This window comes from Acidimicrobiia bacterium, from assembly GCA_036396535.1.
Lineage (GTDB): Bacteria > Actinomycetota > Acidimicrobiia > Spongiisociales > UBA5794 > DASWKR01.
In genome coordinates, this window is the sequence record DASWKR010000044.1 from 1 (window position 1) to 41487 (window position 41487).

The following is a 41487-nucleotide window of genomic DNA, read 5'->3' on the forward strand; positions in this document are numbered from 1 at the left end:
GGGCCTCGACGTGACGGATCCGGAACCGATCCCGAGCGATCATCCCCTCGTCGCTCTCCCCAATTGCGTGGTCATCCCGCACCTCGGCAGCTCCTCGGCGGCGACGAGGATGGCGATGGCGGAGCTTGCGGCCCGCAACCTCGTGGCAGGGCTCGAGGGCCGCCGACTCGAGGCATGCGCCAATCCCGAGGTCTACTGCCGGTAACCGCTCTCAGGGCGCCACGGGCGAGGTCCACCGTCGAAGGTCGCGGTGGGGGCGGGGGCTGGTCGGCGGGGTGATGCCGTGGCGAGCCACGATCTCGACGACCGGTGTTCGTTAACGTCCCGGGCGTGACGAGGCGGTACGGAGCGATCGAAGCCGGCGGGACGAAGTTCGTGTGCGCCATCGGCAGCGGCCCGGACGACGTGGCCGCCGGCGAGCGCTTCCCGACGCTCCAGCCCACCGAGACGATCGAGGCCGTCATCGACTTCTTCGCAGCCGAGGTTCGTGACGGCGGCGAGCTCGACGGCATCGGGATCTCTTCGTTCGGTCCCGTCGAGCTGCGGCCATCCCACCCGCAGTACGGGCACATCACCACCACCACGAAAGCGGGATGGGAGGACACCGATCTGGCAGGACCGGTGGAACGGGCGCTCGGCGTCCCGGTCGGCTTCGACACCGACGTCAACGGCGCCGCCCTCGGCGAGGGCAGGTGGGGCGCCGCCCAGGGCCTCGACACATTCGTGTACATGACGATCGGTACCGGGATCGGGGTCGGCGCCGTTGTCGGCGGCAACGTCGCCCACGGGCTCGTGCACCCCGAGATGGGGCACGTGATCGTGTGCCGCAGACCGGGCGACGAGTACCAGGGGGCGTGCCCCTTCCATCGGGACTGCCTGGAGGGCATGGCGAGCGGGCCGACGCTGGAAGCCCGTTTCGGCCAACCGGGAGAGGACCTTGCAGGGTCGGACGGGGACGAGGCGGTAGCCCTGATCGCCTGGTACGTGGCCGACGGCCTGCGCACCATCGTCTACACGCTGGCGCCGCAGCGGATCGTCATAGGTGGCGGCGTCGCCGAGATGCCCGGCCTGCTGCCGGCGATCCGATCCCGCCTCGTCGAGATCCTTGGTGGTTATCCCGGTTTGCCGGAGCACGCCCGGGACGACTTCGTCGTCGCCACGGCGCTGGATGGTCTCGCAGGAACGTACGGAGCCTTCGTGCTCGCCGAGCGCGCCGCAGGCTTCCCGGCTACATGAGCGAGCCGCAGCCGCCTTCGGTGACCAAGATCGCCTGGCGGCTCGCACATCTCGCGCTGGGGTGTTCGGTGCCCGCGAGGTGATGCTCTTGCTCGACTTGCATCTGAGAAACGACGAACCGACCAGCAAGGAGGGACCGTGATCTCGAGTGTTCAGGTGGCAGTCGACTGCCACGACCCGCACGCTCTCGCCGACTTCTGGGCGGCGGTCATGGGGTACGAGGTCGAGTTCGACGACGACTTCATCCGGGGGCTCATCGCCGCAGGCCAAGCCACCGAGGACGACGTCATCGAGCACAACGGCCATGTGCAATGGAAGACCGCGGCTGCCTGCAGGGACCCGGAAGGCAAGCACCCGAGGCTCCTCTTCCAGCAGGTGCCCGAGCCGAAGTCCGTGAAGAACCGCTGGCATCTCGACATTCACATAGGTGAAGGCCGGGAGAGCGAGATCGAGCGGTTCATGGCGCTCGGTGCGACCCACCTCTGGGATGGTCGGCAGGGGCCGCACACCTGGGTCACCCTCGCCGATCCGGAGGGAAACGAGTTCTGCGTCTCCTGATCGGAGCGACGGTCGAATGCCGTCGACGCCTCCAGCCCGCTCTGCCAAGATCACGTTTCCCTGACAGGCGGCGAGAGCGAGGACGGATGATCCAGAATGCGACGAAAGCCAAGCTGAGAGCGGGCGAGGCGGTGCTGGGGGTGTTCGATCGGTTCCGCGATCCGAGCCTCGCCGAGTTCGTCGCCTTTCAGGGATGGGACTTCGTCGTGATGGACGGTGAGCACGGCACCCTCGACTCGGAGGACTTCGGGAACCTCGCCAGGGCGATCGAGCTGAGGGGGGCCACGCCGATCGCCAGGGTCAACACGAACGAGTCGTCCGCCATCCTGCGGGCGCTCGACTCCGGTGCGCACGGGGTCCACATCCCATGGGTCAACTCCGCTGAGGAAGCCGAGAGGGCCGTCCGCTGGGCGAAGTACGGCCCTCGAGGCACCCGCGGGCTCGCCGGCAACCGCTCGATCGACTGGAAGGCGAACGCTACGAGCACGGCGGCGGCCAACGAGGAGACGCTCGTCGTCGTGCACATCGAGACCCAGACGGCCGTCGACGCCGTCGACGAGTTCGTCGAGGTGGATGGGATCGACGTGCTCTTCGTCGGACCGACGGACCTGTCGCACTCGCTCGGGATCCCCGGGGAGAAGGATCACCCTGCGATGACGGAGGCGATCGAACGCGTCGCCGAGGCCGTCGGCCCTTCGGACAAGGCCTTCGGGATCTACGCCGCCACACCCGACTGGGTGCACAGGTGGCACGCCCGCGGCGCCCGCTACTTCACGACCGGCGTCGACGGCTTGGTTGCTGCGGGAACATCCGACTACCTGGCAGCGGCGCGGCGCTGACCCCCGCCGATCAACCGTTCTTGCGTCCCTGCGTCGCCTTGGTGCGATGAGGGGACGCCGGAACGGATGGTGCGGTGAGGCTCTCTCGTTCTTGCGTCCCTGCGTCGCCTTGGTGCGATGGAGGGACGCCGGAACGGCAGGACGTCAGTACATCACGATCCCGGCGCTGACATTGAGGTCGATTCCGGTGACTGCCGCGGCTGCGTCGCTCGTGAGGAAGAGCGCCGCGGCGGCGACGTCGGAGGCGGCCGTCAGCCTGCCGAGCGGCGAGTCTCGTTCGAACTCGGCGTGCGCCTCGGCCTCGGAGATGCCGCGTTCCTCGGCCTGCATCTTGATCACCCAGTCGATCCTCGGTCCGGCGACGGGGCCCGGCGAGATCAGGTTCGCCCTGACCCCATGGGGGCCGGCCTCGAGCGCGATGGAGCGAGTGAGGCCGATGAGAGCGCTCTTCGACGCCACGTACGGCGATCGGCCGTACAGGGGCCGCTTGCCCGTCATCGAGCCGAGGATGACGATCGAACCTCTGTCGCCCGCCGCCACCATCCGCCCGAGGAGCGCCCGGCAGCACAGGAACACCCCGGTGACGTTCACTGCGAACGTCTCCTCCCATCCGGCGGGCTCCTGCTCCCAGAGCGGACCCGATGGGCCGCCGACGCCGCTGTTGCAGACGAGGTGGTCGACGCCGCCGAGGTCGTCGTACGCCCGGTCGACGAGAGCCACGACGCCGGCGGGATCGGTGACGTCCGTCGGATGAACAGACGCCGCTCCGCCCGCCGACACGATCCCCTTGGCGGTCGCCTCCAGGTTGCCCACGTTGCGGGCTGCCAGCACGACGTGGTCTCCGCGGGCCGCGAAGGCGAGGGCCAGCTCCCTGCCGATGCCCTGGCCGGCGCCGGTGACGATGGTGACCGTCACTCCGACCACTCCGTGGCGTCGGCGAAGTACTCGGGGTTGCGCCTCAGCCGGGCGCTGATGGCGTGGCCGTACATCAGCTCTGCATCGGCGACGACGGCGGCGTGCTCTGCGACGTGGAACGAGCCTTCCGGCGTGCACCGCTGGGTGGTGACCGTCTTGAGGAACTTCCCGACCCACAGCCCACCGGTGTACCTGGCGGCCCCGACGGTCGGCAACGTGTGGTTGGTCCCGATCGCCTTGTCGGAGTACGCAACGGTCGCCTCGGTTCCGACGAACAGGCTCCCGTAGTTGTGGAGCAGCCGTGCGATCTCCTCGGGGCGCGCCGTTTGCACCTCGAGGTGCTCGGGAGCGATCTCGTTGGCGACCCTCACCAGCTCGGATTCGTCCTCGCAGACGATCACCGTGCCGTAGTCCCGCCACGCCTGTCCTGCCACATCGGCGGTCGGCCACGTCTCCAGCCAGCGATCGACCTCGCGGATCGTGGCCTTGGCCACCTCATCGGACGTGCATGCGAGGATGGCGGGCGAAGTCGGGCCGTGCTCAGCCTGTCCGAGCAGGTCGCAGGCCAGGACCCCCGGGTCCGCCGTGTCGTCTGCGATGATCATGATCTCGGTGGGACCGGCGAGCAGGTCGATCCCGACGCTGCCGAAGAGCTGACGTTTCGCTTCTGCGACGTAGGCGTTGCCCGGTCCGACCAGCATGTCCACCGGGTCGGATCCCTCGAGACCGAACGCCAACCCGGCCAGAGCCTGGACACCGCCGACGCAGAAGATCTCGTCGGCGCCCGACTCGACCATCGCCCACAGCTGCGGTCCGTGCATCCCGCCCTCGTCCTTGGGAGGTGCAGCCGCCAGCACTTCTCGGACACCCGCCACCTTGGCGGTAGCGACCGTCATCACCGCCGAGGCGATCAGCGGGTAGCCCCCGCCGGGGGAGTATGCGCCCACCCTCGACACCGGGATCCACTTCTGGCCGAGGAACACGCCGGGGAGGGTCTCCGTCTCGAAGTCGACGAGCGTCTCCCGCTGCAGCCGGGCGAAGTTCGTGACCTGATCGATGAGGAAGCGCGCGCTGTGCGCCACGTCGTCTTGCATCTCATCTCGGGCCCGGGCGATCGTCGCATCGTCCACCCTGAAGCTCGGCGGGCTCCACTTGTCGAACATCTCGGAGTACCTGCGCACCGCGGCGAGGCCCTCGGAGGCGACGTCGGCGATGATGCGGCTGACCGTCTGGCGTACCTCGTCCGTGATCTGTGAACCGGGCGGTGACCCTTGCTTCAGGTACGTCGCCACCATGACCTCCAATCCGTCCGACCTCGCCGACCCGGGTTCGCCACCGAGCATGGTCGGTCGACGCGTCGGGTGGGCGATTGTATTGAGCCCTGGGGAGCCTGCGGGATGAGTCGCCGGCCGCGTGTGCTCCGGGGTTTGGAGCCATCGGGAGACTGGATCGGCCGGCTCGGCTGACGTCGAGCTCGCGGGGCGTGCCGAGCGTTCGGCCGCCGGCCTTCCCGGCTCCTCTCAGAGCGGCTCTGACATCGGGCGCATCCCGATGAGGAACGTCCGCGCATTGTCCGGCTGGGTGAAGGCGAAGACCACGGCCTGCGCCACGTCTCGCGGATCGAGCATTCCTTCGAGCATCGGGTCGCCTTCTTCGCGACCCGTACCGATGGCGAACTCGGTATGCACGCCCCCGGGCGCCACAACACTCACCTTGACTCCTCTGTCCCTCGTCTCGTAGTCGAGTGCCTGGGCGAAGCCGACCTGAGCGAACTTCGAGGCGCAGTAGACGGACTCGTTCGGGAGGCCCTTCAAGCCGGCGACCGAAGCGATGAAGCACACCTGTCCGTGGCGACGCCCGATCATGTCGGGAAGGAACGCCCTCGTGCAGAGGAAGCTGGATCGCATGTTGGTGTTCATCATCCAGTCGTAGTCCTCGACGCTTATCGACTCGAGCGGTCCGTACTTCCCGACCCCGACGTTGTTGAGGAGGATGTCGACCCTGCCGAAGGCGCCAACGGCCTCCTCCCGGAGCCGGGTGACGTCGCCCGGCGAGGTGACGTCGGCAGCCACGGCGAGCGCTCGGCCGCCTGCGCCTTCGATCTCGCCGACGAGCCCGGCCAGCCGGTCTTGTCGCCTTGCGGCCGCGACGACCGTCGCCCCCTCAGCCGCCAGTGCCAGGGCACTGGCCCGCCCGATCCCGGACGAAGCGCCGGTGACGACCGCGATCTCTCGTGCGAGCCTCATGTTCCTCCTGGACCGTCATGCGTGCCACCCAAAGCCGTTCCCGGCCGCGACCTCGCCGAGGGTACACCCGACCGGTGCGGCTCGACGGGGCACGACGGTTGGCCCCCGGATGTAGTTTGGCGGCGACACAGCGTCAGGAGGGCCGCATGCTGGACACCTTGCGATCGGTGGTGCGCCTGCGCCCGATAGAGCTCGATCCGGTGACGCGTCGTCTCGCCAAGGCCGCCAGCGTCGCCGACATGCGCAGGATCGCCAAGCGGCGACTCCCGGGAGGCGTGTTCGACTACATAGATGGGGGCGCCGAGGACGAGTCGGCGTTGCGACGCAACTCGAGCGCCTACGCCGAGATCGAGTTCAGGCCGCGCGTGCTGCGCGACGTCGGAAATGTCGACGCTTCGACCACGCTCCTCGGCAAGGAGCTCGCCTTTCCGCTCGTCCTGGCCCCGACCGGCTTCACCCGGATCGCCGACCCGGCCGGTGAGCTCGCCGTTGCTCGCGCCGCCGAACGGGCAGGGGTCCCGTACTCGCTGTCGACCCTGGCGACGCGCTCCATCGAGGACGTGGCGGCGGTCAACGGCGGTCGCAAGTGGTTCCAGGTGTATGCATGGCGTGACCGAGGGCTCGTGAAGGAGATGGTCGACCGCGCCAAGACCGCCGGTTACGAGGCCCTCATCCTCACGGTGGACACGGCGGTCCTCGGGCGCCGGGAGCGCGATGTCAGGAGGGGATTCACGCTGCCTCCGAAGATCGGGCTCGGCACCCTCGTCGACGGAGCACGGCATCCCGGATGGACACTGGCCTTCATCCGGGCCGAGCCGATCGCCTTCGCCAACGTGGTTGGACGCGGCGTCGGCGACGGCTCCGATCCGATCTCGCTCGCCGACTACATCAACGATCAGTTCGACCCGTCGTTGTCGTGGGACGATGTCTCGTGGCTCCGCTCGGCCTGGGAAGGGCCCATCGTGCTCAAGGGCATCCAGACCGTCGACGACGCCAGGATCGCTGCCGACAGCGGCGTGGCCGCCATCGCCATCTCCAACCACGGCGGCCGCCAGCTCGACTCGGCCCCGGCGGCCGTCGAGCTCGTCTCGGAGGTCGCCGACGCCGTGGGCGGGCGAATCGAGATCATCTGTGACGGCGGGGTGAGGCGGGGCTCGGACATCGTCAAGGCGGTCGCGCTCGGCGCAAACGCGTGCATGGCGGGGCGCGCCTACCTCTACGGGTTGGGCGCCGCAGGGGAGCGGGGGGTCGATCACGTCCTGCGCATGCTCGAGGAAGGGGTCCGGAGGACGATGGCCCTCGTGGGTGCGCCGACGGTCTCGGCGCTGACACCCGAAGTCGTGCGGCGGCACGCCAAGTGACCGGCTACCGGACTGGAGCGCCTCAGCTTGCGCGATGATTGGAGTCGCGAGTGCCCAGGAAGGAGCGACCATGAACCTGATTCGCCACTGGATCAACGGCAAGGAGCATCAGGCCGACCCGGAGAGGACGGGCGACGTCTACGACCCCGCCACGGGGGAGATCGCCTCACAGGTCGCATTCGCCTCGGTGGCCGAGGTCGATATCGCCGTCCAAGCGGCCTCCGACGCCTTTCCCGGGTGGCGGGACACCCCGGTCACGGCGCGCCAGAAGGTGATGTTTCGCTTTCGCGACTTGGTCGAGTCGCACCTCGACGACATCGCCAAGCTGATCACCACCGAGCACGGCAAGACGTTCGACGATGCCAGGGGCGAGGTCAACAGAGGGCTCGAGGTGATCGAGTTCGCGACGGCGATCCCACACCTCCTCAAGGGTGACTACTCGGAGCAGGTCTCCCGCAGCGTCGACACCTACACCATTCGTCAGCCGCTCGGGGTGGTAGCGGGGATCACGCCGTTCAACTTCCCGGCGATGGTTCCCATGTGGATGTACCCGATGGCGATCGCCTGCGGCAACACCTTCGTGCTCAAGCCGTCGGAGAAGGACCCGTCCCCTTCGATGCTGAGCGCCGAGCTCTTCGCAGAGGCGGGGCTTCCCGACGGTGTGCTCAACGTCGTTCATGGTGACAAGGTTGCGGTCGATCGCATCCTCGAGCACCGCGACATCAAAGCGGTGTCGTTCGTCGGCTCGACGCCGATCGCTCGCTACGTCTACACGACCGGGTCGGGGAACGGGAAGAGGGTCCAGGCGCTCGCCGGGGCCAAGAACCACATGATCGTGCTCCCGGATGCGGACATGGAGCTGGCCGCCGACTCTGCGGTCTCGGCGGGGTACGGGTCGGCTGGGGAGCGGTGCATGGCCATCTCGGTGATCGTCGCCGTCGGCGGCGCCGCCGACAGGCTCATCCCGCTCATCGAGGACAGGATCGCCAAGCTCAAGGTCGGCCCCGGTCTCGAGGCCGGCGCCGAGATGGGCCCGCTCATCACGAGGGAGCACCGGGACAAGGTCGCCGGGTACATCGACTCCGGGGTCGACGCAGGCGCCACGTTGGTGACCGACGGGCGCGACTTCTCGGTGAAGGGTTACGAGGACGGGTTCTTCCTCGGTCCCACACTGTTCGACAACGTGACGAGGGACATGACGATCTACCAAGACGAGATCTTCGGGCCCGTCCTCTCGGTGGTGCGCACCGACCGCTACCAAGACGCCATCGAGCTCATCAACGACAACCCATGGGGCAACGGAACTGCGGTGTTCACGAACGATGGCGGGGCGGCTCGCAAGTTCCAGAACGAGATCCAGGTCGGCATGGTCGGCATCAACCTCCCGATCCCCGTGCCGCTGGCGTTCTACAGCTTCGGTGGGTGGAAGGAGTCCATCTTCGGCGACCACTCCATCTACGGTCCGGAGGGGATCGCCTTCTATACGAAGCCGAAGGTCGTCATCAGCCGCTGGCCCGATCCGATGCACCGGGGCGTCGACCTCGGATTCCCGCAGCACGGCTGATGACCACCGAGGCGTCCTCGCTGGAGAGCACACTGCGGGCTGCGGCGGCGGCAGGCGGATCGGCGCGCCAGACCGCCCACGAGTACTCGCGAGATGCCGTTCGTCGAGCGATCCTCAACGGGGAGCTCGAGAGCGGCACTCGCCTCGTCCAGGCCGAGCTCGCTGCGACCCTCGATGTCAGCACGACCCCAGTGCGTGAGGCGCTACGCGACCTGGCAGCCGAGGGTCTGGTGCGCTTCGACCCGCACCGCGGGGCGGTGGTGAGCGAGATGAGCGGAGACGACCTCGAGGAGATCTACGACCTCCGCCAGCTCCTCGAGCCCCACGCCCTCCGCCAGGCCGTCCCGAACCTGACGGACGAGATCATCGATGCGCTCGAGGTGCTGCACGAGCAGATGGCGAACGAGCCGAGGTCCGCCCAATGGGTCGACCAGAACCGAGCGTTCCACATGCTCATCTACGAGTCGGCGGCCACACCTCGCCTCGCCGCCATCATCCGCGGCCTCGAGGACTCTGCGGTCATGTACATCGGAGCTTCGTTGCGGTCGGCTCCCGAGCTGAGGGACGACGCCATCCGGGACCACGCCGAGCTCGTCGAGGCGCTCCGCAGGCGGGACGCCGATGAGGCGGTGGCGGTCATCAAGCGCCACCTCGGCATCCCGCTGCGCGCCCTGGGCTCCAGGCTCGGGTGAGCCTTTCTCGTTCTTGCGTCCCTGTGTCGCGTTGATGCGATGCGGGGACGCCGGAACGGATGGTGCGGTGAGCCTTCTCGTTCTTGCGTCCCTGTGTCGCGGTGATGCGATTGGGGGACGCCGGAACGGGTTTGGCGGGCGCATCCCCTCGAGCGTGCGGATAATATACGATGCATATTGAGCCTCGATGGGGCCGACCTCGAGAGGAGAGCGCACATGTCCGAGGAGCCCTGGAAGACCGACCGCTGGTTCTCGAGTCCGTGGAACTACCTCCCAGAGGTGACGGCCGGTTTCCAGATCCCGGACGAGGTGACGATCCACGACGTCACGCTGCGCGACGGTGAGCAGCAGGCGGGCGTCGAGTTCTCGGCAGACGAGAAAGTCCGCATCGCCGAGGCGCTCGCCGCCGCCGGGATCCACCGCATCGAAGCGGGCCTCCCCGCCGTATCACCGGCCGACAAGGAGGCGATCGAGCGGATGGTTGCGCTCGACCTGCCGACGGAGATCTACGCCTTCTCCCGCTGCATGGTCGCCGACGTCGAGCTGGCGCTCGACTGTGGGGTGACGGGCGTCGTCATGGAGGTGCCGGCCAGCCACCACCTCATCGAGAAGGCGTACAACTGGCCGATCGAGAAGGCGATCGAGGCGTCCGTCGAGTCGACGAAGTACGCCCACGAGAACGGCCTCAAGGTGACCTTCTTCCCGATCGACGCCACGAGGGCGTCGATGGTCGAGCTGCTCGACGACCTCGAGGCGGTCGCCACGAACGGCCATGTCGACAACGTCGCATTGGTCGACACGTTCGGGGTCACCTCCCCGCACGCGATCGGGTACTACACGCGGCGCGTCAGGGAGCGCCTCGCGGTGCCGCTCGAGACGCACTTCCACATGGACTTCGGGATGGGAGTCGCCAACTCGATCCTGGCCGTCGCCGAAGGAGCCTCCGTCATCCACACGACGGTGAGCGGCCTCGGGGAGCGGGCAGGCAACGCTCCGACCGAGGAGACGGTGCTGGCGTTGCTCACGATGTACGGCATCGACACCGGCATCGACACCACGAAGTTCACCGAGATCGCCCGCCTCGTCGCCGAGCTCTCCGGCGTGCGCCAACCGTCCAACCGGCCGATCACCGGCGACCGCCTGTACAACGTCGAGTCGGGGATCATCGCCACGTGGGTCAAGAACGTCGGCGACGAGCTGCTCGAGCCGTTCCCGTTCCGGCCGGAGCTCGTCGGCCAGCCACCACCCGAGATCGTCCTCGGCAAGGGCTCGGGCCTCGACTCGGTCGCCATCTGGCTGGGGCGCCACGGGGTGCACGACGCCGACACGAAGGAGATAGAGGCCATCCTGGCGGAGGTCAAGGGGCGGTCGCTCGCCAAGAAGGGGCTGCTCGACGACGAAGAGTTCGTGGCGATCGTCAACGACGTGCTCCCCGGGCGCCTCTAGATTCGATCGAGGAGCCGCGCGGGCGACGGTCGTCCGACGACCATCAGAAAGGCAAGGGATGAGGGAAGCGTTCTTCGGGCTCAGCACCGACTGGAAGGAAGGCATCAATTGGGCGAACGTCCGCGATTGGCGCCTGAAGCGGGCCCACGCCGCCATGGAGCGGGCAGGCCTCGGCGCCCTCCTGCTCTTCTACGACGAGAACATGCGGTATGTCTCGTCGACGCTCACCCCCGGGTGGAACCGACTCAAGCCGGGGCTCCGTTACGTCGTGCTCCCCAAGGGCAAGCCGCCGATCGTGTACGAGCAGGGTGACATCGGTTTCCACCTCGAGGTGCACAACCCGTGGATCCCGAAGGAGAACATCCGCCACTCGTACGTCTGGATCAAGGGTGCGGTCGGCCCCGCCGCCGAGCAGCAGGTCAACAAGTTCGTCGACGCCCTCGCCAACGACCTCGAGGACGCAGGAGTCTCCGACTTGCCGCTCGGCGTCGACTTCATCGACATCAACCTCTTGCGCGAGTTCGAGAAGCGCGGCATCAAGTGGACGGACGGCATGAGCCCGATGATGGAGGCCCGTGCGATCAAGAGCCCCGACGAGATCAAGGCGTTCTCGATCGTCGGAGCGATCTGTGACTACGTCCACTACGAGATCACGAACTTCATCAAGCCGGGCCTCACCGAGAACGAGGTGGCGGCGTTCGGATTCGAGAAGTTGTACTCGATAGCGGGCATGGAGGACGTGGAGGACGTGATCGTGTCGTCCGGGCCGAACGCCTGGCCGAACTGGCGCAACTTCTCCGATCGCATGATCCGTCCAGGCGAGCTGGTGATCATCGACTTGGCGGCGCTCACCTGGAACGGCTTCAAGTCGTGCGTCTACCGGACCTACTGCGTCGGTGGCAAGCCGACCGACGCTCACCAGAAGACGTACGACGAGGCTCACAAGTGGCTGTGGGACTCGATCGCGATGGTCAAGCCGGGCGTCACGACGCGCGACGTCGCCCTCAAGTGGCCGTCCGCCCAGGAGGCGTGGGGTTACGAGGAGGAAGACCAGGCGGCTGCCAACAACTGGGGCCACGGACTCGGGCTCGCCCAATACGACCCCCCGGTGATCTCGCGGATCTGGTCGCTCGATCACCCGGTGGAGATCCAGGAGGGGATGACGTTCGCCCTCGAGACCCAGCACGGCGTGCTCCACGACCACGGCGTGCGGCTCGAGGAGATGCTGTACGTCACGCCCACCGGCTTCGAGATGGTCTCGACCTACAAGCAGCACGAGATCATCGCCGTCGATTGAGCGAAGCTCCGCCGGCGACCCCGCTCGTCCTCGACCTCGACGACGAGCGAAGCCTCGATCCGTCCGTGAGCGGAGCCAAGGCAGCGTGGCTGGCGTACGCCCGCTCGGCGGGCCTGCCCGTGCTGCCCGGCCGCGTCGTCACCACCGCGGCCTCGCGTCCTGCCATGGCCCTCGGAGCCGAGACGATGCGAGAGCGCGGGTCGGGGGGCGCCCGACTCGTCGTGACGCGGATGGATCTCGACCCGGAGCTGCTCGGCGGGTTGGAGGCCGCCGCCGACGTCGCCCCGGAGCTGGTCGTCCGATCGTCGTCGCTGCTCGAAGGCGGCGGGGAATGGGCCGGAGCGTTCACGTCATATGTCGGTGTCGGCCCCGATGACGTTCCCCTGGCCGTGCGCGGGTGTTGGGCGTCGGCTTTCTCGGTGCACACCCTGGAGCGATACGAGGTGGCCGGGATCGTGCCGGGCTCCACGCCGATGGCCGTGTTGATCCAACCGCTCCTGCTGGCCGCCTTCGGGGGCACGGCGCGGCTCGACGGTGAGGACGTGTCGATCGTCGCCGTCGCCGGTTCGCCCGCAGCTCTCCTGCAGGGGTGGGAGCCGGGCGCAACCGCCAGGGTCGCGGTCGACGGCACCGTGGCCGGTCCGGCCGCACAACTCGTAGGCGAGTCCACGTTGCGGCGCATCGCTGCCGAGCTGCGACGGGCCGCAGACGCCGTCGGGGCGTCCACGTGCGAATGGGCCCTCGACACAGATGACGGGATCACCCTGCTCCAGGTGGGACGATCACCGGTCACGGCCGACTCCCAGCTCGAGGTGCATCCCGACCTCGCTCTCCCTGCGGCGGCTCGCATCGCCTCGCTGACTCGGAGGTTTCCCGGCCCGATCGGCGAGGAGCTCGTGCTCCCGTGGGCCGTCTCCATCCTCGGAGACCCGCCGCAGCCGAGCGACGTCGGGGTCCCCGTCGAGCGGCTCGTCGACGAGATCGTGATGAGATCGGAGATGCTGGCCGCCGCCGTCTGGGGTCGACCGCCGCTCGAGGCGCGCCGAGAGGCTGCCGCGGTGCTGTCCGGCCTGAGGGGACAGGAACCGGGAGCGGCGCTGGCCCGCATCGGGGGCCTCGCTCCTGCGGACGAGGGGAGAGCAGCCGAGCTGCTCGGCGTCCTCGAGGCGGCCCGAGAGGCACTCGTGGAGGCGGGGGCGGCGAGCCGGAGCGAGCTCGCATGGCACATCGGAGTGGAAGAGGCTCGGCGCATCCTGGCCGGGGACATGGACCCCTTGCCCAGGAGGCGGTTCGGTTTCGGGGTATGGGAGCCCTTCAACGCCGCGGTGGTCCTCGGGACCGGCGAACGGCTCCCCGGGGTGGCGGCCGCCCCCGGTGTCGGCTGCGGTCGCCTGCGATTCCTCAGGGACACCGGCGGGATGACGCGGTTTGTCGCCCGCGACGTCGTGGTGGCCCGGTATCCGCTCCCGAATTGGGCTCAGCTGCTGTGGGACGCCGCCGCGGTTGTCACGCTCGGTGGGGGACCGGGCGCACACCTCTTCGAGTCGGCTCGCGCCTTGGCGATCCCGGCGGTGTGCGGAGTGCACTTGGAGGACACCCTCGGCATGCCGCTCGAGGAGGCCGATGGGCGCTATGCCATCGCCGTCGACGGCACGAACGGGATCGTGGCACTGACGGAATGGTGAGTCGCTCGGCTGGCGGCGTCGCCTCAGCCGGCGAGGCACTCAGCGCAGCAGCTTGCCCCACCCCGAGACGTCGAACTCGCCCGAGGCGGAGACCGCCTGCCAGAGACGCCGCTTGCCGTTCGAAAACGCCACGACGTCGAGGACCCCGTCACCGTTCACGTGAGCGGCGGCCAGCTCGCTCACGCCCCCCTGCCGGGGCACCTTGCCCCGGTGCCTCTTGACGAAGTGGTCGCCCGCCGACCGCATCACCTTGAGCTTGCGATTTCCGCCGGTGAACGTGACGATGTCGTCCCTCCCGTCGCCTGTCACGTCGGCGACGACTGCGTGCCTGACGTTCTGCCCGGGGTTCGAGAGACGCACCCAGGTGGCCGGCTCGGTCCCGGTCTTCCCCTTCCGTCCCTCGACGACCCACCAGCGGCCCGTCGTCGCCGCGTAGGCGGCCACGTCGTCGCGCCCGTTCCCGTCGAAGTCGCCGACCAGGACGTGTTGCCACGGACCGGCCTGCGGCAGCCGGCTCCACGTGCGCGGCGTGAACGACGTCCCGTCCGAGAACAAGGCGATGAGGTCCCCGGTGTTGCCGTCGACGTGGACGATGTCGTCGCGCCCGTTCCCGTCGAAGTCTCCGACGACCACGTCGCTCCAATTCGGTGATTGGACGACGAAGTCGTACCAAACGGCCGAATCGAAATGATCTCCCCGTGAGGTGAAGACCCGCCAGGTCGTCTCGGCTGCCAGGTAGTCGGCGATGTCGTCCCGCCCGTCGCCGTCGAAGTCACCGACGACGCCCTTGCTCCAGTTGCCGGCGCCGTGTGCCCCCCAAACGGAGAAGGCGAAGCGGCCTGCCTCGGCGACGCCGACGCGCCACTTCGAGTCGGATCGGTAGGCGGCGACGTCGTCCCGTCCGTCGCCGTTGAAGTCCCCCGTGAGGAGTTGCTGCCATCCTGTGTCGGATTCGTGGTTCGCCCATGCCTCGAACGGCTGGCCGCCACCCACCCACCACGAAGCGTTCCACCCGAGCATCAGCCCAGCTTCGCTGCGGCCGTCCCCGTCGTAGTCGCCGACGAGTGCCTCGATATGTCCGTACCGCAGCTTGTTGATGTGCCTGCCGCGCAGGGCGAGGAGACCCATCATGTCGGCACCGCTGCGTTGCAGGACGACCCGTGATCCGCTCATTGCGCCATGGATGTCGATTCGTTTCGGCGTTCCGGACGCGAACCGCTCCACGATCTCCATCCCGTCGACCCGGTCCAGGCCGAGCGCAGCCGCCAGCTCGACCTCGGAGAACGTGTAGGTCCACGACGAGTGCGGGTTCCCGACGGCTGGGCTCACCGCCCACGGATCGGGCCTGCTGCGAAGGTACGGGAGCGGGTTGCCGCCCCAGATGTCCTCGTTGTTCTCCGTGGCGCCTCCGGACGACGACGAGTAGAAGGCGGACACGATCCCGCTGCCCCCCGCCTGTGGATGCGTGACGACGAATCCGCTGGTGTCGTCGACCGCCGCCTTCCAGTCGTCGAAATGAGACGCCTGCTCGTGGGACCAGCCGACGTAGCTCTGGTCGACGATCGTCGAGTACATGTGGCACCAGCACTGTTCCTTGCGGGTCTGCGAGAACTGGCTCTCGGCGCCGTGACCGAGCGCCCTGCTGGCGGCGTAGCTCCGGGCGGCCATCACTTGCGCCTCGAGCGCCTGGCGTGGCCAGGACAGCGGGACCTCGGCGAGCCCGTACAGGTACGCATCCACGGCGATCTCGAGCGACACCTGCACCGATTCGCCCCCGTTCGGCGTCCGGATGTTCACGACCCCGCGGCCGAACGTGTCGCGGCCGGTGCCGACCCCGTCGACCTGTACCTTGCCCCCGGAAGGGGAGAGGCCCCGGATCGAGGCCTTGCACGGGCCCGGGCCGGACACGGCTTGGCCGTCTCGTTTGAAGCGGCACGTCCCATTGGCCCTGACCTCGAATTGCCACGTCTCTCCGGGCGACGCCGTCCATTGGCAGCCGCCTTCCCCGGCGTGGCACACCGTCACCGGTCCTCCGGTCGCCGAGAACGTGAAGGAGGTTTGGCCTCGCAGCAGGCTGATCCAGAGCGGGTCGTCGTCTGCTCGCAGAAAGTTCGAGGTCGAGACGCGGTCGGCGATCCTCCCGGTCGACGAGCCGGTGTAGTAGTAGGCGAGGATCTGTTCTGCCGACCTGCCGTCGAGTGCCTGGCCGAGCGCCCCGTACTGTGACATTCCGATGCCGTGACCCCAGCCGGCTCCCTCCATGGCGACCTCGCCGGGTGTCGGGGCCTGCTTCGCCCCTGCGTTCGGCACGACACCGACGGCGACCCCGAGGGCCAGCCAGGCCGCGGCGGCACGGAGGATCCATCGCCGATTCATCTCGGCGCCCCAGCGCAGACCGCCTCCGCCCATGACCACAAACGTACGCGGCGAGGTTGTTCAATGCCCGACGAGGCCGATATCATGAATGCTCGACGTGCGGCCAGGCGCGTCTCGATCTCTTTCCCGGATCCAATCGAACCTCGCTCGTCACAAGGAGCTTCAACGTGCCCGAATTGATCCAGCCCCACGGTGGAACGCTCGTCGACCTCGTCGTCGACGAGAGCAGGGCGGCGGCGCTCAAGGAGGGCTCCCGCGACTTCCCATCGTGGGACCTCACCGAGCGTCAGGTCTGCGACCTGGAGCTCCTCATGAACGGGGCGTTCTCGCCTTTGCGTGGCTTCCTGAACCAAGCCGACTACGACTCCGTGGTCGCCGGTATGCGCCTGGCGGATGGCACCTTGTGGTCGATGCCGATCACCCTCGACGTGACCGAGGAGATGGCGTCCACGCTCGAAGCTGGATCGACGCTGGCGCTGCGGGACAACGAGGGCGTGATGCTCGCCGTCATGACCGTCGAGGACGTATGGCGTCCCGACAGGGAGAAGGAAGCAGCGCAGGTGTTCGGCTCGACGAACGGCGAGCACCCGGGGATCGATCATCTCCTCAACAACACTCACCCGTTCTATGTCGGCGGGACTGTCGAGGGCCTTCAGCTTCCCGTCCACCATGATTTCCACGAGCTCAGGAAGACCCCGGCCGAGGTGAGAGCGGAATTCGTCGCCGAAGGATGGAACAAGGTGGTTGCGTTCCAGACGAGGAACCCGATGCACAGGGCCCACGTCGAGCTGACCATGCGTGCCGCAGACGAGACGGGGGCGAAGCTGCTGATCCACCCGGTCGTCGGCATGACCAAGCCGGGCGACGTCGACCACTACACCCGCGTCAGGGTCTACGAGGCGATCGCCCATCGCTACCCCGAGCACACCGCCGCGCTGTCGCTGCTCAACCTGGCGATGCGGATGGGCGGGCCACGCGAGGCTGTCTGGCACGCCATCATCCGCAAGAACCACGGCGTCACGCATCTCATCGTCGGACGCGATCACGCCGGGCCCGGCAGCGACTCGAGCGGTACCCCGTTCTACGGCCCGTACGACGCCCAAGACCTCGTGCGCGAGCACGAGGAGGAGCTCGGGGTCGCCATGGTGCCGTTCAAGATGATGGTCTACGTCCCCGACCAGGACATCTACCTGCCGATCGACGAGGTTCCCGACGGCATCGACACCCTGAGCATCTCGGGCACCCAGCTCCGCGAGAAGCTCGCCGACGGCAGCGACATCCCGGAGTGGTTCACGTATCCGGAGGTGGTCAGCGAGCTGCGTAGGACCCATCCACCGCTCAGCGAGCAGGGTTTCACCGTGTTCTTCACCGGTCTCTCCGGTTCCGGGAAGTCGACGATCGCCAATGCGCTCCTCGTCAAGCTGCTGCAGCGGGGCGGCCGCACCGTCTCGATGCTCGACGGCGACATCGTTCGTAAGAACCTCTCGAAGGGCCTCGGCTTCTCGAAGGAGGACAGGGACACGAACATCCTCCGCATCGGTTACGTTGCGTCCGAGATCACCAAGGCGGGCGGGATCGCCATCTGTGCCCCGATCGCGCCGTACGCATCGACCCGAGCCGAGAACCGCAGGGTCATCTCGGAGGTGGGTGGTTACATCCTCGTGTACGTTGCGACACCCCTCGAGGTGTGCGAGGAGCGCGACCGCAAGGGACTGTATGCCAAGGCGCGTGCCGGCATCATCAAGGAGTTCACCGGAATCTCGGACCCGTACGAGGAGCCGGAGGATGCCGACATCGTGATCCACACGACCGAGGTGGAACCGGAGACGGCCGCCGAGCGGATCATCGCCCTCCTCGTAGAGCGCGGGTACCTGACGGCAGGCGACTGATGGGGCGCCTCACGGCCGAGGACGACATCGCCAGGATCGAGGCGGCGCTCGATGGCGCCGCCGAGGCCCTCGCCCCGTTCACGCCCGGCGAGATCTCTGCTCGCATGAAACACGGAGACGATCCTGTCACCGCCGCCGATCTCGCCGTGGACGCCGTCCTTGGCGAGCTGCTGCCGCGCACCGGCGAAGGGTGGCTGTCGGAGGAGACCGCCGACGATCCCGCCAGGCTCGGGTGCCGCAGGGTTTGGGTCGTCGATCCGGTGGACGGCACCAGGGAGTTCGTCATGGGGATCCCGGAGTGGTGCGTATCGGTCGGCCTGGTCGTCGATGGGAGGCCGGTTGCCGGGGGAATACTCAACCTTGCCGCGGGCCACAGGATCGTTGGCTCCGTCGACGACGGCGTCACCCTCAACGGGCGTCCGGTTGCCGTGCAGCCGCGGCGATCGATCCTCGGGGCTCTCGTGCTCGCATCGAGGAGCGAGGTGAAGCGAGGAGAGTGGGAGGCGTTCTGGAAGTCGCCCGTCTCGATCCGCAACATGGGCTCAGTCGCCTACAAGCTCGGATGCGTGGGCGCCGGGCTGGCGGATGCGACGTGGACGCTCGTCCCCAAGCACGAGTGGGACGTCGCCGCCGGGGCGGCCCTCGTGGTGGCGTCCGGCGGAGAGGTCTTCGGGCTCGACTACGAGCCCGTCGTGTTCAACCAGCCGTCGCCGAAGCTGGCCGGCTTCATCGCCACGTCACCGGGCCTCGATGGGCCCGTCAAGGAGCTGCTGGCGGGCTTCGTCGGCTGAGTGGCTGCCGCCCGACGCTCCACTCGAGAGGAGCCCCCCTCGCGTGGCGTATCGAGAGAATGGAACCAAAATGACGCTCCCGCCGAATAGAGAGACGATGACGATCGAGCAGCCACGCAAGAGATCCCGCCTCAAGGTCATCGCCGTCGTCGGGCTCGTCGCCCTCGTGATCGGCGGCTACGGGCTCTACAGGTACTTCTCCGGCGACGCCCCGGACCCCGTGGACCTCGACCGGACGGTCGCGGCCGTCACCACGACCGTCGCCGATGGGTCGACGACGACGCCCGCCGATGGATCGGCGACGACGCTCGCCGATGGAGGCGTCGAAGGGAGCTGGACGGTCGACACCTCGATCGGCGACTTCGCCTTCGACGACGCCACCGCGTCGTTCGCCGGCTTCCGCGTCGACGAGGAGCTTGCCGGGATCGGCGCTGCCGAGGCGGTCGGCCGCACGCCCGAGGTGTCTGGTTCGATCGAGATCACCGGAACGACGCTGCAAGCCGCCACGATCGAGGCCGACCTCACCGCCATCGTCAGCAACGAGCCGCGACGTGAGGCCGCCATCCAGCGTGCCCTCGACACGTCGACCAATCCGCTGGCGACGTTCACGCTCACGTCACCCGTCGATTTCGGCGAGGCAGCCGCCACGGGCGCAAGGATCTCCGTCACCGCGGTCGGAGACCTCACCGTGAATGGGGTGACGAACCCTGTCGAGATCCCCATCGAGGCGCAGCTGGTCGAGGGCAACATCCTCGTGACGGGGTCGCTGCCCATCGTGTTCGCCGACTACGACGTCACCGCTCCCAGGGCGCCCATCGTCCTCTCCGTCGCCGACAACGGGACGCTCGAGTTCCAGCTCTGGTTGTCGTAGTCGTCGAGAGGCAGGTCGCTCAGCTCGTGACGGGCAGCCAGTTGCCTTCGCCGACGAGGCGGAGGTGGAGCAGCCCGGTCGAGGCCTGGTAGAACCACTTCGATCCGCCGCCGTCGAGCTGTCCGAGGCTCCCAGCCTCCTCACCCCACCACGACGGGATGCTGAACCCGGAGCGGACCGGGATCGCCAGCCGAGCCGCCTTCTTGCTGCCGGTCCCGGGCGAGACCCCGTTGACGTAGAGGTTGAAGCTGTCCGGGGTGCCCGTGAGCCACTCGACCTCGTGCTTCCTGTTGCCGACGATCGTGAAGAAGAGGCTGTTGGCGTCGCCCGATCCGTCGTAAGACTGGCGTTTGCCGTCCGCGCGCGTGACCCGGATCGGCCCCGGCGTCCCGTCGAGCCGGTACACCGAGATGCCGAAGTGGCTCAGGTCGCACTCGAATGCGTTCCAGGCGGGCCGGTTCGTGCAACCGCTCGTGTGCATCAACGAGCCCTTGACCACCAGCCGACTGCCGGGGTTGCCCGTCACCGAGCCATCCAGATCGGTGAACATGGTCGAGGCGTCGCCGTCCACATACGTCTCGACGTCGGGCAGGAGCACCTTCCGCGAGTTCACGAACTTGGCCTTCTGGACGGCGTTGGCGGGGCTGATCCAGAACTCGTCGGGGAACAGGCTCGTGAGGGCTCCTGCGTCGCGCAGCCCACTCGGCTCGAAGTTGGCGAACACCACGTTGTTGACGCGCATCGGGCCGTCGTAGAACGGGACGCCCCCGAGCTCGGCGTGCTCGTCCCATGGCAGCGGGAGGGAGCGCCCTCCCTTGCCCGTCGGCTCCCAGGATGCGGGCTGGCCCTTGTTGTTCGTCTCGGCGACGATGAGCGAGTCCTTCAGGAGCCCGACGTTGTCGCCGGACGGCCCCGACCGGATGTTGGCGAGGTAGACGCCTCGCCAGTTGTCGGCATAGACGGCGTTCTCGAACTTGGCGCCCGAGAACGTTCGGACCCACATGCCGTAGTGGCGGTTCTTGTACGAAGTGAAGTCGCGGAATACCGGCCGGACGTGCGGCGAGTCGTTGTCGCCGGGCACCTGGCGCGGGTTGTACCACGTCGTCTCGACGGTGCGGTCCGGTTGCTCTCCACCGTCCAGGTAGAGCCCGGTGAAGCCGTTGGAGTGGGCGGTGTTCCCGTCGAAGGTGTCGAGTGGAATCTGTCGCGGCCACATGTCGGGGTCGTAGCTCGGGCCCAGCGGGTGCTCGGGAAGGCCGCACCAGAAGCCGGCGAAGTCCCCGCCTGCGGCGACGTTGTCCTCGAACACGTTGTCCATGTTCGAGATCCAGTACACGGAGGCATCCGTGTCCGACGGGGTGAGGAGGTTCTGGGCCGCAGGCTCGCGGACGAGGGCGCCGAGGTTGCCGACCAGCTCGTTGCCCGTCTCTGCGGCGTCCTCGAGATAGAAGCCGTGTCCGAAGGTGTCGAAGCCGACGTTGTCGCGGAACCGCAGGTTGCGGACGGCGTGGAACGAGATGAAGCGGTTGAAGGCGTGCGAGGTCGCCGTTCTCCTCACATAGCTGTCCCTGGCATTGCCGAACAGGTGGAAGTGGAGTGGGTACCGGCCCAACCTGCCGGCCTGCCCCATCCGCTTGAAGGCCGCGTCCTCGATCCTGATGACGCTGCCCTGGAGGAACAGCCCATGCCCGCCGATGAGTGAGCTCTCGGAGTCGGCGTTGCCACGGACCGTGATGTTGCGGTCGAGGTTCCCGACTTCAGCGCACTCGCTCACCGACCGCTCCTTGTACGTCTCGGCTGCACCGCAGTAGTGCAAGTACTCGAGCGGCTCGTCGATCGTGACCCGGTTCCCGCTCTTGCCGATGATGGTGACCTCTTCGGCCTGCTCCGGGGCGAAGTCGGTCGAGACGACGACGATCGTGTCCCCGACCTTCCAATCGTTCGGCTCGAGGCGCAGCTCGGTTGCGCCTCGGGCGGCGGTGTGCGTCAGCCTCACCCACGAGACCTTCTCCTTGCCGTGCAGGTCGAGCCGGCCTCCGGCCACGGCAAGGAACTTGTCCCCGTAGCCGCCGACGCTCTTCGAGCCGTCCCCCTTGAGGGTGATCGTGACCTTCTTCGTGAACGGGTTCTTGTGGGTCCCGCACACGAAGGCGCCCGTCTCGGTGACGAGGATCCAGCGCGCCGTGATGTCGACCGACTTCGTACCGCACCTGACCTTCCCGTTGATCGTCAACGTCGCCAGGTCGAGGTCGGTGTCCAGGATCGCCGTCGTGCCCTTCGGGATCGTCACGTTGCCGGTAGTGGGGAAGGCATCCGACCAGTCGACGGTGGTGGCCGCCGACGCCGGTGTCGGGACGAGAATGGCGCCGATCGTCAAGGCGACGGCCAGGATCATGCGATGTCTCATGCGGCTCCTTGGGCGCGCCAACCGACACTGCGAAGGGGAGTGACTACGCAGAGTAGCCAGAAATGGGTCACATGAGAAGGAGTCGATCGACCCACTGCGCAGCCCCGGTCGAGTCAGCCCGGCGCGGCGGCCGAGGGTGGCGCAGTCGACAGGCGCACCACGAGGGCCGGCTGCAACTCGATCGATTGCGGCGGGTCGCCGTCTCCCCGTCCGTCGGCGATGAGGTCGAGCAGCACCTCGGCTGCGGCCGCTCCCATCTCCTGGTACGGCACCGCGATCGACGTGAGCGGGGGATCGACCCGGTCGATGAAGGCCATGTCGTTGTACCCGGTGACCGAGACGTCGCCGGGGACGGTCCGTCCCGAGGCCTCGAGGGCGTCGTAGCACCCGAGCGCGATCAGGTCGTTGGCGGCGACGATGGCAGTGAACGGCACGTCCCTCCCCAGCAACTCCTCGCAGGCCGCCCTGCCGGAGTCGATTCGGAAACCGTTCGCCTGCACGACGAGCGCTTCGTCGGCTGCGAGACCCTCGGCGGCCACCCAGGCGGCGAATGCCTGGCGGCGTGCCAGGCCGGTCGAGAGGTCGCTCGGTCCGGCGACATGGGCGATGCGCTCGTGCCCGAGTGCCACCAGGTGGCGCACGGCGAGCCCGATACCGGAGTTGTCGTCCCCGACGATCGACGGGAAGGCCTGACCGGGTGTGTGCCGATTCACTAGCACGGTGGGGATCTGCCTCTCCAGGAGGATCTCGGGCGCTTCGAAGTCGAGATGGGCGCTTGCGATGATCAACCCGTCGACCCGTCGCTCGGCCATGGCGGTCAGCAGCCAGTGCTCCTTCTCGCGATCACCGTCGTCGTCGACGATCATCAGCGAGTACCCGACGGCGGAGAGGGTCGCCTCGGCCCCGGCGTAGATCGGTGGGAACAACGGGTTCTTGACGTCCGGGATGGTCATCCCGATCGTCATGGTGCGGTTCGTGCGCAGCCCTCTGGCGAGCGGGTGCGGGCGATAGCCGAGTCGCTCGGCCACCTCGATCACCCTGCCGGCAGTGGCGACGTTGACGGCCGACCTGGTCGCCGGGTTGAGGGCTCGCGAGGCGGTCGACATGTGGACGCCCGCTTCGCGGGCGACGTCCTTGAGCGTGACCATGCTTGTCATGTGCCGCTCGTCATGTGCCGCTCGTCATGTGCCGCTTGTCATGTGCCGCTTGTCATGTGCCGCTTGTCATATGGCGTCGCTACCTTCCGTTCGTCCTGCTCGGCGGGACATGGGTGGGGTGCCGTGGTGTGCTCGACGTCACATGGGTGGCACCCCGGTCGCCGACCAGACAGATTTCCCCGGGCACGAGTGTACGAGTCTGGGCCGGGGGGCGCAGACCGTCGGGTGGCTCGGTGATCTCGACGTCCTTCCGAGGGGCGAGCGACCGCCCCGAGGGGGCGGTCGCTCGAGGAGGTCCCCGGGGGCCGGGCTGGTCGTGAGCGGCCCCCGGGGACTGCGGGAAGAGCTCATCCCGCTGGAGGACTCGAAACGTATCCGGCGCGGGTGACGCGAGGGTGAACCATCCGAGGCGGTGACGTGAACTCTGGCGCCTCTTCGGCGGGCTGCGCTCGCGGTCAAGGTCGGCGTCGAACGACTTTGCCCCCTCTGTTGCGTTCGATGGCTTCGACGAAGCGAACCTCGCGTGGTGCGGCTGTCATCGAGAGGCGGGCGCCGACGTGGTCGCGCAGCTCCTGCAGCGTCGGGAGGAGCTGCGGGTCGGCGGCGACCACCTCAGCGACGATGCGTTGTCCCCACTCCTCGTCCTCCTCGCCGATCACTGCCGCGTCGGCGACCAGGCCGTGCTCGACCAGAGCGTCCTCGACCATGGAGGGCGAGACCTTGATCCCTCCCGAGATGATGACGTCGTCGAGGCGACCGGTGATCTCGAGCCTCGTGCCGTCCCACGTCCCCGAGTCCCTCGTGCGGAGCCAGTCGCCGTCGAAGGCCGAAGCCGTTGCCGCCGGGTCACCTCGGTAGCCCGCCATGACCATCGGCCCCTTCACCTGCACCTCGCCGTCTCCGGCGATGCGCACTTCGGCGCCGTCGAGTGGCCGCCCGTCGAGGGCGAATCCTCCCCACGTCTCCGTCATGCCGTAGCTCGTGACGAGGCGGGCTCCGGCGCCGGCGGCGGCGCGGTGCAGCGTCCGCGAGAGCGGCGCCCCGCCGACGACGAGCGTCCCGAGGCGATCGAGCGGCACGTCTGCTTCGAACAGGCGATGGAGCATCGTGGGCACCAGCGAGACGACCGTGACCGATCCTCCGGCCGCTTCCCGCGCCACTGCCGCCACGTCGAAACCGTCGTGGACCGTGACCTTCGTCTCGGTGACGTATCCGCGTGCCACGATGGCGAGGCCCGCCACGCCGGACAGAGGCATGACGGCGAGCCACCCATCGGCGGCGTCGAGCCCGAGGGCGGTCGTGTATGCGCCCGCCATGTGGCGCACACCGCGCTCGGTGAGATCGACGGCCCGCCCCACCGTCGTCCCCGACGTGAGCACAACGGCGCACACTTCGTCTGCGGGGGCGTCGCCTTCGAGGTCGGTGACGCCTGAGGCGTCGACGAGGCGCGTCGGGCGGACGGCGGCGAGTGCGGCGGCCCTCACCTCGCCGGATGCGGCCCGATCGACGACGTGGACGGCATCCCCCGAGCGCCACACCGCGGCCACCTCGCGTGCCGCTGCAGGGGCGGCGAGGTCGATGGCGACGAGGTGCTTGGGCATGGGTGTCCTCGCAAGGCGATCCCCGGCCGGGATGCGGCCACTAGCCTAACCGTGGGAGCGATCACTCCCACGATTGAGGGGAACGAGGCTGAACCATGAGCGACAACCCGATACGCCCGGGTGCCGAGTGGGTGCCTGAGGGTCGGTGGACCGACATCAGGTATGAGCTGGCCGACGTCGGGCCGGAGGGCCGCATCGCCAAGATCACCATCAACCGTCCGGAGGTGCGCAACGCGTTTCGGCCGCAGACGCTCTTCGAGATGCGCGACGCCTTCGAGCTTGCCCGTGACGACTCCTCCGTCGGTGTGATCGTCCTGACCGGTGAAGGCCCCCTCGCCTTCTGCTCCGGCGGCGACCAGCGGATCCGTGGCGACGACGGCTACCGGGACGACAAGGGAATCGGGCGTCTCAACGTCCTCGACCTCCAGATCCAGATTCGCAGACTGCCCAAGCCGGTCGTGGCGATGGTCGCCGGCTACGCCATCGGCGGAGGACACGTCCTCCACATCGTGTGCGACCTCACCATCGCCGCCGACAATGCCATCTTCGGACAGACGGGCCCGAAGGTTGGCTCGTTCGACGGTGGGTACGGATCGGGGCTGCTCGCCAGGAGCATCGGCCAGAAGCGGGCGCGGGAGATCTGGTACCTCTGCCGTCAGTACTCGGCCGCCGAGGCGTACGAGATGGGGATGGTGAACACGGTCGTCCCGATCGCACGGCTCGAGGAGGAGACGGTTGGGTGGTGCCGCGAGATGCTCACCATGAGCCCGCTCGCCCTGCGCATGCTGAAGGCGTCGATGAACGCAGCCGACGACGGTCTCGCCGGCATCCAACAGCTCGCCGGCGACGCCACGTTGCTCTACTACCTGAGCGACGAGGCCCAGGAGGGGCGCGACGCTTACGTCGAGAAGCGCCGCCCCGAGTTCGAGCGGTTCCCCAAGCGGCCGTGAGCGACTTGCGGATCGTGCGCCTGCGCATCCCGCTCACTACGCCGGTGCGCGGGGTGACGGCCCGCGACGTCACGCTGGTACACGGTCCGCATGGCTGGGGGGAGTCCTCCCCCTTCCCCGGCATCGGGGTCTCGAGGGCGTCGTGCGATCGAGCGGCCCGCCAGGCCGGCGAGCGGGCCATGCCGCCGGCGCGCCGGGTCGCCGTCGAGGTGAACGCCCTGATCGTCGACACGTCGCCGGTGGCGGCGGCTGCCGCTGCCGAGGCTGCCGTTGCCGCCGGCCACCGCGTCCTCAAGCTGAAGGTCGGAGACGACCAGGACGTGGCTCGGGTCGCCGCGGTCAGGCGCGCCGTCGGCGATGCACCGGCGCTGCGGATCGACGCCAATGGGGCGTGGACCGTTCCCGAGGCGATCGAGCGGATCGGGCGGCTCGCCGAGGTGGGCATCGAGCTCTGCGAGGAGCCGGTCGGCGGCCTCGAGCGCATGGCACGGCTGCGCGCCGGCGTCGAGGTCCCGATCGCCGCCGACGAGTCCGTGCGGTCGCTGGGAGACGCTCGCCGCCTCGCCGAGCTGGGCGCAGCCGACGTCCTGGTTCTCAAGGTGCAGGCGTGCGGCGGCGTCTGGCCCGCCTTGGAGTGGGCGGGCGCGGCGGGGGTCCCCGTGGTCGTGACGTCGATGATCGAGACGTCGGTCGGCCTCGCCATGGGCCTGGCGCTGGCGGCGGCGTTGCCCGACCTGCCGTACGCCAGCGGGCTGGGCACCGCACGCCTACTCGAGCGGGACGTTGTCGCCGAGCCGCTGGTTCCCGTCGCAGGGATGCTCGACGTGCGGAGGCCGGAGCCGGACGAGGCGCTGCTGCTGACTCACTCGGTGCCAGAGTGACGGATCATGAACGCTGCGATCGACTCGGCCAGGGACTCGGGAAGCTCGAGAGGCACCGCATGACCGGCGCCGGGTACGACGTCGAGCTCGGCGTTCATGCCGATGCAGGCGAGCATCTCGGCCGCCATCGCCATGTGCGGCTCGTCGAGCCCGCCGGCAACGAGCAGAACGGGCATTTCGAGAGAGCCGAGCTCATCCCAGAGCGGCGGTTGCGCTCCCCTGCCGAGGATGCGGAGCTGGGAGGCGATCTCGGCCGTCGACTCGAGCCGTGCCGTGCGGCCCACGGCCGGGTCGAGCGTCGCCAAGACGGGCTGGGCGAGCCACCGATCCAAGAAGGCGTTGCGGTCGTGCCGCTCGATCCAATCGGCGAGCGCCTCGTCGTCGATCTGGCGCCTTCTCCTCTCGGCGTGGTCGGCGATGCCGGGCGACGCCGAGACGAGGATGAGTCCCGTCACCGGTTCCGGGTTCAGCAAGGCGGCGCACAACGCAAGCCTGCCGCCCATCGAATACCCGGCGTAGAAGCCGGGTCCGCCCCGCTCGACGAGGTCGGCCGCCGTGTCCTCGAAGGTGCCGCCGGTCTCGATGTCGAGGGCGGTCACGGACAGGTGGGGAGGCAGCGAGGCCGCCACCCTGTCCCACGCCTCTGCGGTCTGGCTGAAGCCCGGTATCAGCACGAGTCTCACGGGACCATCGTATGAGCGCCCAGCAGTCACGGTTCGTCCGGACGCTGGTCGACGAGTTCGTGCGGTCTGGCATCGAGCACGCCGTCATCGCCCCGGGCTCGAGGTCGACACCGCTCGTCATGGCTCTCGCCGAGCGCATGACGGTTCATGTGTTCCACGACGAGAGGTCCGCCGCCTTCTTCGCGTTGGGGCTCGGGCGGGGGACCGGGATGCCGGCGGTCCTCGTTTCGACGAGCGGCACGGCGGTCGCCAACTTCCACCCTGCCGTCGTCGAGGCCGACGCATCCAACGTCCCGGTCGTGGTGTGCACCGCCGATCGTCCCCCGGAACTGATCGATACGGGCGCCAACCAGGCGATCGACCAGCACCGCATCTACGGCGGCGCGGTGCGTTGGTTCTTCGATCCCGGGGTAGCCGGCGAGTTCCACGAGGCGGAGCGCTTCTGGCGCTCGCTCGCCTGCCGGGCTCTCGCCGAATCGACCGGGTGGCCCCCCGGCCCCGTGCACCTCAACCTCCCGTTTCGCGAGCCCCTCCTCCTCGACGACCAGGAGGCGGCGGTTCTCGGAGGGCGCCGAGGTGCGGTGCCATGGACGACGGCGCGCCGGACGACGGGCGTGCCGGATCTCAGCGAGGTCATCGAGGCAGTTCGTAGCTACGACCAGGGGATCGTCATCGTTGGACAGTCGCCGGGCGTCTCGGCCGAGACCCTGCTCCGGTTTGCGACGGCGGCCGGGTGTCCCGTCCTCGCCGACCCGCTGTCGGGGCTTCGGGTCGAGGGGACCATCTCGACGTACGACGCGCTGCTGCGTTCCGAGGAGTGGGCGGCCCATCACTATCCGTACCCCGTGATCCGGGTCGGGCGTCCGCCCACGTCGAAGCTCCTCGGAGAGTGGACCCGGCACGTCGACCCGCAGTTCGTCGTCACCCCCGAACTGACGTGGGAAGACCCTCACCGGTCGGTGAACATCCACATCGTCGGCTCACCCGAGGCGATCCTGCTCGAGGCGACGGATCGGCTCTCCGAGATCCCGGCCGTCGCCGACCGTCGATCGGAGTGGCTGACGGCCTGGTCGACGAGCGATGCCAAGGCACGGGCCGTCGTCGACGGATTCTGTGACGATGCGGACGTTCACTTCGAGGGGGCCGTCGCCAGGGACGTCGCAGCCGTCGTTCCCCAGGAGGCCCTCCTCTTCGTGGGGTCGTCGATGCCGGTTCGCGACCTCGAGACGTTCGCGGCTCCTCCGGTGACGGGCCTGATCGGCGCCAACCGGGGGGCGAGCGGCATCGACGGGACGGTAGGGACGGCGCTGGGGATGGCGACCGGGCTCGGCGTGCCCGTCGTGTGCCTCCTCGGCGACATCGCCTTCCTGCACGACAGCAACTCTCTCATCGGCCTCGCCGATCGCGGGCTGGAGGCGACGTTCGTCGTCGTCGACAACGACGGAGGAGGGATCTTCCACTTCCTGCCACAGGTGAACCACCGCGACTTCGAGCGGCTCTTCGCCACGCCCCATGGCGTCGACACGGCAGCCGTCGCCGAGGCTTTCGGGCTCGAGGTCGAGCGGCCGGCGCCAGGCGGCGTCGGTGACGCCGTTGCCGAATCGATGCGGCGTGGCGGCTCGAGGGTGCTCATCGTTCCAACGGAGCGAGCAGACAACGCGGCCCGCCACCGGGCCGTCATGGCTGCGGTGTCCGAGGCGATCTGGCCGTGACGCGGCGCCGCCAGGTCGCGTGACCAGGCGGCGCGGAACACTCGGGAGAGGGGTCAGGCCTTGACTGCCTGCGCCTCGATCTCGATGTGGACGGTCTTGCCGACGAGCCAGCCACCGGTCTCGAGGGGCTGGTTCCACGTGAGGCCCCATTCATCCCTGTCGATCGACGTGGTGGCACTGAAGGCGGCCTTCTCGGTGCCCCACGGGTCCGTGACGAGACCGAGATACTCCACGTCGAGCGTCACCGGCCGGGTCAGGTCGCGGATGGTCAGCTCGCCCTCCATGTCGTAGCCGTCGCCCTTCGCCCTGATCGCAGTCGACCTGAACGCCAGCGTCGGGTAGGTGGCGGCGTCGAGGAAGTCCCCGGAGCGGAGGTGAGCGTCGCGATCGGGAGCGCCGGTGTCGATGGACGCCGCGTCGATCGACACTTCGACCACCGAACCCGTCGGGTCGTCGGCGACGTCGATCTTGCCGTCGAATGCCTTGAACGACCCGCGGACCTTGGCCGCCATGAGGTGGCGGACCGCGAACCCCACGTGGGTGTGGGCCGGGTCGAGCGTCCAGGTGCCGGCTTGCGGCGTCGAGGTGCGCATGGTGGATGCAGTCATGATTGACTCCTTTCATTGCAGAAGCAATATCTGAGTAAGCAGAGACTGTACGCGCAATTATCTGACAAGTCAAACAATTGCCGGTATCATTGCCGGATGGTCACCCGGTTCGACGTCACGACAGACGAGCGCATCGCCGCCTTCGGCGCCCTCGTCGACGCCTACCGCAGGCTGCAACGCGTCTTCGACCACACGTTGCGCGAAGAGCACGGCATGTCGAGCGTCTGGTTCGAGGCCCTGCTGCGTTTGGCCCGCTCGGACGAGCGGCGCTTGTCGATGTCCGAGCTCGCCGACCAGATGGTGCTCACGTCGGGCGGGGTGACCCGCCTCGTCGACCGCCTCGTCGAGGCCGGGACCGTCGAGAGGGTGCAATGCCCGACGGACCGCAGGGTGCTCTGGGCGCGGCTCACCGAACGGGGGCTGGAAGTCGTGACCGAGGCCGCTGCCAGGCACGTCGTCGACGTCGAGCGGCACTACACCGGCGAGATGTCGATCGAGGAGCTCGAGCAGGTCACCCGGGTCCTCGATCGTCTGGCGGGCAGCTGCGAGGGCCCGGCTCAGACGAGCACGTCGAGCATGGCGACGAGCTTGGACTCGGTTTCGTCCCACTCGTCGTCGGGGTCCGAGCCGGCGACGATCCCGCACCCGGCGTAGAGGATCGCCCCATCTGGGCGGATCGTTGCGCACCGCAGCGCCACCGCGAATTCGCCGTCGCCGGCGGCGTCCAGCCATCCGACCGGACCGGCGTAACGACCACGCGGGCTCGGCTCCAGCTTCTCGATGAGGCCGAGCGCCTCCTCGAGGGGCGTTCCACCGACGGCCGGGGTGGGGTGGAGCGCCATGGCGAGGTCGAGGGCGGTCACCGAGCCGTCGACGAGCCGTCCTCGAACCTCGGCCCCGAGGTGGGCGACGTTGCCGGCGAGCATCGGAGTCGACGGACCGACCGTCAGATCCGAGCAACGACCTCCGAGCGTGGTGGCGATGGCGAGCACGACCACCTCGAACTCGTGCAGCAGCTTCGGCGTGGCGAGCAGCGATCGGGCCTCGCCGACCGCGACCGTGCCCGCCATCGGCACGGACAGAACCCGGTCGCCGTCCCGTGACACGAGCAGCTCGGGGGTGGCGCCGACGAAGCCGCCGTCTGCGTAGACCCAGGCGTCGGGACGGGCCGCCGCGATGCGGCGAATCACGGATGGCACGTCGAGCTCGGACCCGGGCTGCACGACGACCCTGCGCGACAGCACCACCTTCTCGACTTCGCCGGAGGCGATCCGAGCCAGGATGGCGTTGACCGCCTCGGTCCACTCCGCCCTGTCGAGCAGGTGGGTCGGCACCTCGGGTGGAGCGGGCTCCTCGTGATCGCCGGCACCCCCGGTGACGATCGTCTCCCAGGCGCCGTCGGCGTCGACGCCGAGCACCCGCTGCGGGATGCGCATGCGGCCGGCTCTCCCATCGAAAGGCAGGGCTCCGACGGCGAGCGGTCCCGTCGCCCTGCGGCGCACGTCGTCGTCGACCTCGATCGCCGCCAGGGCGTCGGCCGCCTCGGCGACGGACACGTCGGCGGCCCACCCGGACGCCACGATCCCTCTGCCGTTGCGCTTGAAGACGAAGTCGCCGGGCGAGATCCCGGCGAGCAGCTCGGCCCCGTCGGGCAGTGGACGCGTCGTGGCTCGCAGAGTCACGCCGTCTGCTCCCGCGGGGCGTCCAATTCCTGCAACTTGGCCGTCGCCAGCTCGAGGAGCACCCGTCCGAAGTGGTGGCTCACGAGCGAGGTGACCGCAGGGAACAGCTCCTCGAAGGCGGCGACCAGCCGGCGCGCCTTCTCGTCTGCGGAGCCGTCCGAGTCACGGATCGGACGGCGGACGTGGCGGTCGAACATGTCGACCGCCTCCTCGGCGACCTCGAGGGTCGCCTCGTGGTGGCGCCTGGCGAGCCGGAGCAACTCGTCGAGCGGCAGGCCCACCTCGAGGAGGGTCACCCCTGTGGCGACGAGGTCGGCGTCGGCCACTGCGTAAGACGTCGTCGACCCCGCAACACCGCCGATCAGATTCGCCGCCGCCAGCGCCTCGATCACCTGGCTCGGAACCCCGGTTCGTTCCTCCAGCTCCTCCCGGGTGAGGCGGGCCCCTTCGAGCTTGTCCTCCCTGCCGGCGACGGCGACCGCCAGGAGGGTGTCGGTCGCCGAGACGTCGTCGTCGAGGAGCCTCCCGATCATGCCGAGCGAGAGGCCGTCGTCCTGCAGCGCCCGGATGCGCTCGACCCTGGTGCGGTGGCGCTCGTCGTACCAGGCGATGCGGCCCTCCCGGTGCGGGGGAGCCAGCAGCCTCCTCTTCTGGTAGAAGCGGATCGTGGCGACCGTCAGCCCCGTGAGCTCCGCCAGCTCCTCGACGCGCCAACGTTGTGAGTGCATGCTCCCATTGTAGGAGTGATCACTCCCAAGGTCTACGAGGAGCCGCTCAGGCCTCGCAGCTGACGGCCACCTCGATCGAGATACAGGTGTCGGTGCCGCCGCCTCCGTCGCCCGTGTCCGTGCCGCCGCCTCCGTCGAGGGTGTCGTCACCCCCGAGGCCGAACAGGATGTCGTCGCCTCCCGCTCCCGTCAGGGTGTTGCTGCCATCGTCGCCGGTCAGCGTGTCGACGTCGGCGGTTCCGGTGGCGTGCTCGACGTTGGTCAAGGTGTCCGTCCCGTTGCCCGTGGCAGTCCCGCCGTCGAGGTCGACGACGACGCCCGCCGCCGCCGAGGCGTGCAGGACGGTGTCCTCGCCGCCGCCGCCGTCGATCGAGTCGTTGCCGGTCCCGCCGTCGAGGAGGTCGGCGTCGGCCCCGCCGTCGATCGTGTCCGCCCCCGCCATGCCATTGATCGTGTCTGCGCCCCCGGCGCCGGCGAGCGAGTTGTCGCCGCCGTCGCCCGTGATCGTGTCCCCCTGCGGGGATCCGGTGACGTTCTCGACGTTGGCGAGCGTGTCGTTGCCCTCTCCACTGGCCGTTCCTGCGTCCAGGTCGACGGTCACCCCGGACCCGGCGCCTGCGAAGGCCACCGTGTCGGTGCCGCCGCCGCCGTCGACCGAGTCGGCGGCGCTCCCCGGCGTGATGGCGTCGTCGTCGGCGCCGCCGTTCAGCGTGTCGTCCCCGCCCCCGCCGTCGATCGTGTCCGCCCCCGCCATGCCGTTGATCGTGTCTGCGCCGCCGGCACCCGCCAGCGTGTCGCCGCCGTCGCCGCCGTCGATGACGTTGTCGGAGTCGTCGCCGGTGATGATGTCTGCCTGGGGCGACCCGGTGACGTTCTCGATGCCGGTCAGGCCGTCCTCGTCGGTTCCGTCGTCACCGGTTCCGGCCACCAGGTCGACCGTCAGCCCCGCGGCGAAGCCGGAGTAGTCGATGGTGTCGGCGCCGCTGCCCCCGTCGATGGCGTCGGCGCCCCCACCCCCGTCGATCGTGTCGTCGCCCGCACCCCCGTCGATGGTGTCGGCGTCGGCGCCCCCGCTGATCGTGTCGGCGTCGGCGCCGCCGCTGATGGTGTCGGCGCCGCTGCCTCCCGTGATCGTGTCGTCGCCTCCGCCCCCGCTGAGCACGTTGGGGCTTGCGTTGCCGCTGATCGTGTCGGCGCTCGGGGACCCGATGACGTTGGCGAACCCGCTGATGGTGTCGGTACCGTCGCCCGTGGCGGGGCTGGCGCCGACGTCGACGGTCACGCCTCCCCCCGAGGTCGAGTAGTCGAGCGTGTTCGTGCCGGCTCCGCCCGTGAGGGTGTCGTCGCCCGACCCGCCGTTGATGGTGTCGTCGCCGCCCTGCCCGTCGAGCACGTCGTCGCCGGCGTTCCCGGTGATGGTGTCGTCGCCCCCGCTCCCGGCGATGGCGTTGGCGCCGGCATTCCCGGTGAGGGTGTCGTTGAACGTGCTGCCGTTGATGTTCTCGATCCCGCCCAGGGAGTCCGAGCCGTGGCCCGAGGCGGTGCCGGCAGCCAGGGACACAGTCACCGGTCCCGTCGCCGCGCTGTAGTCGACGACGTCGACGCCCCCGCCTCCGGTGAGCGTGTTGTCGGCGGTGCTCGAGTAGAACGAGTCGGCGCTGGCGCTGCCCACCGCGCTCTCCACCGACGTGAGGGTGTCGACGCTCGAGCCGTCGTCGGCCGTGCCCGCGTCGAGGTTGATCACCACCCCGGAGGCGCTGCCGGAGAAGTCGACGGTATCGGAGCCGCCGCCCCCGTCGATGGCGTCGGCGCCGCCGTCGGCGACGAACGTGTCGGCGCCGCCGCCTCCCTCCAGCGCGTTGACGCCTGCGGAGCCGGTGATCGTGTCGGCGCTCGCCGATCCGGTGGCGTTCTCGACGTTGGCGAGGGTGTCGGAGCCTTCGCCCGACACGGTCCCCGCCCCGAGATCGATGGTGAGGCCGGCGGCCGCCGCCGATCCGTCGAAGGTGTCGGTTCCGGTGCCCCCGTCGATGGTGTCGTCGCCTGCGCCGCCGGCGAGCGTGTCGTCGCCCGGCCCGCCGTCGATCGTGTCGTTCCCGCCGCCGCCCGACACGACGTCGTCGCCCCCGGCGCCGGCGATGACGTTGGCGCTCCCGTTCCCCGTCAGGGTGTCGCCGCCCGGGGTGCCGGTCACGTTCTCGACGCCGGTGACCGTATCGGTGCCGTTGCCGGTGGTGACGCCGGCGCCGAGGTCCACGGTGACGGCGGCTGCCGTCGTGAAGGTCAGCGTGTCGGTGTCGCCTCCACCGATGATCACGTCGTTCCCGGGGCCGCCGTCGAGGGTGTCGCTGCCGCCTCCGCCGTCGAGGACGTCTCCGCCCCCTCCGCCGAAGATGATGTCGGCGCCCCCGCTCCCGCTGAGCGAGTTGGCGCCGCCACTGCCGGTGATCGTGTCGGCGCCCGGGGAGCCGAGCACCGACTCGATGCTCACGAGCGCGTCGGCGTCCCCCGGGGCAGTCGCAGTGCCCGCCGAGAGGTCGATGGTCACCGGGCCGGCGACGTCGGTGTAGCTCACGACGTCGACTCCGCCGCCTCCGTCGACGGAGTCGTCACCCGTATCGGGACGGAGCAGGTCGTCGCCCCCGCCGCCGAGGAGGGTGTCGTCCCCGGCACCTCCGTCGAGCGTGTCGTCCCCGGCGCCGCCCCGAAGCTCGTTCGACGAATTCCCCCCCGTGATCGAGTCGTTGCCCGCCCCGCCGATCACCCGCTCGACGTTGACGACCGTTGCCGGCTCGTCGAGGAGGTTGGCGTTCCCGCTCCCGAGATTGACCGTGATCCGGGCAGTGGCTGCCGAGGCGTCGAGGGTGTCGGTCGCCGAACCGCCGTTGTGGTCGTCGCCGCCCGCCGAGACGATGAAGGTGTCCGCCCCTCCGTTGCCGTTGAGCGTGTCGGTCCCGGCGCCACCGTCGAGCTCGTCGGCGCCGACTCCGCCGTTGAGCACGTCGCCACCTCCGGCGCCGCGCAGCGTGTCGTCGCCTGCGTCGCCGGCGACCGTGTCGGCCCCGCCACCGCCGTTGAGCACGTCGTCGTCGTCCCCTCCGGCGAGGTTGTCCTTCCCGGCGCCGCCGTCGAGGTCGTCGTCCCCGGGGCCGCCGGAGATCGTGTCGGCCCCTCCGCCCCCTGCCAGGACGTCTCGGCCGTCCGAGCCGGTGATGGTGTCGCCGCCCGGGCCGCCGGTGATGGTGTCGTTGCCCGTTCCGCCGTTGAGTGTGTCGGTGCCCTTGGCTCCGTCGATGGTGTCGTTGCCGTTCCCCCCGAACAGCTGATCGTTGCCCCCTCCGCCGCCGATCGTGTCGTTGCCGTCATCGCCGAACACCAGGTCGTCGCCGCCGCCGCCCCCGATGTCGTCGTGGCCGGCCCCGCCGATCAGGGTGTCGTCGCCTCCGCCGCCCGACAAGACGTCGCCTCCGGACTTGCCTTCGATCAGGTCGACTCCGGCGCCGCCGAGGAGCTGGTCGGGGCCGCTCCCGCCGCTCAGCGCGTCGTCGTCGTCGCCTCCGTCGAGCACGTCGGCTTTGCCCCCGCCGTCCAGCTCGTCGTCGCCGGGGCCGCCCGTGAGGTCGTCTCGGCCGCCTCCGCCTGCGAGGACGTCGCTGCCCTTACCGCCTGCCAGTTCGTCGTTGCCGGGACCGCCGCGCAGGTCGTCGCTACCGGCGCCGCCCTGGAGCGTGTCGTTGCCGTCGTCGCCGACGAGCAGGTCGCGGCCTCCTCCGCCGAGGAGGGTGTCGGCCCCCGGGCCGCCGCAGATGACGTCGTTTCCGCCGCGACCGTCGATCGTGTCGTCGCCCCCCCGGCCGACGATGACATCGTCGCCGTTGGTCCCGTCGATCGTGTCGTCGCCGGGGGTCCCACTGATCGTCGCCGGCAGTCCGTTGCAGGTGGCGAGGGCGTTGGCGGCCTGTGTCGGCGTGTCGGACAGTGAGAGCCCGATTGGGAAGGCGAGAACCAGCACCACGGCGAGCAGTGAGCGACGGCTCATGGAGGCGAAGGCTACACCCGCGTCGCGACCTCTCTCACTCGCCGGTGGGGCTCACGCCTCGCAGCTGAACGGCGTCTCGATGCTGATGCAGGTGTCGGTCCCGGGGCCGCCGTCGCCGATGTCGGTGCCCGTCCCGCCGTTGAGCGTGTCGTTCCCGAGGCCCGCCGTCAGCGTGTCGTCCCCGCCGGCCCCGACGAGGGTGTCGTTGCCTTCGTCCCCGGTGAGCTGGTTGGGACCCCCGTCACCGGTGATCGAATCGTCGTAGAACGAGCCGTAGACGTCCTCGATGTTGGCGAGGGTGTCCGAGCCGTCGCCGGTTGCGGTGCCGTTCGGGAGGTTGACGGTGACGCCTCCCGGAGCCGACTGGAAGAAGGCGAGGTCCTGGTCGGCGCCGCCGTCCATGTCGTCGTCCCCGCCACGACCGATGAGGGAGTCGAGTCCGCCGCGGCCGGCGAGCGTGTCGTCGCCCGCTCCACCGTCGAGTTGGTTGTTGTTGCCGTCACCCCGGATCACGTCGTCGAAGTCGCTGCCGATGATGCTCTCGATGCCGCTGAGGAGGTCGTTGCCGTGCCCGGTGGCGGTCCCGGCCGCCAGGTCGACCGTCACGCCGCCGGCGGCATTGACGTAGGTGACCTTGTCGGCACTTCCGCCACGACCGGTGAACTCGTTGTCGCTCGCCGAGCTGACGAAGAGGTCGTTGAAGTCGGTGCCGATCACGTTCTCGATGTTGGAAACGGTCTCGATCCCGTCACCGGTCACGAGCCCGGTCGTCAGGTCGACGTTGATCCCCGTGTCGAGATCCGAGTAATCGACCGTGTCGACGCCGGTCCCGCCGTCTGTCTCGTCGGTGCCCGTGCCCGGCCGCAGCGTGTCGGCGCCCCCGCCTCCGTCGAGCGTGTCGTCGTCGGCTCCGCCGTCGAGGCTGTCGGCGCCTCCGCCGCCCATCAGGTCGTCGTTCCCGGGCCCGCCGGTCACCTCGTCGGCCTTGCCCCCGCCGCTGGCGGAGTCGTTGCCGGCCCCTCCGTCGAGCACGTCGGCACCGCCGGCGCCGATGAGGGTGTCACCGCCCCCCTTCCCTTCGAGTGTGTCGCCGCCGGACTTGCCGTCCAGCGTGTCGGCGCCCTTGCCGCCGATCAGGTGGTCGGCGCCGGGACCGCCGACGAGCGTGTCCTTGCCGCTTCCGCCGTCGAGGGTGTCCTTGCCGCTCCCGCCGCACAGGGTGTCGTTGCCGCCCTTGCCTCTGATGTCGTCCCGTCCGTCGAGGCCGACGATCACGTCGTTGCCCGGAGTGCCGACGAGCACGTCGTCGCCCGCCGTGCCCGTGATGGTGGCGGCGAGCCCGTTGCACGTCTCGGCTGCCGTGGCCGCCGTGGTGGGGACGAGGGTGACGGCGACGAGGGCGGCACCGGCGAGCAGGGAACGAAGGCGGGGAGTCATCGTGCCGTCATCGGAAATTCGGCCAGATCCCTTGAGCGCTCACCGGCTCACGGCCTTGCGGTACTGGCGCACGGCCAGTGGGATGAAGATCGCCAGGATCACGGCGATCCACAACAGCGATGCCCACACGGCATTGCGGAGGGGCCAGACGTCGGGGGGCGGGAAGGCCGGGTTGGTGTTGCCGAACAGCTGGCGGACCGCCTGGGTGACGGCCGAGACCGGGTTCCATTGGGCGATCGGCTTCAAGGGCCCGGGCAGGTTGTCCGTTGCGACGAACGTGTTGGCGATGAACGTGAGCGGGAAGATGGCGATGAAGCTGGCGTTGTTGAACACCTCGGGGCTGCGCACCGTGAGCCCGAGCGTGGCCATCACCCACGAGATGGCGTAGGCGAACAGCAGCAGCAGGACGAATCCGCCGAGGACCTCGAGGAGCGACGAGTGGACCCGCCACCCGACGATGAGCCCCGTGACGGCCATCACGACCACCACGAGTGCGTTGTTGACCACGTCGCTCGTCGTCCGACCGACGAGCACCGCCGACCGGGCGATCGGGAGGGAGCGGAATCGGTCGACGATGCCTTTCTGGATGTCGAGCGCCAACCCGGATCCGGTGATCGTCGCCCCGAAGAGCATCGTCTGGGCGAAGATCCCCGCCATGAGGAACTCCCGGTACGAGACCCCCGGGATCTCGATGGCGCTGCCGAAGACGTAGGCGAAGAGAAGCACGAACATGATCGGCGAGATCGTCGAGAACACCAGGAGATCGGGCACCCGCTTGATCTTGATGAGGTTGCGCTTGGCGACCACCGCCCCGTCCGAGATCGCCTGACTGAACGTCGTCATCGTGCTACCTCCTCGACCGCGTCGACTTCGATGGTGGCGTGACCTGTGAGCGCCAGAAACACGTCGTCCAGGGTGGGGCGGCGCAGGCCGATGTCCGCCACGGTGAGGGAGGCGGCGTCGAGGCGACGCAACGCTTCCATCATCGCCTTCGAGCCATCGTCGACGGGAACGGTCAAGGTCCTCGTCATTTGATCGACCGAGATGTCGCCGTTGCCGATGTGCGACAGCTGCTCGATGGCGATGTCGAGGTCGGCGGCGTTGGCGACGCTCATCTCGAGGCGCTCGCCTCCCACCTGGGCCTTCAGCTCGTCAGACGTGCCTTTGGCGATGACCCGGCCGTGGTCGATCACCGCGATCTCGTCTGCGAGACGGTCCGCCTCTTCGAGGTACTGGGTGGTGAGCAGCAGCGTGCTGCCCTCGGCGACCAGCTCGCCGATCACGTCCCACATCTCGAGGCGGCCCCGCGGGTCGAGCCCGGTCGTCGGTTCGTCCAGGAAGAGGACCTGGGGCTTGATGACCAAGGACGCCGCCAGGTCGAGCCGGCGCCGCATGCCGCCCGAGTAGCCCTTGACCGGCCGGTTGGCGGCATCGGCGAGGTCGAAGCGCTCGAGCAGCTCTCTGGCCCTCGCCTTGCTCGCCGTTGCCCCGAGGTGGTACAGCCGGCCGACCATGTCGAGGTTCTCGAGCCCCGTGAGGTCGTCGTCGACGGCGGCATACTGGCCGGAGGTCCCCATCACCTTGCGCAGGGCGGTTGCGTCGCGAACCACGTCGTATCCGGCAACAGTGGCGGAGCCGCTGTCCGCCCGAAGGAGCGTCGTGAGGACGCGGACGGCGGTCGTCTTCCCCGCCCCGTTGGGCCCGAGCAAGCCCATGACGGTGCCCTAGGGTACGGCCAGGTCGAAGCCGTCGAGGGCGACCACGTCTTTGTAGCGCTTCACGAGCCCCTCGGCGGCGATGGCTGTTCTCATCGGAATGCCTCCCATTCGACTGAGGGAGGAGGCTACCTGTGGGGTGTGACAAGTTCGGCGCCCGCCTCAGGGTTGCGGGTAGTCCTCGTTCTCCCACACCAGCAAGGTGGCGATGCCGCCCCCGGCGGTCCCGTCGACGTAGCCGGGCAGCAGGCCGCGCACCGCGAAGCCGGACTCGAGCTGAAACGTGAGCGTCGGATCGTGGCGCCGCCCGGCGACCACGTCGGCGATGTATTCCTCGGCGGTGAGGTCGTCCTCGACCTCCTGGTAGCCGGGGATCATCCCGCCCGCCACCATGCCACGCCGGTTGAGGCGCCTCACCATCTCCTTGCGCCTCCGGTAGAACTCGCCGCCGATCCCGCGCCCGCGCGCCTCGGGATGAACCGAGATGCTCAGCCCGTAGTACCAGTCGCCGTCCGGATCGTGCATCTCGGGCTCGGAGACCTCGACGAGCCTGTGCCGGGGATGCTCGAAGTCGAAGTCCATGAGCCAGCCGATGGCGAAGCCGACGAGGCGGCCGTCTTGCTCGGCGGCGAACGCACCTTCGGGGAAGATGCGCACGTGCGCCATCGCATCGTCGGCCCTGAGGCGCATGTCGGCGGCGAGGTGCGGGAAGCACACCGCTTCGAGCTGCTGTGCCTCGCTGGCGTCCTCGAGCCGCAACGGCCGGTACAGCACGGTCATCGTCGCAACACCTTCCAGACGAGCTCTGCCTCGGGCGCCGGGCGATCTCGGCGTTGCTCCCTCCCGTCCGCCAGCTCGAGCAACTTGGCGCCCATTCTTATCCCTGCCCACCGGAAGGGCTCGACCGGCCAGCGCCGTGAACGCCGTCTGATCCATGGCAGGGTCGTGACCTCGTCGCCGGTCTCGGCGATGAGATGGGCGACGCACCGGCCCGCCAGGTTGGCGGCGCCGACCCCCTCGCCGATGTAGCCGCCCGGCCGGTAGATGCCGCTCGCCGGGTCGGCTTCGATCGATGGAAGCCAGTTGCGCGGGACGCCGAGCACCCCGCCCCAGCGGTGCGTCACCGCCATCCCGTCGAGCACCGGGAACATGTCGAGGAGGATGGCGTGGATCCTCTCGTGCCAGGCGGCATCCTGCTCGGTCTTGGTGTCGATGCTGGAGGCGTACCGGTAGGACGGCCCCGGCGAGCCGAACGCCAGGCGATCGTCGGCGGTGCGCTGGCCGTAGATGACGCGATATCGAGCGTCGGCGAACGTGGGGCGGGTTTCGAGCCGCACCTGTTCCAGGACGGGCCGCGGCAGCTGCTCGGTGGCGATCATGAGCGAGTAGAACGGGACGAGTCGCCTGGAGTACCCGGCGATCGACTGGGTGTACGCCTCGGTGGCGACGACGATCGCATCTGCCCGCACCGTCCCCCGGGTCGTCTCGACCACCCCTTGGGTGACCCTCGTCGCCTTCGTTTCCTCGTGGACGACCACACCGGCCGCCTCGCAGGCTCTCGCCAACCCGGTCACCAGCTTGGCCGGATGGATGGCGGCGGTCGCCGGGTCGAACAGGCCGCCGAGCACTCTGGTGGCTCCGCACAGCTCACGTGCCTCGGCGGCGTCGAGCCACCGCAGGTCGCCGCCGACGTGTCGGAGCAGCCTCGCCTCCTGGCCGCCGTTGCGCGCCAACTCGAGCGAGCCACCCCTCGCCCAGTCGCACTCGATGCCTTCGGCGGTGACGACACCGTGGATCTCGTCGACCATGCCGCCGATCGCCTCGTTCATGCGCCGTCCGGCCGCCTCGCCGGCGAGGTCGGACCAGCTGCGGCTGGCGGCCATGCTCGCCATGCACCATCCGCCGTTGCGACCGGAGGCGCCGAACCCGACACTGTTGGCGTCGAGCACGACGACCCGCACGTCGCGGCTCAGCTGCTTCAGGTAGTAGGCGGTCCACAGTCCCGTGAACCCCGCCCCGATAACGGCTACGTCGACGGAGACGTCACCATCGAGCGGCGGCCGCGGGTTCGCCACGACCTGGTCCATCCACAACGACGGAGCGTGGGCGAGCATCGCCCAG

At 69.1% G+C, this 41487-nt stretch carries 33 protein-coding genes and 1 pseudogene; 17 read left to right on the forward strand and 17 right to left on the reverse strand.

What is annotated here, in order from left to right; genetic code table 11:
- The 4 genes from VGC47_07450 to VGC47_07465 form a co-directional block, all read left to right on the forward strand.
- Positions 1–205: NAD(P)-dependent oxidoreductase (locus tag VGC47_07450; protein HEX9855132.1), on the forward strand; the 205-nt coding region annotated here is incomplete at its 5' end.
- 125 nt (positions 206–330) lie between these two features.
- On the forward strand, positions 331–1236 hold the full coding sequence (locus VGC47_07455; protein HEX9855133.1) for an ROK family protein: 906 nt from the start codon (positions 331–333) through the stop codon (positions 1234–1236).
- Between the two features lie 138 nt (positions 1237–1374).
- Entirely contained in the window at positions 1375–1794 is a 420-nt protein-coding gene (locus tag VGC47_07460) for a VOC family protein (protein HEX9855134.1), read from the forward strand.
- An 86-nt stretch (positions 1795–1880) separates the two neighbouring features.
- Complete coding sequence (locus VGC47_07465; protein HEX9855135.1) at positions 1881–2633, forward strand: aldolase/citrate lyase family protein; 753 nt, start codon at positions 1881–1883, stop codon at positions 2631–2633.
- Between the two features lie 144 nt (positions 2634–2777).
- Here the strand turns inward: VGC47_07465 and VGC47_07470 are convergent, their stop codons facing one another.
- From VGC47_07470 to VGC47_07480, 3 genes are all read right to left on the reverse strand, one after another.
- A complete protein-coding gene (locus VGC47_07470; protein HEX9855136.1) occupies positions 2778–3548 on the reverse strand; it encodes an SDR family oxidoreductase in 771 nt (256 codons plus the stop codon).
- Positions 3545–4840 (reverse strand): histidinol dehydrogenase, encoded by a 1296-nt coding sequence (hisD, locus tag VGC47_07475; GenBank protein HEX9855137.1) that lies wholly within the window; start codon positions 4838–4840, stop codon positions 3545–3547. The genes VGC47_07470 and hisD overlap by 4 nt, the downstream gene beginning before the upstream one ends.
- Before the next feature lie 228 nt (positions 4841–5068).
- A complete protein-coding gene (locus tag VGC47_07480; protein ID HEX9855138.1) occupies positions 5069–5794 on the reverse strand; it encodes an SDR family oxidoreductase in 726 nt (241 codons plus the stop codon).
- A 146-nt stretch (positions 5795–5940) separates the two neighbouring features.
- On the opposite strand from VGC47_07480, the gene VGC47_07485 reads away from it, so the two are divergent.
- From VGC47_07485 to VGC47_07510, 6 genes are all read left to right on the forward strand, one after another.
- Entirely contained in the window at positions 5941–7155 is a 1215-nt protein-coding gene (locus VGC47_07485; GenBank protein ID HEX9855139.1) for an alpha-hydroxy acid oxidase, read from the forward strand.
- A 70-nt stretch (positions 7156–7225) separates the two neighbouring features.
- Positions 7226–8719, forward strand: a complete 1494-nt coding sequence (locus tag VGC47_07490; GenBank protein ID HEX9855140.1) for a CoA-acylating methylmalonate-semialdehyde dehydrogenase — start codon at positions 7226–7228, stop codon at positions 8717–8719.
- Entirely contained in the window at positions 8719–9411 is a 693-nt protein-coding gene (locus tag VGC47_07495) for a GntR family transcriptional regulator (GenBank protein HEX9855141.1), read from the forward strand. The genes VGC47_07490 and VGC47_07495 overlap by 1 nt, the downstream gene beginning before the upstream one ends.
- Positions 9412–9627: 216 nt before the next feature.
- A complete protein-coding gene (locus VGC47_07500) occupies positions 9628–10857 on the forward strand; it encodes a pyruvate carboxyltransferase (GenBank protein HEX9855142.1) in 1230 nt (409 codons plus the stop codon).
- Positions 10858–10915: 58 nt separating this feature from the next.
- Positions 10916–12154: a Xaa-Pro peptidase family protein gene (locus VGC47_07505; protein ID HEX9855143.1), complete on the forward strand. Its 1239-nt coding sequence runs from the start codon at positions 10916–10918 to the stop codon at positions 12152–12154.
- On the forward strand, positions 12151–13839 hold the full coding sequence (locus VGC47_07510) for a PEP-utilizing enzyme (protein ID HEX9855144.1): 1689 nt from the start codon (positions 12151–12153) through the stop codon (positions 13837–13839). Before VGC47_07505 ends, VGC47_07510 begins: the two co-directional genes overlap by 4 nt.
- A gap of 39 nt (positions 13840–13878) precedes the next feature.
- On the opposite strand, the gene VGC47_07515 is transcribed toward VGC47_07510, so the two are convergent.
- Positions 13879–16248 (reverse strand): FG-GAP-like repeat-containing protein, encoded by a 2370-nt coding sequence (locus VGC47_07515; protein ID HEX9855145.1) that lies wholly within the window; start codon positions 16246–16248, stop codon positions 13879–13881.
- 134 nt (positions 16249–16382) lie between these two features.
- On the opposite strand from VGC47_07515, the gene VGC47_07520 reads away from it, so the two are divergent.
- From VGC47_07520 to VGC47_07530, 3 genes are all read left to right on the forward strand, one after another.
- On the forward strand, positions 16383–18104 hold the full coding sequence (locus tag VGC47_07520; GenBank protein ID HEX9855146.1) for a bifunctional sulfate adenylyltransferase/adenylylsulfate kinase: 1722 nt from the start codon (positions 16383–16385) through the stop codon (positions 18102–18104).
- Positions 18104–18895: a 3'(2'),5'-bisphosphate nucleotidase CysQ gene (locus VGC47_07525; protein HEX9855147.1), complete on the forward strand. Its 792-nt coding sequence runs from the start codon at positions 18104–18106 to the stop codon at positions 18893–18895. The genes VGC47_07520 and VGC47_07525 overlap by 1 nt, the downstream gene beginning before the upstream one ends.
- A 97-nt stretch (positions 18896–18992) precedes the next feature.
- Positions 18993–19766, forward strand: coding sequence for a YceI family protein (locus VGC47_07530; GenBank protein ID HEX9855148.1), 774 nt, complete (start codon positions 18993–18995; stop codon positions 19764–19766).
- 19 nt (positions 19767–19785) lie between these two features.
- On the opposite strand, the gene VGC47_07535 is transcribed toward VGC47_07530, so the two are convergent.
- The 3 genes from VGC47_07535 to VGC47_07545 form a co-directional block, all read right to left on the reverse strand.
- Complete coding sequence (locus VGC47_07535) at positions 19786–22173, reverse strand: G8 domain-containing protein (GenBank protein ID HEX9855149.1); 2388 nt, start codon at positions 22171–22173, stop codon at positions 19786–19788.
- A 113-nt stretch (positions 22174–22286) separates the two neighbouring features.
- Positions 22287–23330 carry a LacI family DNA-binding transcriptional regulator gene (locus VGC47_07540; GenBank protein ID HEX9855150.1) on the reverse strand — a complete coding sequence of 348 codons (1044 nt, stop codon included), beginning with the start codon at positions 23328–23330 and terminating at the stop codon, positions 22287–22289.
- A gap of 455 nt (positions 23331–23785) precedes the next feature.
- Positions 23786–24931 (reverse strand): fatty acid--CoA ligase family protein, encoded by a 1146-nt coding sequence (locus VGC47_07545; GenBank protein HEX9855151.1) that lies wholly within the window; start codon positions 24929–24931, stop codon positions 23786–23788.
- A gap of 95 nt (positions 24932–25026) precedes the next feature.
- On the opposite strand from VGC47_07545, the gene menB reads away from it, so the two are divergent.
- Positions 25027–25881: a 1,4-dihydroxy-2-naphthoyl-CoA synthase gene (menB, locus tag VGC47_07550; GenBank protein ID HEX9855152.1), complete on the forward strand. Its 855-nt coding sequence runs from the start codon at positions 25027–25029 to the stop codon at positions 25879–25881.
- Positions 25878–26762, forward strand: coding sequence for an enolase C-terminal domain-like protein (locus tag VGC47_07555; GenBank protein HEX9855153.1), 885 nt, complete (start codon positions 25878–25880; stop codon positions 26760–26762). The genes menB and VGC47_07555 overlap by 4 nt, the downstream gene beginning before the upstream one ends.
- Here VGC47_07555 and VGC47_07560 read toward each other — a convergent pair.
- Positions 26744–27445, reverse strand: coding sequence for an alpha/beta fold hydrolase (locus VGC47_07560; protein HEX9855154.1), 702 nt, complete (start codon positions 27443–27445; stop codon positions 26744–26746). The two genes, VGC47_07555 and VGC47_07560, sit on opposite strands and share 19 nt — an antisense overlap.
- Positions 27446–27456: 11 nt before the next feature.
- On the opposite strand from VGC47_07560, the gene menD reads away from it, so the two are divergent.
- A complete protein-coding gene (gene menD / locus VGC47_07565) occupies positions 27457–29157 on the forward strand; it encodes a 2-succinyl-5-enolpyruvyl-6-hydroxy-3-cyclohexene-1-carboxylic-acid synthase (protein HEX9855155.1) in 1701 nt (566 codons plus the stop codon).
- Positions 29158–29210: 53 nt separating this feature from the next.
- Here menD and VGC47_07570 read toward each other — a convergent pair whose 3' ends face one another.
- Entirely contained in the window at positions 29211–29765 is a 555-nt protein-coding gene (locus tag VGC47_07570) for a YceI family protein (GenBank protein HEX9855156.1), read from the reverse strand.
- A gap of 96 nt (positions 29766–29861) precedes the next feature.
- Here VGC47_07570 and VGC47_07575 point away from each other — a divergent pair, with 96 nt between their 5' ends.
- Positions 29862–30419, forward strand: coding sequence for a MarR family transcriptional regulator (locus tag VGC47_07575; protein ID HEX9855157.1), 558 nt, complete (start codon positions 29862–29864; stop codon positions 30417–30419).
- On the opposite strand, the gene VGC47_07580 is transcribed toward VGC47_07575, so the two are convergent.
- The 8 genes and pseudogenes from VGC47_07580 to VGC47_07615 form a co-directional block, all read right to left on the reverse strand.
- Positions 30323–31447 (reverse strand): isochorismate synthase, encoded by a 1125-nt coding sequence (locus VGC47_07580; GenBank protein ID HEX9855158.1) that lies wholly within the window; start codon positions 31445–31447, stop codon positions 30323–30325. The two genes, VGC47_07575 and VGC47_07580, sit on opposite strands and share 97 nt — an antisense overlap.
- Positions 31444–32175 carry a MerR family transcriptional regulator gene (locus VGC47_07585; GenBank protein HEX9855159.1) on the reverse strand — a complete coding sequence of 244 codons (732 nt, stop codon included), beginning with the start codon at positions 32173–32175 and terminating at the stop codon, positions 31444–31446. The genes VGC47_07580 and VGC47_07585 overlap by 4 nt, the downstream gene beginning before the upstream one ends.
- Before the next feature lie 46 nt (positions 32176–32221).
- A complete protein-coding gene (locus tag VGC47_07590; GenBank protein ID HEX9855160.1) occupies positions 32222–36214 on the reverse strand; it encodes a calcium-binding protein in 3993 nt (1330 codons plus the stop codon).
- Between the two features lie 51 nt (positions 36215–36265).
- Positions 36266–37651 carry a calcium-binding protein gene (locus VGC47_07595; protein ID HEX9855161.1) on the reverse strand — a complete coding sequence of 462 codons (1386 nt, stop codon included), beginning with the start codon at positions 37649–37651 and terminating at the stop codon, positions 36266–36268.
- 39 nt (positions 37652–37690) lie between these two features.
- Positions 37691–38494 carry an ABC transporter permease gene (locus VGC47_07600; GenBank protein ID HEX9855162.1) on the reverse strand — a complete coding sequence of 268 codons (804 nt, stop codon included), beginning with the start codon at positions 38492–38494 and terminating at the stop codon, positions 37691–37693.
- Positions 38491–39462: pseudogene (locus VGC47_07605) on the reverse strand (ATP-binding cassette domain-containing protein). Before VGC47_07605 ends, VGC47_07600 begins: the two are co-directional and overlap by 4 nt.
- Positions 39463–39528: 66 nt before the next feature.
- Positions 39529–40146 carry a GNAT family N-acetyltransferase gene (locus VGC47_07610; protein HEX9855163.1) on the reverse strand — a complete coding sequence of 206 codons (618 nt, stop codon included), beginning with the start codon at positions 40144–40146 and terminating at the stop codon, positions 39529–39531.
- On the reverse strand, positions 40143–41487 hold a 1345-nt coding region (locus VGC47_07615), incomplete at its 5' end, for an FAD-dependent oxidoreductase (GenBank protein ID HEX9855164.1). The genes VGC47_07610 and VGC47_07615, both read right to left, overlap by 4 nt.

Excerpts from the sequence above, each read along its gene's own strand:
- VGC47_07535 (HEX9855149.1), bottom strand. The coding sequence starts at position 22,173 with ATGAGACATCGCATGATCCTGGCCGTCGCCTTGACGATCGGCGCCATT.
- VGC47_07505 (HEX9855143.1), top strand. The coding sequence starts at position 10,916 with ATGAGGGAAGCGTTCTTCGGGCTCAGCACCGACTGGAAGGAAGGCATC.
- VGC47_07500 (HEX9855142.1), top strand. The coding sequence starts at position 9,628 with ATGTCCGAGGAGCCCTGGAAGACCGACCGCTGGTTCTCGAGTCCGTGG.
- VGC47_07610 (HEX9855163.1), bottom strand. The coding sequence starts at position 40,146 with ATGACCGTGCTGTACCGGCCGTTGCGGCTCGAGGACGCCAGCGAGGCA.
- VGC47_07525 (HEX9855147.1), top strand. The coding sequence starts at position 18,104 with ATGGGGCGCCTCACGGCCGAGGACGACATCGCCAGGATCGAGGCGGCG.
- VGC47_07465 (HEX9855135.1), top strand. The coding sequence starts at position 1,881 with ATGATCCAGAATGCGACGAAAGCCAAGCTGAGAGCGGGCGAGGCGGTG.
- VGC47_07515 (HEX9855145.1), bottom strand. The coding sequence starts at position 16,248 with ATGGGCGGAGGCGGTCTGCGCTGGGGCGCCGAGATGAATCGGCGATGG.
- VGC47_07485 (HEX9855139.1), top strand. The coding sequence starts at position 5,941 with ATGCTGGACACCTTGCGATCGGTGGTGCGCCTGCGCCCGATAGAGCTC.
- VGC47_07570 (HEX9855156.1), bottom strand. The coding sequence starts at position 29,765 with ATGACTGCATCCACCATGCGCACCTCGACGCCGCAAGCCGGCACCTGG.
- menB (HEX9855152.1), top strand. The coding sequence starts at position 25,027 with ATGAGCGACAACCCGATACGCCCGGGTGCCGAGTGGGTGCCTGAGGGT.
- VGC47_07595 (HEX9855161.1), bottom strand. The coding sequence starts at position 37,651 with ATGACTCCCCGCCTTCGTTCCCTGCTCGCCGGTGCCGCCCTCGTCGCC.
- VGC47_07480 (HEX9855138.1), bottom strand. The coding sequence starts at position 5,794 with ATGAGGCTCGCACGAGAGATCGCGGTCGTCACCGGCGCTTCGTCCGGG.
- menD (HEX9855155.1), top strand. The coding sequence starts at position 27,457 with ATGAGCGCCCAGCAGTCACGGTTCGTCCGGACGCTGGTCGACGAGTTC.
- VGC47_07540 (HEX9855150.1), bottom strand. The coding sequence starts at position 23,330 with ATGACAAGCATGGTCACGCTCAAGGACGTCGCCCGCGAAGCGGGCGTC.
- VGC47_07495 (HEX9855141.1), top strand. The coding sequence starts at position 8,719 with ATGACCACCGAGGCGTCCTCGCTGGAGAGCACACTGCGGGCTGCGGCG.
- VGC47_07590 (HEX9855160.1), bottom strand. The coding sequence starts at position 36,214 with ATGAGCCGTCGCTCACTGCTCGCCGTGGTGCTGGTTCTCGCCTTCCCA.
- VGC47_07600 (HEX9855162.1), bottom strand. The coding sequence starts at position 38,494 with ATGACGACGTTCAGTCAGGCGATCTCGGACGGGGCGGTGGTCGCCAAG.
- VGC47_07530 (HEX9855148.1), top strand. The coding sequence starts at position 18,993 with ATGACGATCGAGCAGCCACGCAAGAGATCCCGCCTCAAGGTCATCGCC.
- VGC47_07585 (HEX9855159.1), bottom strand. The coding sequence starts at position 32,175 with ATGCACTCACAACGTTGGCGCGTCGAGGAGCTGGCGGAGCTCACGGGG.
- VGC47_07545 (HEX9855151.1), bottom strand. The coding sequence starts at position 24,931 with ATGCCCAAGCACCTCGTCGCCATCGACCTCGCCGCCCCTGCAGCGGCA.
- VGC47_07575 (HEX9855157.1), top strand. The coding sequence starts at position 29,862 with ATGGTCACCCGGTTCGACGTCACGACAGACGAGCGCATCGCCGCCTTC.
- VGC47_07490 (HEX9855140.1), top strand. The coding sequence starts at position 7,226 with ATGAACCTGATTCGCCACTGGATCAACGGCAAGGAGCATCAGGCCGAC.